This is a genomic window from Streptomyces marokkonensis, from assembly GCF_039539045.1.
Taxonomy (GTDB): domain Bacteria; phylum Actinomycetota; class Actinomycetes; order Streptomycetales; family Streptomycetaceae; genus Streptomyces; species Streptomyces marokkonensis.
Genome location: NZ_BAABCQ010000051.1, coordinates 1 through 43,281 on the forward strand (window position 1 = coordinate 1; position 43,281 = coordinate 43,281).

The window sequence follows — 43,281 nt, forward strand, 5'->3', positions numbered from 1 at the left end:
GACAGCACAGTTCAGCGGCCTTGTAGTCGTGGGTCTACTGGTCTTCTTCTACGGGGGGACCTTTCTGATATCGACCCGCATCGGAAAGAAGGAGGAGAACGCCGACGGCTATATGACCGCCGGCAACAATATTGGTTTCGGCATTTCGGCCGCCAGTATGACGGCGACCTGGATCTGGGCGTCGTCGATGTACGCGTCCGCGACATCCGGATATACCTACGGAATCTCCGGCCCCATCCACTACGGGCTCTGGGGCGCCCTGATGATTCTCTTCATCTATCCCTTCGGTAAACGGATCCGTGCCGTGGCACCGAAGGCGCACACCCTCGCCGAGGTCATGTACGTCCGGCACGGGCGCTCCAGCCAGCTGATGCTCGCCGGCTCGAACATCGTCGGCAGCCTGATCAGCCTGATGTCCAACTTCATCGCCGGTGGCGTGCTGATCTCGCTGCTGTCACCGTTCAACTTCACCCAGGGCGTCTTCGCCGTAGCCGCGGGCGTGCTGCTCTACACCCTGTGGTCCGGCTTCCGCGCCTCGGTGCTCACCGACTTCGTGCAGGTCGTCGCCATGCTCGGTGCGGTGGCCGTCATCGTCCCGTTCATCTTCTTCGCGGCCGACTTCCCGGCCGCCTTCGAGACCGGCGCGAGCAACCTGACCGCGCAGCAGGGCAACTTCTTCTCCAGCGTGGCCTTCATGGAGCAGGGCGCCCCGTACATCGCCGCCGTGCTCGCCTACGCGATCGGAAACCAGACCATCGCACAGCGGCTCTTCGCGGTGCGGGAAAACCTGATCAAGCCGACCTTCATCACCGCGACCGTCGGATACGGCGCGATGGTCATCGGCGTCGGCATGCTCGGCGTGCTCGCCCTCTACCTCGGCTACGAGCCGACCGGCGGCGACCTGAACAACATCATCCCCGGGATGGCGGCCGAGTACCTGCCCCCCGTGCTCCTGGCCCTGTTCTTCGTCATGATCATCGGCGCGCTCTCCTCCACCGCCGACTCGGACCTCGCGGCCCTCTCCTCCATCGTGATGACCGATGTCTACGGCCAGAACGTGGCCGGCAAGGAGAAGGCCGACCCGAAGACGATGCTGCTCGTCGGCCGCGTCACCATGGTGGTGGCGACCGCGGCGGCCGTGGCTTTTGCCAGCCTGCAACTGAACATCCTCGACCTGCTGGTGTTCGTCGGGGCGCTGTGGGGCGCACTCGTCTTCCCGGTGCTGGCCAGCTTCTACTGGGAGAAGGTCACCGGGAGGGCGTTCACCACCTCGGTGCTCGTGGCGCTCGCGGTGTTCCTGCCGGTGCGCTTCGGCTGGATCTCCGTGGACGGCGCCTTCGGCATCGTCGTGGACGTGCTGTCGGTCATCGGAGTCGGCGTCGTCCTCGGCCTGATGGCCTTCGGGTTCTTCGGCATCCGGGTGGCGAAGATCGTCGGTGTGGCGGCGACGGCGGTGGCCGCGCCGTTCGCCATCGGTTCCCTTCACGAGTACGCCACGCTGTGCGGCTCGCTGGTCGCCTACTCGGTGTCCACCATCATCTGCTGGGCCATGTCCGTGCGCCGGCGTGAGGGCTTCGACTTCGCCGTCATCGCGCAGCGCACCGGCGACTTCGACGACGCCCCGGCGGCTGCCACCGGTGCGGACGCCCCGGACGCCCCGGACGCCGACGGCGGGGAACGGGCCCCGGACCGGCCCGGGGGCTCCGAGGGCGATCCCGGTCCCGACCTCGCCGAAACCAGCACCAAGTGACCCCCGAGGAGGCACCGTGACCACCGCAGCCCTGACCGCGTACATCCTGGTGTGGCCCGTGCTCGTGGCCATCGTCCTGTTCGTGATCTGCCGTGGCTTCTTCCGCGAGTGGGCCGAGGCCCGCCGCAACGGACAGGACCTGATCTGACCCACCACGCCCCCCACCCGGCAGGGCGGAGGAGCGGCACGGCCGCGGGGCCGCACCCCAGGTGTCCAACCCGGTGGGTGCGGCCCCGCGGCCGTCGTCTGCCGTCGTCTGCCGTCGCCTGCCGTCGTCTGCCGTCAGACGGCGATCGCGACCTCCGCCAGTCCGCCGTCCTGGGCGACGACCGTGCGGTCGGCGCTGCCGCCCGGGACGAGTGCCCGGACGGTCCAGGTGCCCTCGGCCGCGTAGAAGCGGAACTGACCCGTCGCGGAGGTCGGGACCTCCGCCGTGAACTCGCCGGTGGAGTCCAGCAGACGGACGTAGCCCGTCACCGGCTCGCCGCCGCGGGTCACGTGGCCCTGGATCGTGGTCTCACCGGGCTTGATCGTCGAGGCGTCGGGGCCGCCGGCCTTCGCTCCGCACATGTCGTACTCCTGAGGGGTTGGGAAGGGTCGGTCGGGTGCGTCACCCGCTTGCTTACTTGGCGGCGCCGAGCTCGATCGGCACGCCGACGAGGGAGCCGTACTCGGTCCAGGAGCCGTCGTAGTTCTTGACGTTCTCCACGCCCAGCAGCTCGTGCAGGACGAACCAGGTCAGGGCCGAGCGCTCGCCGATGCGGCAGTAGGCGATGGTGTCCTTCGCCAGGTCGACCCGCTCGTCCTCGTAGAGCGCCTTGAGCTCGTCGTCGGACTTGAAGGTGCCGTCGTCGTTGGCGTTCTTCGACCACGGGATGTTGCGGGCGGACGGGACGTGGCCCGGGCGCTGCGACTGCTCCTGCGGCAGGTGGGCCGGGGCGAGCAGCTTGCCGGAGAACTCGTCGGGCGAGCGGACGTCGACCAGGTTCTGCGCGTCGATGGCGGCGACCACGTCGTCGCGGAAGGCGCGGATCGCGGTGTTCTGCGGCTTTGCCTTGTAGTCGGTCGCGGGGCGCTCGGGCACGTCGGTGCCGTCGACCAGCTCGCGGGCGTCCAGCTCCCACTTCTTGCGGCCGCCGTCGAGGAGCTTGACGTTCTCGTGGCCGTACAGCTTGAAGTACCAGTAGGCGTAGGACGCGAACCAGTTGTTGTTGCCGCCGTAGAGGACCACGGTGTGGTCGTTGGAGATGCCCTTCGCCGACAGGAGCTTCTCGAAGCCCTCCTGGTCGACGAAGTCGCGGCGGACCGGGTCCTGGAGATCCTGGGTCCAGTCGATCCGGATCGCGTTCTTGATGTGGTTCTTCTCGTAGGCGGACGTGTCTTCGTCCACCTCGACGATCGCGATGGCCGGGTCGTCCAGGTGGTCCTGCAGCCAGTCGGCTTCGACCAGTACGTCGCTGCGGCTCATGTCTTCTCCTCCGGGGCAGTTGGCGGCGGGGCGTGCGGTGAGACGGGGTGCGCGCTCGTGCCAGGGCGGCGCGCGGGTGCCCTGGGCGGGGCGGTGAGGGGGGACACGGTCGGCGGCGTCGCCGGCCGGCTCAGAAGGTGCGACAGAGCATGGCGGCAACGCGGCACAGGTCCACTGCCCGCCGCTTCGTGAGGTCCGCCTGACCCCGCGGCCGGAGGACGCTCGTCTGATGCTGCATAGGTCCCGATCGTAGGGATGGATGGCGGGCCATGTCACCGGCGTGTCGCATCCTGAGACGGGATCGTCCGGAGTGTGGGATCAGAGTGCCTGTCGGGATGCCGCCGGGTGGTACGCGGCCCCGGGCGCCCGCCGCCGCATCTGCGGTGCGGACGGTGCCGTCTCATCTACCGGACAACGGCCCGTCGCCGCGCGCCGCGCTGCCGGACGCCGGGCCCTCGCCGCGCCGCCCTTCCGCCGGCCGGCCGCCGACCGCCGGCCCTCCGCCCGCCGCCCTCCGCCCGCCGGCCTTCTGCCCGACCGGTCGGCCGACCGTCGTCCTACCCGGCCAGCCTGACGTTCGAACCCTTCACCGTGATCTCGACGCCGTCCTTCGCCGCCTCGACCTTGTCCAGCTCAATGCCGCCGGGCAGCTCGTCGATGGTCTGCTGGAAGTCGGTGATCGCGCGGATCCGGGACTCCGCGAGCTGCTTGCCGCCGATCTCCGGCAGGCCGTCCGCGACAACCTCGACGTCGTTGTCCTTGACCGTGACGGAGCTGAGCACCTCGACCGGCTCGGGGAGCGCGACACCGAAGGCCGTGCCCTGGAGAGAGACCTTGATCTTGCCGTTGCCGCCGTCGGAGAGGCCGATGACCTTGGCGGTGATGCCGGGCGCGATCTCCGTGGGCTCGGACTTGGCGGCCTTCAGCAGCTCGTCGTAGCCGACGGTCGCGGTGCCGGTGGCGGTGGCCGCGGTGGCGGAGCTGAAGTCGCTGGAGAACTCGACGCCCTTCATGTTCGCGCGCAGACCGTCGATACGGATGTTCTCGCCGCCGTTGCCGGTGGACGCCTCGTAGTCGTCGATGCCGATCTCGACGTCGTCCAGTTCGCCCCCGACGACCTGGGTGAGGAAGGGGAAGCCGTTGATGGAGACGTCCGGCGTCGAGGCCAGGTTCTCGGTACTGCGCAGCTTGTCCGCCGCCTCGCCCTCGGCGAAGTTGACCGCCACACGGTCCGCGATCGCGAAGAGCCCGCCCAGGATCACGACGACGATCAACAGTATTCGCAATGCACGCATGTGGTGTTCCCCAACCCTGGGCGTTCGACGACGGCGGTCCCCGACGACCGGCGGCCGTCCAGCGCGAGGGTAACGCGACGCGGGAGGACCGCCGCAGTTTTGTGGATCACCTGTGACAGGGAGGTACGTGGGCCGGGCGGTGGCCGGGCGGTGACTCAGCCGAGTGCCCGGCCGAGTACGTACACCGCCGGTGCCGCGGCCGCGAGAGGCAGCGCGACACCCGCCGTGAAGTGGACGAACCGGGAGGGATAGTCGTAGGCCGCCACTCGGTGGCCGATCAGCGCGCACACCGCCGCGCCCGCGCCGAGCAGCGCCCCCGACGGGCCGAAGTCCGTCATCGAGCCGACCGCGAGCCCCGCCCCGCCCGCCGCGAGCAGCGCGACGACCACGGACGCCGGCGTCGGCAACGGCAGGGCGCGGGCCACGGCGGCGACGGCCACCGCGATCGCACCGACCGTCACCGCGTCCGCGGCGGCGGCGAGGTACCCGCCCGCGACGACGGCCAGCGCCGACGCGGCGACGGTCGCCATCAGGCCGTACATCCGCTCGTCGGGATCGGCGTGCGAGCGCAGTTGCAGTACGAGGGTCAGCAGCACCCACACCCCGAGCGTGCCGAGGATCGCCGCCGGGGAGCGGTCCGACACCAGCATCGCCACGTCGGCGGCCAGCGCCCCCGCGAAGCCCAGTGCGATGCCCTGCCGGGCGGGCCACATGCCGTTCAGCCGGAACCAGCCCGCCGCGGTGACGGCCTGGAGGGCGACGAGGGGGACGAGGAGGGCGTACGTGCCGAGCGCCGCCGACCCGGCCAGCAGCAGCCCGAGCAGCGCGGTGAGCCCGGCCGGCTGCATCCCCGGGTCGATGATCGGTGAACGTCCCTCGGCACGGGCGCGCTGCGCGTCGGTGACCCTCGTGTTCCCGGCGATGGTCGCCGGGCCGTAGCCGGGCCCGTCGGAGGGCGTGGCGGCGGAGGGCGCAGGGGCGGAGGGCGCAGGGGCCGACTCGGGAGTGGGGGCGGGAGGCTCGTACGGCTGGTGGGGCTGGGGCTGGGGCTGGGGCTGGGGCTGGGGCTGGGGCTGGGGAGCATAGGCCTGCGGCTGGGACGGGTACGGCTGCGGTGCGTAGCCGCCGGTCGTCCCGTACGGCGTACTCGCCGGCTCCTGGTACCCGTGCGGCGCCTGAGGCGCCTGAGGCGGCAGATACGCCGTCTCCTCCACGGAGACCGGCGGCTGAACCTGGGTCTCCCAGGTCTGCCCCTGCCACTGCTGCGTGTACTGGGCGGCGTCCGGCTCCTCGTACCCCTGCCGGCCCTGATACGCCTGCTGACCCTGATACGTCTGCTGGCCCTGAGGTCCGGGCCACGCCTGGGCTTCGTACCCCGCGTGTCCCTCCTGCCCCTCGAGCCCTGCGTATCCCTCGTACGGATGTTGTTGCTGCTGGTGTTGCTGGTAAGCCTGATAAGGCTGATGCGGCTGGTTGGTCATCGCTCACCCTCCTGCGAACGGCGGGAGCACCTCGACCGTGCCGCCCTCGGCCAGCCGTATCGTCTCGTGCCCGCGCGTGCCCACGGGGTCGCCGTCGACGAGGAACGAGCAGCGCAGCAGCACGCGCGTGAGTTCGCCGGGGTGTCGCTCGCGCACCGAGCCGAGCGCGTCGGCGAGCGTGGCCGCCTCGTAGGGCTCCTCGGCCACCCCCGCCGCGGCCTTCGCGGCGGCCCAGTAGCGCACCGTGACCTTTGCCATCTGGATCCTTCGTCGCCGGTGCCGATCGGCGTCCGTGCCGACCGGCGGTGAACACCGCCAGGCTAGCCCGCCCGGGACACGGCCCAGTCGCCGATCCTGCGCAGCAGCTCCTCGTCGGACGCGTGCTCGGCGTGGCCCATGCCGGGCTCCAGCCAGAGTTCGCCGTGGTCACCGGCCGCCTCGGCCAGCATCCGGGGGTGGTCGAGGGGAAAGTAGCCGTCCCGGTCGCCGTGGACGACGAGGAGCGGCGTCGGAGCGATCCGCCCCGCCGCCTCCACCGGCGACAGCGGCACCGGGTCCCAGTCCCGGTGATGGATACGGGTGCGCATGCCGTAGCGGCCCACCAGGCGTCCGGCGGGCCTCATCACCAGCCAGTGCAGCCGGCGCATGGGGGCCGTCCCCCGGTAGTACCAGCGGGCGGGGGAGCTCACCGACACGACGGCATCCGTGCGGGCGCCACCGCCGCCACCGCCGTCGCCACCGTCTCCCGCGCTCTCGGCGCCCTGGTCGCCGTACAGCGCCGCGTGCCGCAGCACCACCGAGCCGCCCATGGAGAAGCCGACGGTCACCACCCGCGCGTGCCCGAAGCCGCGCGCCCAGGTGACCGCAGCCGCCAGGTCGAGCACCTCCCGGTCACCGACGGTGGACCTTCCCCCGGACGCGCCATGGCCCCGGAAGGAAAACGTGACCACGGCCCCGTAGCGCGCGAACGCCGCCGCGATCCGCCGTACGTGCGGGCGATCCGCGTCGCCCGTGAATCCGTGCGCGACGACGAAGACCAGGTCAGAGGCGTCGCGACCGCTCACCCCCGGCTCGTACACGGCGTCGATCCGTACCCCGTCACCGGCGCGCAGGAAGGTGCGTGAGGGCGTGCGGCGCGGCGTTCCCCGGGGTGTCCCGGGATGCGGACGAAGGGTGGGACGCGCCACATGACCCGCCGGTCGGTTGCTCATGTCCGCTATTCTGCTGGGCATGAGGACTCGGGCAACGTAGCCCCCGGGTCCTTTTGTGCTTCCGGGAGCGTTGCGCAGCGTTCACCTCCCGGATGCGCGGCAGGCCCCACGGGCACGGGGTCCGCACCTGTACGAAGCAGTGCCGTAAACGTCCTCGCAGGGACCCAGGAGGAACCAGACGTTATGGGCGAGCGAAACGTGCACGACCGTAAGACGACCCAGGCAGGTGGGGCGCGATGAGTTCTCTGCTGCTCCTGACCAACGCCCTTCAGCCGTCGACGGAGGTGCTCCCCGCCCTCGGCCTGCTGCTGCACAACGTACGCGTCGCTCCGGCGGAGGGCCCCGCCCTCGTCGACACACCCGGCGCCGACGTCATACTCGTCGACGGGCGCCGCGACCTCCCGCAGATCCGCAGCCTGTGCCAGCTGCTGCGGTCCACCGGACTGAGCTGTCCACTCGTCCTCGTCGTCACCGAGGGCGGCCTCGCCGCCGTCACCGCCGACTGGGGAATCGACGACGTACTGCTGGACACCGCCGGCCCGGCGGAGGTCGAGGCCCGGCTGCGGCTGGCCATGGGCCGCCAGCAGATCGTCGGCGACGACTCCCCCATGGAGATCCGCAACGGCGACCTGTCGGTGGACGAGGCGACGTACTCCGCGAAGCTCAAGGGCCGGATCCTGGACCTGACGTTCAAGGAGTTCGAGCTGCTGAAGTACCTCGCCCAGCACCCGGGCCGGGTCTTCACCCGCGCCCAGCTGCTCCAGGAGGTGTGGGGCTACGACTACTTCGGCGGCACCCGCACCGTCGACGTGCACGTACGGCGGCTGCGCGCCAAGCTCGGCCCCGAGCACGAGTCGCTGATCGGCACCGTCCGCAACGTCGGCTACCGCTTCGTCACACCGGAGAAGCCCGAGAAGACGGAGAAGGCGGGGCGCGCCGCGGAGGACGCCCAAGCGAAGGCGAGAGCCGGGGCGGCCCGGACGGACACCCAGGCCGGCCCCCGGCCGGACAGCACGGTGGAAGCGACGTCGACCAAGGTGTGATACGCCCTGCCCAGGGCGGATCCATCCGCGTAGACTCCGCGCGTGGCCAAGGTGACTCGGGATGACGTAGCGCGACTGGCGGGGACTTCCACCGCCGTCGTCAGCTATGTCATCAACAACGGACCCCGGCCGGTCGCCCCGGCCACGCGCGAGCGTGTACTCGCCGCGATCAAGGAACTGGGGTACCGGCCGGATCGCGTCGCCCAGGCGATGGCGTCGCGGCGCACGGACCTCATAGGCCTGATCGTGCCGGACGCCCGCCAGCCCTTCTTCGCGGAGATGGCACACGCGGTCGAGTGGGCCGCCTCCGAGCGCGGAAAGATGGTGCTCGTCGGCAACTCCGACTACGTCGGTGAGCGCGAGGTCCACTACCTGCGCGCCTTCCTCGGCATGCGCGTCTCCGGCCTGATCCTGGTCAGCCACGCGCTGAACGACATGGCCGCCGCCGAGATCGACGTCTGGGACGCCCGGGTCGTGCTGCTGCACGAGCGACCCGAGGCCATCGACGACGTCGCCGTCGTCACCGACGACCTGGGCGGCGCCCAGCTCGCCGTACGTCACCTGCTGGAGCACGGGTACGAGTACGTCGCCTGCATGGGCGGCACCGCGGAGACCCCGTCCGTCGGCGACCCGGTCTCCGACCACGTCGAGGGCTGGAAGCGCGCGATGAAGGAGGCCGGGCTGCCGACCGAGGGCCGGCTCTTCGAGGCACCGTACAACCGCTACGACGCGTACCGCGTGGGGCTGGAGCTCCTCGCCGGCCCGCAGCGCCCGCCGGCGATCTTCTGCTCCACCGACGACCAGGCGATCGGCCTGCTGCGCGCGGCGCGCGAGCTACGCATCGACGTCCCCGGCCAGCTGGCGGTGGCCGGCTTCGACGACATCAAGGAAGCCGCACTGGCCGACCCGCCGCTGACGACGGTCGCCTCGGACCGGTCGGCGATGGCACGGGCCGCCGTGGACCTGGTCCTGGACGACGGCCTGCGGGTGGCGGGCTCCCGGCGCGAGCGGCTGAAGGTGTTCCCGTCCCGGCTGGTGCTGCGCCAGTCCTGCGGCTGCGAGTAGCGCCCTCTCCCTCCCCCGACACGGCTTTATATCGGGCATACGAGGTTCTGCCGGGCTTCTCAGACAGCACTCAGGCCGCTCTCATACGAGGGCGGGAAGCTCATGAACATGACCGAGAGCCTCCGCCACAGCGGCGAGTACGAGCACGCGAACCCGTATCAGGGGACCACCCGGCACGCCTCCTCTCCCGTCAACCCCGAGTGGCCGCCCCCGCCGGCCCAGCCGCCCGCCGCCCCCTTCCAGGACGGTCGGCCCGAGCAGCCGCGCAAGAGGCGCACGGTCCGGCGCGGCCCCGCCGCCCTGCTCGCGGCCGTGGCGATCGTCGCGGCGGCCGTCGGCGGTGGCACCGCGTACGGCATCCAGGAGCTGACCGGCAGCGACACCGTCGCCTCCGGCACCACCAGCGCCAACGTGGTGCCCTCGAGTCAGAAGGGCACGGTCGCCGGGGTCGCCGAGGCGGTCAGCCCGAGCATCGTCGAGATCAGCGCCACCTCGAACGCCGGCTCCTCCACCGGCTCCGGCGTGATCATCACCGACGACGGCGAGATCATCACGAACAACCACGTCGTCTCCGGGGCGTCGTCCGTCAAGGTGAGGACCAGCGACGGCAAGCAGTACACCGCCCAGGTCGTCGGCACCGACAGCAGCAAGGACCTCGCGCTGATCAAGCTGGACGACGCCTCCGGCCTGACGGCCGCGACGCTCGGCGACTCCGACGGCGTCGGGGTCGGTGACCAGGTCGTGGCGATCGGCTCCCCGGAGGGCCTGACCGGCACCGTGACCAGCGGCATCGTCTCGGCCCTGGACCGTGACGTGACCGTCTCGACGGACGAGGGCCGGCAGCAGCAACAGCAGCGGCAGGGCGGTGACTGGCCGTTCGAGTTCGGTGGCCAGGAGTTCAACGGCGACACCGGCTCGTCCACGACGACGTACAAGGCGATCCAGACCGACGCGTCCCTCAACCCGGGCAACTCCGGCGGCGCGCTGATCGACATGAACGGCAACATCATCGGCGTCAACTCCGCGATGTACTCGTCCGCCGAGTCCTCCGCCGGTGCGGGCAGCGTCGGCCTCGGCTTCGCCATCCCGATCAACACCGTCAAGGCCGACCTGCCCGCCCTGCGAGCCGGCGCCAGCAGCTGAGCAGGCACGAAGCGGGTACGAGAACGTACGACCCGACGCGCGACCCGACGTGCGACCCGACGTGCGACGCTGAAGGCGTTGGCAGCCCGTATCCCATCCCACCCGAGGACCCCGAGCCCATGAGCCCCGCAGACGGCGACCGTGACACCCAGCGCATCCTGATCGTCGACGACGAGCCGGCGGTCCGCGAGGCACTCCAGCGCAGCCTCGCCTTCGAGGGGTACGGCACGGAGGTCGCCGTCGACGGCGCCGACGCCCTGGAGAAGGCGGCCGCCTACCGGCCCGACCTGGTCGTCCTCGACATCCAGATGCCCCGCATGGACGGTCTGACCGCCGCCCGCCGGATCCGCGGCGCGGGGGACATGACCCCGATCCTGATGCTGACGGCCCGCGACACGGTCGGCGACCGGGTGACCGGCCTGGACGCCGGCGCCGACGACTACCTGGTCAAGCCCTTCGAGCTGGACGAGCTGTTCGCCCGTATCCGCGCGCTGCTGCGCCGCAGCACCTACGCGGCGTCCGTCGCCGCCACCACCGAGGACGACGACACCCTCACCTTCGCCGACCTGACCATGGACCTGGGGACGCGGGAGGTCACGCGGGGCGCGCGGCCGGTGGAGCTGACCCGTACGGAGTTCACCCTCCTGGAGATGTTCATGGCGCACCCGCGCCAGGTCCTCACCCGGGAGCAGATCCTCAAGGCGGTCTGGGGCTTCGACTTCGAGCCGTCGTCCAACTCCCTCGACGTGTACGTCATGTACCTGCGCCGCAAGACCGAGGCGGCCGGCGAGCCGCGCCTCGTCCACACGGTCCGCGGCGTCGGCTACGTCCTGCGGCAGGGCGGCGCGGAGTGAGGAGCCCGGTACGCCGCGTCCGCGCGCTGCCCATCCGGGCGCGGCTGTCGCTGCTGGTGGCGGGGGCGGTGGCGTTCGCGGTGGCGGCGGCGGCGGTGGCGTGCTGGTTCGTGGTGAAGAGCGTGCTGGTGAGCTCGCTGGACGAGGCACTGAAGGCCAACCGCATGGACGTGCAGCAGGTGAGCAAGTACCTCGACCTACGCACGTTCCAGTGCGCGCACGACCCTGCCACACACGAACAGAACCCCTTCGGCTCGTCCGTACAGCTCGTGGACCGTACCGGCGGTAGCTGCCTCGTCATCGGCACGGAGGAGGTCCCGCTCACCGACGCCGACCACGCCGTGGCGGAGGGTGAGTCCACCAGCGCGCTGCACGACGCCACGGGGTCCGACGGCACCCAGTACCGGGTCTTCACCTACACCGTGTCGGATCTGCGGGGCGTCGCCGTCTCCGCCGCACGGCCGCTGAGCGAGGTGAACAGCTCCCTCAACAACCTCGCGCTGGTGCTCGTCTTCGTCGCCGGCGCCGGAGTCGTCGGCGCGGGCGCCGCCGGCCTGTGGGTGGCCCGCACCGGCCTACGCCCCGTCGACGAACTGACCCGGGCCGTCGAACACGTCGCCCGCACCGAGGACCTCACCGTCCGCATCCCCGTGGAGGACGAGAGCGAGGACGAGATCGCCCGCCTCTCCCGCTCCTTCAACAGCATGACCTCGTCCCTGGCCAGCTCCCGCGACCTGCAACAGCAGCTCATCGCCGACGCCGGCCACGAGCTGCGGACCCCGCTCACCTCCCTGCGCACCAACATCGAACTCCTCACCCGCAGCGAGGAGACCGGCCGCCCGATCCCGGAGGCGGACCGCAAGGCACTGCTCGCCTCGGTCAAGGCGCAGATGACGGAGCTGGCGGCGCTGATCGGCGACCTCCAGGAGCTGTCCCGCCCCGACACCGGCCACGCGGGCCGCACCCGCATCCTCGCCTGGCACGACGTCGTCGAGTCCGCCCTGCGCCGCGCCCGCCTGCGCGGTCCGGAGCTGACGATCACGGCGGACGTGCGGCCCTGGTACGTACGGGCGGAACCGGCCGCCCTGGAGCGCGCGGTCGTCAACGTCCTGGACAACGCGGTGAAGTTCAGCCCGGACTCCGGCACCGTCGACGTACGCCTGGCCGACGGCGTCCTCACCGTCCGCGACCACGGCCCCGGCATCCCCACCGACGAACTCCCCCACGTCTTCGACCGCTTCTGGCGCTCCCCGAGCGCACGCGCCCTGCCCGGCTCGGGCCTCGGCCTGTCCATCGTGGCGCGGACCGTGCAGCAGGCGGGAGGCACCGTGAGTCTGACTCGGGCGGCCGAGGACAGCGGTGGCGGAACGGTGGCGACCGTACGGCTGCCGGGGGCGCCGGTACCGCCGCCGGAGGTGGACGCGGCCGACGGGGGTCAGTGGTAGCCGAGCATGCCGGGAGCGTCGATGTCGACGGTGAGGAAGCCCGGTGGGTAGAGATCCTCCTGCCCGGTCAGGATGATCGACATGCCCCCCGAGTCCAGGTGTGGCGTCGCCACGTAGAGCGCGTGACACGTATCCGCACCACCCCAGCCGTCCCGCACCATCCCGCCGACAGTGATGGCCGCGACCTGACCGAGCGGATCGACGTGCAGGCCCGGAAGCGCCATCAGCGCGCCTCCGACGTTCGCCTCGCTCTCCTCGGCCTTCATGAGGCACAGCGCCGGGAGGTGCAGCCAGTCACCCGGCGTGTGGGCGACGTTGTCGGCGAGGCGATGGAGGGCCTCGTGGCCATGGGCGAGCGCCAGGGCCGCGCCCACGTCGAGAATGATCACGCGGCTTGCTCCCCGAGGGTCCGGGTCTTGTCCGCCGCCATCGCGTAGATGTTGGCCAGCACGTTCGGCCCGCTCTCGAACTCCTCGTCGCTGAGTGTGCAGCCCAGCCGTTCACGCAGCACCGTGCGCGTGGCCGCCACCCGCTCCGCGATCTGCTCCGCCGTCGGCTGCTCCGAGGCCAACTGCTCGACCAACTGGCCGAGGGTCATGCCCCGCTCCTTGGCGACCTGCGCGAGGTGGTCGCGGGCCTGGCGTGACACCTGAATGGTCGTGTTCTCTGCCATGACCCCACCATAGCGACGTTACAGCCAGGAAGCCGCCGTCCGTCTCTCCCTTCACCCGAAGGTGCCTACGGCACGCCGCCCGCTTGACCCCGTCGGCCCCGCGACGTCAGACGCGGGACGAGCACGCGCACCTTGGCACCCCGGCCGTTCAGCCATCGCTCGAGGTCGAACCCGTCGATTGGGCGCCGCGCGCCTGCCCGGTCGATGACCGCGGGGCCGAAGAGCGTGCCCGAGAGCCCGGTCACGACCGTGTGCTCGTCGATCACCGCCTTGAAGGACGTCTCCCTCACCGACGAACGGGACAGGTCGGCGCCCTCCAGCCTGGTTCCGACCAGGGAAGCGCCGTTGAAGTTGGCCGACGTGAAGCGGGCGGACCGGGCATCGACCTCGTAGAGGCCGGAACTTCCCAGGTTCGCCCCGTCCAGGACGGCGCCGCGCAGGGAGGCCTCGTCCAACTCGGCCTTGGCCAGCCACGCGCTGGAGAGATCGGCCCGATCAAGCACCGCGCCTTCCAGACGCGCCCGGTGGAGATCGGTGCCGACGAGCTTGGCGTCTCGCAGGACGGTCTCGCAGAGGAGCCCCATCGCGAGGTCCAGACCTGACAGATCGGCGTCGGAGAGGTCGAGTGCGGAAACGTCCAGCAGCGAGTCCGCTCGGTCGGCCCACTCCCGCAGCACGGCGGCGGCCTCCGCGTCCGGCGGCAGCAGTGGGACGACTCGCCTCACATCACGGATGCCGGACAAGGACAGGGCACTCACTGACGGTCGTCACGCTTGATCCCCATCAGGAAGGACCCCCACGGGCTCGCACCGAACACCAGCACCCGACCGTCCGGCACCTTGCTGTCTCGCACGGGAACGAGGTCGGCGTAGCCGTCGGCGACCTCGACGCAGTTCGTGCCTCCCCCGTCGCTGTAGGAGGACTTGCGCCACGTGGCGGTAGTGAGGTCAGGCAGTCGGTTCATGGTCTGCGCTCCTCCAGAAGGCTCTTGATGAACGCCACCGACTCCACCGGGGTCAGAGCCGCGTCCCTGACCAGATCGTAGGACAAGCGAAAGGAGTGGACCTTGTCCGGATCGTCGATCAACTCGCCGAAGCCATTGCCTTCCACGTAGGCAACAGGGTCGCCAATTCGTTGCCACAGAAGCCAGAGGTGGCTGTCCATGAGGTCGTGTACACCTGCCGTGTAGGGCAGCACCTGGAGCGCGACCGACGGCAGAGCCGCTGTGTCCACCAGATGCGAGAGCTGGCCCCTCCACACCATCATGTCGGGAACCGGCCGCCGCAACGCCCCTTCGTCCAGGATCACCCGGATACTCGGCGCAGGTCGGCGGTGCAGCAACTCCTGCCGCCCCAGGCGCAAGGCGACCTGCTCCTCGACCGCCTCGCTGTTGCCTGCCGTTGTCTGGGCTCCGGACGACCCCGACAACACCGTCCGCGCGTAGGCCTCGGTCTGGAGCAGGCCCGGTACTCGGAGCTGGAACAGCCACATCACCCGTGCCGTCGACTCCAGTTCCATGAAGTCCTTGTACTTGTCCTTGATGACCTCCTGGCGCGCGTCCCGCCACAAGCGGACCAACAGGTCACCGGTGCCGTGATACCTGTCCAGGTCTTCCATGACCGCCCGCTTGGAGAGCCGTTCGCCCTTCTCCAAGCGGTACAGGTAGCTCTTGTCGTACGAGGTCTCCTCGGCCAACTGGCCAAGCGACTTGCCCGCCTTCTCGCGGAGTATCCGGAGCGTCCCACCCAGCTCGGCGCGCCTCGACCGCCTTTCGTCGAGCGGGTGTTCGTCCATGCCTGCCCTCCCCATTGTCCGCCGGCCAGGCAATGGCCAGCCTCTTCCGCAGCGTACGCGCAGCCAGTGACGATCGAGGCACGAACAGTGATCCACCCTGGCCACAGCACCGAAGGGACAGACCTCATGGACGCCTCCCCACTCCGCCTCCTCCCCTGGACCACCCCCGAAGGCAATCCCTGCTACCTGAGCACCGACAACGGCCGCAGCCTGCTCTCCCGGCTCGCGGACGACATCGAGGAAGCCCAGTTGGAGTCGGGCGAGCAGGTGCTCGCGGGTGCCAGGGCGGTGCTGGCCGACCGGAAGGCCGGTGAGCGGGCGGTGCGGTTCGCGCTGACCAGGGCGACGGAGTCCCTGGAGGACGTACTCCGCGTCGCGGTCAGTCGCGGGGAGCGCGTCCAGGCTGGTCGCGGGTGACGGGGCGCAGCCCGGCCAGCAGGACGTCGAGCAGGTGCTCGGCCCGTTGGGGTGCGGCGTCGCCGGTGCGGGTGAGGAGTTGGTAGAGGACGGAACCGATGAGGGCGTCGGCGACGGCTTCGAGGTCCGCGTCCGCGCGGAATTCGCCGCTCTCCACTCCCGACCGCAGGCAGTCCACGATGGCCTCGTACTGCGGGCGGGTGTGGTGCCGGTAGAGGCTTTCGGCGTCGTGCGGGCTCTCGGCGGCGGCAGCGGTCAGCGCGAGGATCATGGCGGCGTGGCGGGGGTCGCCGGCCGATGAGGCGTAGGCGCGGAACCAGGTCGTCAGCTGCTGAGTGGCACCGTCGCCGGCCTGCGGACCGGGCCGGCCGATGCCGGGCACGGCGGCGTGGAAGCTGTGCCATACGACATCGCCGACGAGGGCGACTCTGGAGGACCAGCGCCGGTAGAGCGTGGGTTTGCCGACTCCCGCCGCGGCGGCGACCTTCTCCATCGACAGTCCGGCGTAGCCGTCGCGCAGGAGGACGTCCCGTGCCGCCCGAAGGATCGCCCGGTCCGTGGCCGCGTCCCGGGGCCGTCCAGGCCGCCGCACCTCATCCATAGCCGCCTATCCTACGAGAGGACTTTTTAGTTACGAGCCGTATCGTTACGTTAATGGAGGTGCCCATGGGCACGAACGTGGTCGTCGTCATCGGTGTGGGCGGCATGGGGCAGGCCATCGCCCGGCGTCAGGGCTCGGGCAACAAGCTGCTGCTCGCGGACTTCGACGAGAAGACGCTCGCCGCCGTGGCGGATCTCCTGCGCGGACAGGGACACGACGTCGTCACGCGGCCCGTCGACGTCTCGTCGAGGTCCTCGGTGACCGCTCTCGCGGACGCTGCGGCGCAGCTCGGCCCCGTGACCCAGGTCGTGCACACCGCGGGCCTGTCGCCCGTACAGGCACCGGCCGACGCCGTCCTGAAGGTGGACCTGCTCGGGACGGCGTTGGTCCTGGAGGTGTTCGAGCGGGTCGTCGCGCCCGGCGGGGCGGGCGTCGTGATCTCCAGCATGGCCGGTCACATGCTGTCCGCCCCGCTGAGCGCGGAGCAGGAGCAGGCCCTCGCCCACACGCCCGCCGACGAGTTGCTGGACCTGCCCTTCGCCGATCCGGAGGTTCTGGGACGGGGTACCTACGGGTTCGCCAAGTACGGCAACCGGCTGCGGGTCCAGGCCGCCTGCTCCTCCTGGGGCGAGCGGGGGGCCCGGATCAACTGCATCAGCCCCGGCGTGATCGCCACTCCCATGGGACAGCGGGAACTCGACGGGGACAGCGGCCGGGCGATGCGCGCGATGATCTCCGCGTCGGGCACCGGCCGGGTGGGCACCCCCGACGACATCGCCGAGGCCGCCGCCTTCCTGCTCGGCCCCGGCGCCACCTTCATCACCGGCAACGACCTGCTCGTGGACGGCGGTGTCGTCGCCGCCATCCGTTCCGGCCGCCTCGCTCCGGGCGCCTGACCCGGGCCGCCGGGGTACGGCAACCCTCGTCGTACTCCGGTCTGTTCGAGACCTACGGGCTCTGTCCGCCCGGTTCACCGGCTGCCTATCCTGTGGCCATGACTGCACAGCCTCCGGCTCCTTCTCCGCGCCCTGGTCCGCCAGGGGAACTCCGTGCCTCTCACGACGACCGGGAAGCAGTGGTGGAGCAGCTGCGCGATGCGGCAGCCGAGGGGCGAATCGACTTCGAAGAGCTGGACACACGCCTGGAGCAGGCGCTGAACTCCAAGACCCACGCCGAGTTGGCCGTCCTGACCGCCGACTTGCCGAGGTCCGATACCGCCGCCGGTCAGCCGCCGCTGGTCCTCAAGGGCGGCCTGCACGGCGCGTCTCGGGGCCCCGGGCGCTGGGAGGTTCCCGGGCACGTGATCGCGCACGGAGGCCTGGGGGGTGTGAAGGTCGACTTCACCCGGGTCGAGTGCCGCCTCACGGAGGTCACGGTGGAGGCGTACGGGGAGATGTCCGGTGTCACGATCGTCATCCCCGACGGCTGGGCCGCGGACACCAGTGGCATGGATCCCGCCTTCGGCGGCCTGACGGACAAGACCACGCCCGACCGGCTCCCGGGGACCCCACTGATCCGGCTCGCCGGGTCCGGGGGCACGGGAGGAGTGGTCATCCGCCACCCCAACCGCCGGGAACGGCGCAAGCTGGAGCGCAACCCGGCGCAGGGCTAGGGGGTGCCGAGCCGCTGATCGCCGCAGCGCGGGCCCCGAGCGCATCCGCTCACGAACGCCGCGCTGTCAGACCTCGCGCATAGGCTGCTCCGGAACCGATCAAGGAGCGGGGCCGTGCGGATAGAGCGTCACCAGGTGGGGGAGCGCGCCGTGTCGGCGGCGCGCGAGGACTTCGTGAGCCGTATCGGGGGGCAGGTGCGGTCCATGTCGAGGGCCGACCGGATGACCACCTACGAATGGCAGTCGATCTCGGAGGAGTTCCTCGACTACCTGGGTTCCCTCTCCGTCGAGACACCCGACCTCGACACCGCGGAGGCGAAGGCCGCGCTGAAGGACGCGTCCGAGGCCGCGGCCGGCGCCGTCGCCTACGCGGCCTACCACCCGCACAGCAGCTTCCAGGTCTTCCTGGAGTACGTGAACTTCGGCATGAGCTACGACCCGGGCGCGGACGGCCCCGCGGAGAGCGTCACGCCCGGGGAGTGGACCGACGCGCTGTGCCTGTCGGTCCTCAGGGACAAGGCCAAGTGGCACGGCGAGGCCTTCTACTTCGCCCGGCAGAAGTTCACCGCGCAGGCGCCGGGAACGCCCGGTCACGAGCTCGCCGCAGGTCTGACGGCCGTGGTCCTGGACGACACCGGCGACGACGAGGAGTACCCGCCGAGCGCGCGGGCCAAGCTCGCCGCCGTCGACGCGGCTCTGGACCGCGTCCGTGCCCGCGCCGAGGAGACGGGCGCGCCGCTCATGGAGCGGCCGGACGGTGTGGCGCTGCGAACGCTGCGCGCGCTGGCCGCCGAGGACCGGGACGCCTTCGATGCCGCGCTGGCCGACCTCCTGGTCAGGCACGCGGACCTGCACGGCGGAGCGGCCTCCCCCAGCAGCCTTCTCCCGCTCGTCCCCCTGGCCCTCGCCGCACTCGCGTACCGGACCCTGGGCTGGACGCCCGCCGTCCGGACCGACTACCTCCCGCACGCGCTGGTCACCGGTTTCGAGACCCGGGGCCCCCGGGTCTCGGGGTTCGGCCGGGACCGGCGGCCGGACGCGGTGGCCGAGCTCGCCGCGGGCCCGCTGGTGGTGGAGCGGCCGGCCCTCGACCGGACGGTGAGCCCGCGGCTCGAGGCCATGTACGAGGAACGCATTCGGAAGGCGTTCACTCCCGGCAACGGAGTGACCTGCGACGTCTGGCGGCTCGACCACGTCACAGAGGACCAGGCCCGCCTCTTCAAGTGGCGCGCGGGGAACCCCGACGGAGTCACGGCCGCCCACCTCTCGCACCTTCGGCTGGCCTCGCAGGCGGGAGCGGCCCGGCTCCGCATCGCCATGGCGGAGCCGGGCACCCAGGTCGAGGTCACCATCGACGGCCGCACGCTGCGCTACCCGGCCGAGCGGAAGGAGAAGGCCAGATCCGGTATCTGGCTGACGGCCACCACCTTCGCCCTGATCACCGGCGCACGCGAGGACCTTGCCCCCCTGGTCCTCACCAGCCCTGACTTCGTCCGCCCGGACGGCTCCGTCTTCGGCGCGTACCGCGAAGCCCTCCACGCCTACCTGAAGGGCACCGATCCCGAACCGGCCACGCGGCGGGCGGTGCAACGGGGCGTGCAGGCCAAGGACCAGGGCCTGGACTTCGTCGTACCGCCGGCCGTGCTGCTGTCGCAGCTCGTGGAAGGCGACGCGGAGAGCTTCAACCTGGCCCTGGCCGACGCGCTCGAAGCGCACCGCGCCTACTACCAGGTCGCGGACCGCGCGGACGACCCGGATTCTTCCGTCAACCTCCACGTCCTCGCCCTGGCCTGCCACGCCCGCCGCCGCGGCTGGGACATCCGCGTCGAATCCCCCTACCTTCCGCAAGCCCTCCTACGGGCCGCTGAACCCTTCTAGCCGGCCGGCGACACCCCCCTCCACCCACATACGAGGACGATACGGCGGATTCGTTCACACCCCGCTCATAAGAGCGCACCGTGAACATCGGACGCCATACGTACTCGCTTTGGAGCAAGTACACCGACGCCACGGCACGGTCACCGCGCACACCGAGCCCCGGAGGGGCCCGGTACACGTCGGCACGTCGGCCTCGTACGGCCGCCCGCCGGACGTGCACCGGGGCCCTCCCCGCGGTCGGTGGTCGTTACTGGACGACCGTGATCCGGTCGGCCGCCGGCGGGGCGATCGGGGCGGTCGCCGACGAGTTGGCCGTCAGATACTGCTCCAGCGCCGCCAGGTCGTCCGCGCCGACGAGTTCGTTCGCGCCCTCGCCCAGCGTGGTGAAGCCGTCGCCGCCGCCCGCGAGGAAGCTGTTCGACGCGACGCGGTAGGTGGCCGCCGGGTCGACGGGGGCGCCGTCCAGGCGGACGGAGTCCGTGACGACGCGGTCCGCGCCCGTCTTCGTCAGGTCCAGGGTGTAGGTCAGGCCTGCGGAGACCTGAAGGATCTTCGGGGCCGCCTCGTTCGGGCCGCTGACCTGCTCCTTCAGCACCTGGATCAGCTGGGCGCCCGTGTAGTCCTTCAGGTTCACCGTGTTGGCGAAGGGCTGGACCGTGAAGCCCTCGGCGAAGGTGACGACGCCGTCGCCCTCGCTGCCCGTGGACGCGTACGTCAGCGGGGCGCGGATGCCGCCCGGGTTCATCAGGGCCAGGTCGGTCTCCGGGTCCTGGGTCCTGCCGTACGCGAGTTGCGCGTCGGCGATCAGGTCGCCGAGCGGGGACTCGGTCCCGTCCCGGTCGATGTCGCCGGAGATGTAGCCGACGGGGCGGTTGCCGATCGGGGCGGCGAGGGTGTTCCACCGGTCGATCAGCCGGGTCATGTCCGGTGCCTTCGGGACGTCCCGCGTCACGACGTGGTTCGCCGACTTCACGGCCGTACGGGCGATGTCGCCGGTCCGACGGTCGTACGTCAGCGTCGTGTCCGTGTAGAGGCGGCCGAAGGACGCGGCCGACGTGACCGTGCGGGGGTTGCCCGACGGGTCGGGGATCGTGCAGGCGTACGCCGCGTGGGTGTGGCCGGTGACCAGCGCGTCGACCTGGGGTGTGACGTTCTTGGCGATGTCGGCGATCGGGCCGGAGATGCCGTCGCCGGCGCCCGGGGAGTCGCAGTCGTAGTTGTAGGAGGACGAGGCCGGGAAGCCGCCCTCGTGGACCAGGGCCACGATCGACTTCACGCCCTGGCGCTGGAGCACCTTGGCGTACTTGTTGATCGTCTCGACCTCGTCCTTGAAGGAGAGGCCCTTGACGCCCTCCGCCGAGACGATGTCCGGGGTGCCCTCCAGGGTCACGCCGATGAAGCCGACCTTGACGCCCTTCTGCTTCCACACCCAGTACGGCTTCAGGACGGGCCTGCCGGACTTCTCGTCCAGGACGTTCGCCGCCAGGTACGGGAAGTCGGCGCCCTTGAACTCCTTGTCCGTGTAGCAGCCCTCGGTGGGGTGGCAGCCGCCGTCCTGGAGGCGGCCGAGCTCCGCCGCGCCCTCGTCGAACTCGTGGTTGCCGACGCTCGTCACGTCCAGGCCGAGCGCGTTCAGCGCCTCGATGGTCGGCTCGTCGTGGAAGAGGCCGGACAGGAGCGGGGACGCGCCGACCATGTCGCCGCCGGCGGCGGTGATGGAGTAGCGGTTGTCCTCACGGGCCTCGCGCAGGTGAGTGGCGAGGTACTCGACGCCGCCCGCGTCGATCGTCTTCGTCGTGCCGTCCGGCTGGAGCTCGGCGACCCGGCCGGAGGAGCCGGTCGGCGGTTCCAGGTTGCCGTGCAGGTCGTTGAAGGAGAGGAGCTGGACGTCCTGGTAACGGCCATGGCCGTGGCCATTCCCGTGACCGCCGTGGTCGCCGTGACCGCCGTGGCCCCGGTGGCTCTCGCCCGCGTTCGCCGACGCCGGCAGGGCCGCGGCCGCGAGCGCCCCGGCGGTGACGACCGTGGCGGCGACGGCGAGGAGACGGTTCGTACGGCGTCTGCGGCGCGATTCGTGCGACTGTGCTGTGGCTGGCATGCGCCCCCCTGTGGGTGTGCGTGACGCGAGCCGCTGAGGAGACGGCCCGCCGGCGCAGCAGCCTAGAGTCAACGCGCGTAGCGCGACAGGGGGATCCGGGTTACATCCTGGTTTGGCTTCCTCCTCCCGCACTGCCGCCGCTTTGCCGCGCCCGCCCCTTAACCTCGTATGCATGACCAGCGACGACACCGTGCGGCCCGGCCGCCCCCGCTCGATCGAGACCCTCGCCGAACTCACCCCGGAGCAGAGCGAAGCCGTCCTCGCCCTGCTCACCGAGGCCGCTCGCAACGACGGGCAGCAGGCCGTCTCCGAACAGGGACGGCTCCAACTGCGCGGCCCGGCGCGGGAGGGCATCGCGCACCTGCTGCTCACCCTGGACGGCGGCGAACTCGTCGGTTACGCCCAGCTGGAGGACACCGACCCGGTGGAGCCGCCCGCCGCCGAACTGGTCGTCCACCCTTCCTGCCGGGGACACGGCCACGGGCGTGCGCTGGGCTCCGCGCTGCTCGCCGCATCCGGCAAGCGGCTGCGGCTCTGGGCGCACGGCGGCCACTCCGCCGCCCGGCATCTCGCCCAGGTCCTCGGCCTGACCCTCTTCCGGGAACTGCGGCAGCTGCGGCGACCGTTGACCGACCTGGACCTGCCCGAACCCCGACTGCCCGAGGGCGTGACCGTCCGCACCTTCGTGCCGGGGCGGGACGACGCGGCCTGGCTCGCGGTGAACACCGCCGCCTTCGCCCACCATCCCGAGCAGGGCGCCCTCACTCAGCGGGACCTCGACGACCGGAAGGCCGAGGCATGGTTCGACCCGGCGGGGTTCTTCCTGGCCGAGCGGGACGGCGAGCTGATCGGCTTCCACTGGACCAAGGTGCACGCCGAGGAGCGGCTCGGTGAGGTGTACGTCCTCGGCATCCGCCCCGACGCCCAGGGCGGCGGCCTGGGCAAGGCCCTGACCACCATCGGCCTGCGGCACCTGGCGGAGCGGGGACTGCCCACGGCGATGCTGTACGTCGACGCCGACAACACGGCGGCGGTGTCCGTCTACGAACGCCTGGGCTTCGTCACCCACGAGACGGACCTGATGTACCGCACGGAGACGTGAGGCCCCGCACGCCGGACCGGCCAGCCGGCCCCCGCGCACGAGGGCCCTGCACACCGGACCGGCCCACCGGTCCCCGCGCGTGAGGGCCCCGCACGTCAGGCCGGTCCGCCGGCCCCCCGCGTTCCACGGCGTCCCACGGGCTCCGGTCCGCACGCCCCCCACACCACGGCCGCCGCCCCCAGCAGCATCGCCCACCGATCGTGCGCCAACGGCCACCGCGGATCGTCGGGCGGCACGAACAACGCCCAGCTCTCCGGCATGAGCAGGGGCGCGAGCACGGCCGTGAGCAGCAGCGTCGCCGCGATGGGCGGCCCCGGACACGCCTCGTCCGTCAGCCGTACCACCGCCGCCGCACCGGCGAGGGCGAGCATGCCCAGCGCCGCCGCCTCCAGGGTGACGCCCCCGGCCGGGGGACGGGACGCCGAGGGGACGAGCAGCAGTACGGCCGTCCACCACAGCGCGGCGAGTGGGGCGACCAGGGCGACCCGCAGCGCCTGCCGCAGCGGGCGCCGGACCGGGACCGCAGCGGTGAGGTGCCGGGCCGGGTCGTCCAGCAGGAAGGCCAGGCCGAGCGCACCGATCAGCGCGGTCCCCCGTAACAGGGTCAGCGTCTCCCAGGGGCTCGGCTCCGCGCCGACGACAACCGGTGTGGCCGCGAGCAGCAACCCGACAGCCCCGGCGGCGGCCGGCGCCCGCCACGGCAGCGTGCGCCAGACGGGGACGGCCAGGGCGAGTGTCATCACTCGCACGAGTCCGCCTTCCCCGGCCCGGCCACGCCCAGCAGCTCGGCGGCCCGGGCGGTCGTGACGCCCGGCGACGTCAGCTCGGCCCAGTGCGCCTTCACCAGGTCCCCGACACCGGGTCGCGGCTCCTCCAGCAGACGCCGTACGACGTCCGTCTGTCCCTCCGTCATGGAAAGAGGGTCGGTGGGCGACAGGACGACGGCGGAGCCCTTCACGCTGTCGTCGAGCCGGACCCGGCGCATGGCGGCCATCGGGTCGTCCTGCCAGCTCAGGGAGAGCCACATGAGGGTGACCATCCGCCCGTCGCAGATCTCGCTCCCCGCGTCCTCCGTCCCCGCGACCAGCACGGCTGCGACGGCACTGGAGAACTCGGGCAGCCGGTTGCCGCCCCACGCGGTACCCACCGTCACCTGATCGGCCTCGGTCAGCCCGGGGATCGCGGCGTCACCTTCCATCCCGTACCGGGCGTCGATCCGCTGCCGTACGACGAGCCGCCGCTCGTGCGCCGATCCGCCCGCCAGGGCCTGGACCCGGTCGACGACCCCGGCCCAGGCCCCGGTGCGGGGCCCCCACTCGGGGAAGGCGCAGTACGACGAGCGGCCGTGCTCGACGCAGGTCAGCTCGGGTCGCACCGAGGCGCGCTCGCGGGCCGCGGTCAGCTCCGCCGACGGTGCCGCGCCCCGGGCCTGCAGCACACCGCCCGTCACCGCCAGCGCGAGAGTCAGGACGAGGCCCGCACGGACGGCCGGGTTCCGCCCGCCGGCGAGGAGCACGGCGAGGAAGGCCGCGCACAGGGCCGCGCCCGCCAGGTACAGGGCGTGCCAGGCGGCGGGCCGCCCCAGCAGGTCGGAGGGCAGGGTGTTGGAGCTGATCTCGGCGACGACAGGTGCCAGCCACGACAGGCCGCTCGCACCGCCCGGCGCCGTGCCGAGGACGAGCGTGAACAGCAGCAGGACGACCACCAGCGGCGCGGCGAGCGCCGACCGCACCACCCGGGCCAGCAGCACGCCGAGCGTCCCGAACAGCAGCACCGTCAGCGGCCCGACGAGCAGCTCGGCCGGCGAACCGTGACCGATCGCGCCCGGCTTGGAGGCCTCCCGGGCGAACTGCCCGGCCACGCACACCGCGACGAGCACAGTGGCCGGTACGACGGACAGCGCGTGGGCGACCGTACGGCGCCAGGGCGGCAGCACCAGCACCGCGAAGTGGTGCTCGGTGCCGTGCCGCTCGGAGCGCAGGGCCGCGAAGTTCGCGCACAGCAGGACGGCCAGGCCGACGAGCATCGGCATGCTCTGAGTGGCGCGGTCGACGTCCTGCAACGCCGGATGACCGTCCCAGGAGCTCCGCGTACGCCAGACGATCCACGCGGCGTACGCCACGAAGGCGATGACGACGGGGACGCGCAGCAGCAGCCTGCGCGCCTCGAGCAGGGCCAGGGCGAGCACGGCGCGCGCACTGCCGCGCTGTTCGGTCTCCATGACGGCGGGCGGGGTCGTCGTCGGTACCGTGCCGGCGCTCACGCGGCCACCTCCGCGTCGGCGCCGTCGAGGGCGAGCAGGTAGCCGTCTTCGAGGGTGGGGGCGACCAGATCCGCTCCGGCGGGCGGGTCGCCCACGTTCCGGAAGGACCCGGTCCCGGTGCGCCACCCGGCCTTCGCGCCCGGGTCCTTCTCCCTACTGCTCCACACGCGCCCGGCGGCCCGCGCGGTCAGCTCGGCCGGGGTGCCGTCGAACCGCACGGCCCCGGCGGCCATGACGACGACCCGGTGGCAGAGCATCGCGACGTCCTCGGTCTGATGGGTGGAGAGCAGGACCGTGCGTTCTTCCCCCGCCCCGGCGATCAGCTCCCGGAACCGCATCCGCTGTTCCGGGTCCAGCCCGACGGTCGGCTCGTCGAGGACCAGGAAACCGGGGTCACCGACCAACGCGGCCGCGAGCGCGACCCGCTGCCGCATGCCCCCGGACAGCTTCTTGATCCTGCGCCCGCGTACGTCTTGCAGGTCGACCTCGCCGAGCACCCGCCGCACCTCGCGGTGGCGGGCGCCGCGGTCTGTCAGCTCCTTCAGGATCGCGACATAGTCGACGAACTCGAAGGCGGTGAAGTCCGGGTGGAAGCCGGGTGTCTGCGGCAGGTAACCGAGTCGTCGCCGCACCTCCTGCCGCCCCCGCGAGGTCGCCGGGTCGTGCCCGAGCACGGTGAAGGCCCCCCGGTCTGCGGGCACGGCGGTGGCGAGCACCCGCAACAGCGAGGTCTTGCCGGCCCCGTTGGGCCCGAGCAGGCCGGTGACGCCCGGGGCCAGCCGCAGTGACACGTCGTCGAGGGCGCGGGTACGGCCGTAGTGAAGGCCGAGCCCGGAGGCGGAAACAGTGGGGGGGTTCATACGGCGGTACTCCCGTACGGGAAGGGGACGACGAGCAGGAAGGAGGTGACGAGCAGGAGTGACACGAGCAGGAGGCGGACGATCGGGAAGGAAGGTGAGTAAGGAGCGGGCGAGCAAGGACGAGGTGAGCAAGGAGGCCCTGCGCACGGAGGAGGTGCGCAGGGAGGCGGGGCTCACGCGGCGCCCCGCGGGCGGACGGCGCCGTCGAACCGGTCGCGGAACAGGAACAGCAGCCCGGCGCCCAGTACGGCCACCAGCCCGGACACGCCCTGCCCGGCCGCGGTGAACGGTGCCAGTGGACCGTCCTCGACCGCGCGCGCCGCGTCCGCGGTCAGCAGCACGGCCACCCACGCCCCCGCGACGGCGGACGGCGCGAGCACCGGGCCCAGCCGGGGCGTCAGCGCGAGCCCGGTCGCGGTGAGGGCGAGCCCGGGCAGCAGCCAGGCCAGGGCGCGCAGCCCGTACCCCGGCAGGGCGAGGGTCGCCAGTCCGTTCACCCCGAGCGCGACGGCCAGCACGGCGACCGTACGGATCATCAGCAGCCGGAAGCCGTGCATCGGCGAGACGACCGCCATCTCGTACGTCGGGTCCAGCGCGGGCCCGTAGGCGAGCGCCACCCCGGCCAACGGCAGCAGCGGCGCGAAGGCGAGGAACAGGGTGGGCGTGTGCACGGCGCCCGCCGTGAAGGCGACGGCGAAGGTCGTCAGCAGCACGGCGACGACCGCGCCGAGCCAGGACCGGCGCAGTACGGGGGTGGCCGCGAGCAGCCGCGCGGTCGCGTCACCGACGCCGCACCGCAGCAGCAGCCCCTCGAGCCGGCCCGGCCGGGGCGCGTCCAGTTCGGCGTCGAGCCGTTCCCAGCCGATGTCCAGAGCCGCTCGGTCACTCACCTCGGCGAGGACGCCGCGGCAGTGCGCGCAGGCGGTCAGATGGGCGTCGGCGGACCACAGTACGGGCGCCGCCAGCTCACCCCGGGCGTAGGCCCGCAGGTCGTCCTCGTCCACGTGCCAGGTGTTCCGGCGACGGCTGTCCTCGATACTCATGCCAGCGCCTCCCGCAGCTGCCGGCGGGCGCGCATCGCCCGCGTCTTGACCGTGCCCGGCGGGATGCCGAGCAGGACGGCCGCCTCACGGGTGGTCAGCCCGTCGACGACGGTGGCCTGGAGCACCGCGCGCAGCTCCGGGGAGAGCCGGACGAGCGCGCCGGCGAGGTCTCCGTGCTCGACACCTGCGAGCACGCGTTCCTCGGCGGAGACCTCGTCCCGGTGCCTCAGCCGCGCCAGTGCCTGCCGCAGCCGGCCCCGCGCCCCGTCGCCGCGCAGCACGTCCACCAGCCGCCGGGACCCGATCCGCCACAGCCACCCCGCCACGTCGCCTTCCTCCCGGTAGCGCGCACTGCCGCGCCACACCGCGAGGAAGGTCTCCTGTACGACGTCGTCGACGACACCGGCGTCGGCGCAGCGGCCGCGCATGCGGGCGGTCAGCCAGGGGGCGTACCGGCGGTACAGCTCCTCGAAGGCGCGCCGGTCGGCATCCGCGGCGACGGCCCGCAGCAGCTCACCGTCGCTTCTCGTTTCGCTCACGTCTCCTCATCGCACGAGCCAGGCCGATCGGTTCACACGATCGCAGGCGGAAATCCCGGGCGAGGACGAGGTCACGACGCCCGGTCGCCTCGCACGGGCATACGGGCACTACGCGCCGTTGCCGGGCGCGCGGGCGTCGTCCCGTTGCCCGGCGCGGACGCACACCGCACCCGCACAGGACGCCGTCGGAGGCATCCGCGGACACCATCGCCGGAGGCCCGCCGCTAGCCCACACGTCATGTCCTCGTAACCAACGATTCAGACAGCCTTGCGACGCTCACCGAATGGAACCGACCGTGCCACCCGGAGCAGAGCATTCCGCGCCTTCCGACGCGCCTGTCCTGCGCGTGGCGCGGAAGAATGGGTTCATGAGGCAGCCGAACACCAAGGCAGAGGTCCAGCACACGCAGCCCTCCGTGGGCTCCATCGCCGCGCACCGCCCGCACACGGTGGCCGCCACGGTCTCCGACCTGGAACCCGACATCGACGCCGACCTCGACGCGTACGAGGAGTCGGAGGAGTCCCAGGCCGGCGGCGCCCAGCTCCCGCAGGGCCGCTTCCTGGACCGCGAACGCAGCTGGCTCGCCTTCAACGAGCGCGTGCTCGAACTCGCCGAGGATCCGAACACGCCGCTCCTCGAGCGGGCCAACTTCCTCGCGATCTTCGCCAGCAACCTGGACGAGTTCTTCATGGTGCGCGTCGCCGGCCTCAAGCGCCGTATCGCGACCGGCGTCGCCACCCGCTCCGCCTCCGGCCTCCAGCCCCGTGAGGTCCTGGAGATGATCTGGGCCCGCTCCCGCGAGCTGATGGCCCGGCACGCCGCCTGCTTCCACGAGGACGTCCTGCCGGCCCTCGCCGAGGAGGGCGTCCACCTGGTCCGCTGGAGCGAACTGGCGGAGAAGGAGCAGGCCCGCCTCTTCACTCTCTTCCGGCACCAGATCTTCCCGGTCCTCACCCCCCTCGCGGTCGACCCGGCCCACCCCTTCCCGTACATCTCGGGCCTCTCCCTCAACCTCGCGGTCGTCGTCCGCAACCCGGTCACCGGCCACCGGCACTTCGCGCGGGTCAAGGTCCCCCCGCTGCTCTCCCGGTTCCTGGAAGCCGCCCCGGGCCGCTACGTCCCCATCGAGGACGTCATCGCCGCCCACCTCGAAGAGCTGTTCCCCGGCATGGAGGTCCTGGAGCACCACGCCTTCCGCCTCACTCGCAACGAGGACCTGGAGGTCGAGGAGGACGACGCGGAGAACCTCCTCCAGGCACTCGAGAAGGAGCTCATGCGGCGCCGCTTCGGCCCGCCCGTACGCCTGGAGGTCGAGGAGTCCGTCGACCGGGAGGTCCTGGACCTCCTCGTACGCGAGCTGAAGATCGGCGAGGCCGAGGTCTACCCGCTCCCCGGCCCCCTCGACCTCACCGGCCTCTTCCGCATCGCCGGACTCGACCGACCCGAGCTGAAGTACCCGAAGTTCGTCGCCGGCACCCACCGTGACCTGGCCGAGGTCGAGTCCGCGTCCGCGCCGGACATCTTCGCGGCCGTCCGCAGCCGCGACGTACTCCTCCACCACCCGTACGACTCCTTCTCGACCTCCGTGCAGGCCTTCCTGGAGCAGGCCGCCGCCGACCCCGACGTCCTCGCGATCAAGCAGACGCTGTACCGGACGTCCGGCGACTCCCCGATAGTCGACGCGCTCATCGACGCGGCCGAGTCCGGCAAGCAGGTCCTCGTACTGGTCGAGATCAAGGCCCGCTTCGACGAGCACGCGAACATCAAGTGGGCCCGCAAGCTGGAGGAGTCCGGCTGCCACGTCGTCTACGGGCTGGTCGGCCTGAAGACCCACTGCAAGCTGTCGCTCGTCGTCCGCCAGGAGGGCGAGACGCTGCGCCGCTACAGCCACGTCGGCACGGGCAACTACCACCCGAAGACGGCCCGCCTCTACGAGGACCTGGGCCTGCTCACCGCGGACCCGCAGGTCGGCGCCGACCTCTCCGACCTGTTCAACCGCCTCTCCGGCTACTCGCGCCGCGAGACCTACCGCCGCCTCCTCGTCGCGCCCAAGTCCCTGCGCGACGGCCTGGTGTCGCGGATCCACAAGGAGATCCAGCACCACCGCGCCGGCCGCCCCGCCTACGTCCGCATCAAGGTCAACTCGATGGTCGACGAGGCCGTGATCGACGCCTGCTACCGCGCGTCCCAGGCCGGTGTCCCGGTCGACGTGTGGGTGCGCGGCATCTGCGCGCTGCGCCCGGGGGTGACGGGCCTGTCGGAGAACATCCGGGTCCGTTCGGTCCTCGGCCGCTTCCTCGAACACTCGCGCGTCTTCGCCTACGGCAACGGCGGCGAGCCGGAGGTCTGGTTCGGCAGCGCCGACATGATGCACCGGAACCTCGACCGCCGGATAGAGGCCTTGGTCCGGGTCACCGACCCGTCCCACCGGGCGGCCCTCAACCGGATGCTGGAGACCGGCATGTCCGACGGCACCGCCTCCTGGCACCTCGGCCCGGACGGTGAGTGGACCCGGCACGCGACGGACGCGGACGGCCAGCCCCTGCGCAACGTCCAGGAGATGCTCATAGACGCCCGGAGGCGCCGGCGTGGCACAGCGACACCTTGAACCGACGGACCATCCCACGGCGACCGCCCGGCCGCCGGCACCCACGGACGGGGACACTCTCGCCAGTTATCTGCGCGCCCAGGCCACGGAGTTCCTCCGCGCCCTGCGCCTGCACCGGGAGTCGGGCTCGGGCGCAGGGGCGGGTGTGGGGGCAGGGGCGGGCGCCGGCGCGCACGGCTCGGACCGCGCCGCCCCGTCCGTCGGCCACGTCGACGCGGCCCGTGCCCTGCGCCGGGCGGCCCGGCGCCTCAGCGCCACCCTGCACACCTTCCAGCCGCTGCTGGACCCCGACTGGGCGGAGGGCCTGCGCCCCGAGCTGGCCTGGCTGTCCGGCACACTGGCTATCGAACACGCGTACGCATCCCGTCTGGAACGGCTGCTCCAGGCGCTGCACCGGCTGTCGGGCTCGTCGGCCTTCCCGGCCCAGCAGCCTGCGGGCCGCACCGCCGCCCCCGTGTCCGTCACCGTGCCCGCCACCCGACCGGCGCCCCCGGACCGCGGCAACCTCACCGTGGGCGCGGCCAAGGCGGGCGCCCTGCTCGACCGCCAGTTGACCCTGGCCCGCACTCGGGCGCACTCCACCGCCCTCCAGGCGCTGGGCAGCAGCCGCTTCCACGCGGTCGCCGACAAGGTCGCCTTACTGGCCAGCGAGGTGCCACTGAGGAGCACCGGCCCCGCCACCGCCTCGCCCGCCACCCCGCCCCTCGGCCTCCGCCCCCTGGCAGCCGCCGCCGAGGACCGCCTCACGGACGCCGTGGCCTCACTCCCCCTCGTCACCGCGGGAAACCCGTACAACGCGGAGGCGCTGATCCACGGCCTCTCCCCGGACCCGGTACCGCACCCACAGGACGCCCCGTGGCACCAGGTCCGCCTGCTGCTGCGCCTGCACCGGTACGCGCTCGAAGTACTGACCGCCGAACCCGTCGAACCCGTCGATCGCACCGAACCCGCGGAGCACACGGAGCACACGGAGCACACGGAGCACACGGCAGGCGCCGATGACGCCGGGAGACCTGATGGGGACGTGCGCCTCCTGGCCGCCGACGAGGCCCTGAACCGTCACCGCGACGCCTCGGAGGCCGCCGCCGCCGCGGCCCAGGCCGCCCGTACGCCGCGCATCGCCCCGGCGACGGCGTACGCGCTCGGCGTGCTCCACGCCGACCAGCGGCATGAGGTGGAGGCGGCGAGGTACGCGTTCCAGCACAGCTGGCGCAAGGAACCCATCAGGCTGCCGTAGCCGCCGCGCCGCAGGACGACGCCGCAGGCCCGCCGCAGGACAGGAGGCGCGAGCGCACCGTGAGCCCCGCCGAGGACGACGCCACCGCCTCCGCCGCCTCCACCGTCCACGCGGCGGGCTGCGTCCTGTGGCGCAGCGCTCCCCGCCCCGGCGGCCTGGAGCTCTGCCTCGTCCACCGTCCGAGGTACGACGACTGGTCGCACCCGAAGGGCAAGCTGCGCCCCGGCGAGGACCCGCTCGCGGGCGCCCTGCGCGAGGTCGCCGAGGAGACGGGGTACGCCGCCGTGCCGGGCGCCGAGCTGCCCACCGTGCGCTACGTCGCGAACGGCCGCCCCAAGGAGGTCCGGTACTGGGCGGCGGCGGCCACCACCGGCGCTTTCAGGCCGTCCGACGAGGTCGACCGCATCCTGTGGCTGGAGCCCGCGGCCGCGCGCGCCCGCCTCACCCGCCCCCTGGACCGGCCCCTCGTCGACGCCCTGCTCGCGGCGCACCCGCCCGGGACCTCTCCGTGTCCTTGACGTAAGCGTTCCGTGACCTCACCGCACCGACCACAGGGGTTCACCCCGCGTTCATTTACGCCCATTGGCGCCTTCACCTGTTCTGCCTACTTTCGGCCTTACGCGATACGGGTCGCACCTCGAAAAAGCGTCCGTATCACCCAGTCTTGATCAATCGCTTCCATCGCTTCCATCGTCTTCATCGTCTTCATCGCCACTCCTCGCACGCCGCCGGATTCAGGACGGCGGCTCCTGGAAGGAACTCCCTCAGTGAAGCTTCAGCGCATGAACCGGCGGGCCCTCGCTCTCGGTGCTCTCGCCGTCTCCGGCGCCCTGGCCCTCACGGCGTGCGGCTCCGACGACACCGGCGGCAACACCAACGGCGGTGACGCCAGCCCCGCCGCCAACAGCAACATCAACTGCGACGACGCCAAGGGCCAGATCCAGGCCTCCGGCTCCTCCGCCCAGAAGAACGCGATCGACGCCTGGGTCGCGCAGTACGCCGCCGCCTGCAAGGACGTACAGCTCAACTACAACCCGACCGGTTCCGGCGCGGGCATCACCGCGTTCCTCCAGGGCCAGACCGCCTTCGCCGGCTCGGACTCGGCGCTGAAGCCCGACGAGATCGCGAAGTCCAAGGAAGTCTGCAAGGACGGCCAGGCCATCGACCTGCCGATGGTCGGCGGCCCGATCGCCGTGGGCTTCAACGTCCCCGGCGTCGACACGCTCGTCCTGGACGCCCCGACGCTCGCCCAGATCTTCGACAGCAAGATCACGAACTGGAACGACGAGGCGATCGCCAAGCTCAACCCCGAGGCGGAGCTGCCCGACCTCAAGATCCAGGCCTTCCACCGCTCGGACGAGTCCGGCACCACGGACAACTTCACCAAGTACCTGAAGGCCGCCGCGCCCCAGGACTGGAAGTACGAGGGCGGCAAGTCCTGGGAGGCCAAGGGCGGCCAGTCCGCACAGGGCTCCTCCGGTCTCGCCCAGCAGGTGAAGCAGACCTCGGGCGCCATCTCGTACTTCGAGCTGTCGTACGCCAAGGGCGGCGTGAAGACCGTCGACATCAAGACCGAGGCGGCCGAGCCGGTCAAGGCCACCGTCGACAACGCCACCGCCGCCATCGGCGCGGCCAAGGTCGTCGGCACCGGCAAGGACCTCGCGCTGGAGCTGGACTACACGCCGGAGGCCGACGGCGCCTACCCGCTCGTCCTCGTGACGTACGAAATCGTCTGCGACAAGGGCAACAAGGCGGAGAGCCTGCCCGCCGCCAAGTCCTTCCTGAACTACATCGCCTCGGAGGACGGCCAGGGCCTGCTGAAGGACGCCGGCTACGCCCCGATGCCCGCCGAGATCATCACCAAGGTCCGCGAGACCATCTCGGGCCTGAGCTGACCCGAGTGCGGTCCGGCCTCCGCACGGGGGCCGGACCGCACCGTCCGGTGCACCGCCGCCAGGAGCCCCCGAGACGGACGGCTCCGCCCGAGCCGTCCCGCACGACGGCTCCGCAGACCGGAGAAACCCGATGGACATAACCACTGATCCCCAGAAGCCGGCACCAGCCCCCGTACCACACCAGCCCCCCGGGGGCGGGACCAGTCGCGCCGCACGCGGCGCCACCCGCCCCGGCGACCGGATCTTCCTCGCGCTCTCCCGCGGGTCCGGCATCCTCGTGCTGGTCATCATGGCCGCCATCGCGGCCTTCCTCACCTACCGCGCCTCGATCGCCATCAGCAAGAACGAGGCCAACTTCTTCACCTACCTCGAGTGGAACCCGACCGGCATGCCGCCGGAGTTCGGCATCGCGGTCCTGGCCTTCGGCACCATCGTGTCGTCGGTCATCGCCATGGCCGTCGCGGTCCCGATCGCGGTGGGCATCGCGCTGTTCATCACGCACTACGCGCCGCGCAAGCTGGGCGGCCTGATCGGGTACGTGATCGACCTGCTCGCCGCCGTGCCCTCGATCGTCTACGGCCTGTGGGGCGCACTCGTCCTCGTGCCGCACATGGAGGGGCTCTTCGGCTGGCTGGACGACTACCTCGGCTGGACCGGCGTCTTCGAATGGAACGACGGCGCGCCGCGCTCGCTGTTCACCGTGGGCATCCTGCTCGCGATCATGATCCTGCCGATCATCACCAACGTCAGCCGTGAGGTCTTCCGGCAGGTCCCGCGCATGCACGAGGAGGCCGCACTGGCCCTCGGCGCCACGCGCTGGGAGGTCATCCGCATGTCGGTGCTGCCCTTCGGCCGCTCCGGCGTCATCTCCGCCTCGATGCTGGGCCTCGGCCGCGCGCTCGGCGAGACGATGGCCGTGGCGATGGTGCTCTCCTCCAGCTTCGAGATCAACCTCAGCCTGCTCGACACGGGCGGCGGCACCTTCGCCCAGAACATCGCCAGCAAGTTCAACGAGGCGAGCGAGATGGGCCGTGACGCGCTGATCGCCTCCGGTCTCGTCCTCTTCGTCATCACCCTGCTGGTCAACGGCGCGGCCCGGATGATCATCGCCCGCCGCAAGGAGTACTCGGGGGCCAACGCATGAGCAACGCAACCCTTACCCCCGCCGGCCGCAGCTCGCTGCGCGGCGCCACGCTGCCCAAGTGGTTCCTCTGGGCGGTCGCCGCCGGCTCGATCGCCGCCGGGCTGGGCATCAGCGCCGCGGCCGGGCTGAACAGCAGCATCCAGTGGGCTCTGATCGCCGCGGTCCTCTTCGTCCTGGGCACCTACGGCATCTCGGCGCGCGTCGAGGGCGGGCGGCAGGCCAAGGACCGGGTGGCGACCAGCATGGTCTGGGTCGCGTTCATCGTGGCCGTGGTCCCGCTGGCCTCCCTGGTCTGGGCGACCGTCAAGCGCGGCGTGAAGGTCCTCGACGGCTACTTCCTCACCCACTCGATGGGTGTCGTCGCCGACGCCGAGGTGGGCGGCGGGATCTACCACGCCATCCTCGGCACCCTGGAGCAGGTCGGCATCGCCGCGGTGATCTCCGTGCCCGTCGGCGTGCTGACCGCGATCTACCTGGTCGAGTACGGGCGCGGCAAGCTCGCCAAGGCCGTCACCTTCTTCGTCGACGTCATGACGGGCATCCCGTCGATCGTCGCCGGTCTGTTCATTCTCAGTACCTGGATCCTGATGCTGGACATGGGCCCGTCCGGCTTCGCCGGTTCGCTGGCCCTGGCGATCCTGATGATCCCGGTGGTCGTCCGGTCCACCGAGGAGATGCTCAAGCTCGTCCCGAACGAGCTGCGCGAGGCGTCCCTGGCGCTCGGCGTGCCGAAGTGGCGCACGATCCTGAAGGTGGTCCTGCCGACGTCGATCGGCGGCATCACCACCGGCGTCATGCTGGCCGTCGCCCGCATCACCGGCGAGACGGCCCCCGTGCTGCTGCTGGTCTGGGGCACGGACTACATCAACGCGAACCCGTTCCAGGACGCGCAGGAATCGCTGCCGATGTACATCTATCTGCAGTACTCCAACAGCGCCGGCTCCGGCGCGGCGTACGACCGCGCCTGGGCCGCGGCCCTGACGCTCATCGCGTTCATCATGATCCTCAACCTTCTGGCCCGTGGCATCGCCCGCTGGAAGGCCCCGAAGTGACATCTATGCGGACCAGCCGCACGGCCGGCCGCTGACGCGGCCAAGGCGAAGACAGTCAGCGACCCGAAAGAAGCAGTGATTTCCATGGCCAAGCGCATAGATGTCAGCGGCCTCAACGCCTACTACAGCTCCTTCCTGGCCATCGAGGACATCTCGATGACCGTCGAACCCCGCTCGGTGACGGCCTTCATCGGCCCCTCCGGCTGCGGCAAGTCCACGTTCCTGCGCACGCTCAACCGCATGCACGAGGTCACGCCGGGCGGCCGGGTCGAGGGCAAGGTCATGCTCGACGACGAGAACCTGTACGGCGCGGGCATCGACCCGGTGGCCGTGCGGCGCGAGGTCGGCATGGTCTTCCAGCGGCCGAACCCGTTCCCGACCATGTCGGTGTACGACAACGTCGCCGCCGGCCTGAAGCTCAACGGCAAGTTCAAGAAGTCCGAACTGGACGACGTCGTCGAGAAGTCCCTGCGCGGCGCCAACCTCTGGAACGAGGTGAAGGACCGCCTGAACAAGCCGGGCTCCGGCCTCTCCGGCGGTCAGCAGCAGCGCCTGTGCATCGCCCGCGCGATCGCGGTCGAGCCGAACGTCCTGCTCATGGACGAGCCCTGCTCCGCCCTGGACCCGATCTCCACCCTCGCCATCGAGGACCTGATCGGCGAGCTGAAGGAGCGCTTCACGATCGTCATCGTGACGCACAACATGCAGCAGGCGGCGCGCGTCTCGGACCGTACGGCGTTCTTCAACCTGGCGGCGGTCGGCCAGCCCGGCAAGCTGATCGAGATCGACGAGACGGAGCGCATCTTCTCCAACCCGTCGGTCCAGGCCACGGAGGACTACATCTCGGGCCGCTTCGGCTAGGCCCGAACCCGATCCCCTCGCGGTGCTGCATGGCGGTGCCACCGCGAGGAGCACAAGGGCCCGCCCCCGTTCACCGGGGGCGGGCCCTCTTAGCTCCACACGTAGCTGCGGGCAGTCGTGCCGCTGGGGCGGCACGGGTGGGCGCGGCGGCACCCCGTCAGCGCCGGGCAGCGCGACCCACCCCCGGCCCGCCCCCCACGCAGGGCACCGCTACAGAAACGCCAGATTCACGATCCAGAACGACACCGCGGCCACCACCGCGGCCGCCGGCATGGTGATGAACCATCCCATGATGATGTTCCGCGCGACCCCCCACCGCACGGCGTTCACCCGCTTCGTCGCCCCCACGCCCATGATCGACGACGTGATGACGTGCGTCGTCGAGATCGGCGCGTGGAACAGGAACGCCGACCCGAACATGATCGAGGCGCCCGTGGTCTCCGCGGCGAACCCCTGCGGCGGATCCAGTTCGATGATCTTCCGCCCCAGCGTCCGCATGATGCGCCAGCCACCCGCGTACGTCCCCGCGGACAGCATCAGCGCGCAGGCGATCTTCACCCACACCGGAATGGGGTCGCCGTAGTCCTCGACATCGGCGATTACCAGCGCCATCACCACGATGCCCATGGTCTTCTGCGCGTCCTGGAGACCGTGCCCCAGCGCCATGCCCGCCGCCGACACCGTCTGCGCGATGCGGAAGCCCCGCTTGGCCTTGTGCGGATTGGCCCGCCGGAAGATCCACATGATCGCGGTCATCACCAGATACCCGGCGAGCAGACCGATCACCGGCGACAGGAACATGGGGATGACGATCTTGTCGACGACCCCGTCCCAGTACACGGTCGTACTCCCGGCCAGCGCCGCGCCGACCATGCCGCCGAACAGCGCGTGCGAGGACGAGGAGGGCAGACCGAAGTACCAGGTGATGAGGTTCCAGACGATCGCGCCCACGAGCGCCGCGAAGAGGATGCCCATCCCCTTCGAACCCTCGGGAGTCTCGATCACCCCCTCGCTGACGGTCTTGGCGACCCCGGACCCCATGAACGCGCCGGCGAGGTTCATGACGGCGGCCATCGCGAGCGCCGCACGGGGCGTCAGCGCGCGCGTCGAGACGGACGTCGCGATCGCGTTCGCCGAGTCGTGGAAACCGTTGGTGTACGTGAAGAAGAGCGCGACCCCGATGGTCACGACCAGTGCGAAGGTGTCCATGGAGGGGTCAGGACTCCTTGACCGCGATGGTCTCCACCGTGTTCGCCACGTGCTCGAAGGCGTCTGCCGCCTCTTCCAGAACGTCCACGATCTGCTTCAGCTTGAGCACCTCGATGGCCTCGTACGTGCCGTTGAAGAGGTGGGCGAGCAGCTTGCGGTGGACCTGGTCGGCCTGGTTCTCCAGCCGGTTGACCTCGATCCAGTACTCGGTGAGGTTGTCCATGGTGCGCAGGTTCGGCATGGCTTCGGCGGTCAGCTCGGCGGCCCGCGCCAGTACCTCGATCTGCTGGTCGACGCCCTTGGGCAGGTCCTCGATGTTGTAGAGGACGACCAGGTCGACGGCCTCCTCCATGAAGTCCATGATGTCGTCGAGGGACGACGCGAGGTTGTAGATGTCCTCGCGGTCGAACGGCGTGATGAACGAGGAGTTCAACTGGTGGAAGATCGCGTGCGTGGCGTCGTCACCCGCGTGTTCGGCGGCCCGCATACGCTCTGCGATCTCGGCCCGGGCGGATGCGTCCGCCCCGAGCAGTTCCATCAGGAGCTTGGAGCCCGTGACGATGTTGTCCGCCGAGGCGGCGAACATGTCGTAGAAGCTCGTCTCCCTGGGGGTTAGACGAAAGCGCACGTGGGGTCCTCGGGGTGCATCGGTTTCGGTCAGGCTGATGCTAGGCGCATCAACCGGCCACTGCTAACGGGCCGTCCCCCAGTGTCGCCCATCAGGCACAGTGATGAGCAGGCGGGCGACGCCGGGACACCGTCAGGGCCCCTCTACCCCGCAAAGTTCGTTACCATATACCCGGCAGGGGTATATGTCCGCTATCTACCCCGAACGGTTGCCCACTCTGCTCGCAATGTCCGCAATGCCGCCAGTACCCGCTCTGCCCCACAACAGGAGGACGCGATGACGACCACAGAGGCCGGCGCAGGTGCGCCCTCCCCCGCCGGCACCGCGGACGCGGTGGAGACGACCGAGGTCGTGACCGACCACGACCGCGGCATCCACGGGTACCACAAGCAGAAGGACGAGCACCTCAAGCGCCTGCGCCGCATCGAGGGCCAGGTCCGCGGCCTGCAGCGGATGGTCGACGAGGACGTCTACTGCATCGACATACTCACGCAGGTGTCCGCCTCCACCAAGGCTCTGCAGTCCTTCGCCCTGCAACTCCTGGAGGAGCACCTGCGCCACTGCGTCGCCGACGCGGCCGTCAAGGGCGGCGCAGAGATCGACGCGAAGGTGGAGGAGGCGACGAAGGCGATCGCCCGCCTGCTGCGCACCTGACCAGAAGCCGACGGGCCGTCGACCGGGCGACCGCCGGCCGATGACCACCGATCGATGGCCGCCGGCCGATGACCACCGACCGGTGACCGTCGGCCGATGACCGGTGAGGCGCTCCCCTGCCGTCTGTCTCCTACTGCCCGGCCCCGGCCCGTCGCTCCTCGGTCACCCGCAGCACTTCGTCGATGCTCTCGAGACTGAGCCGCTCCCGGGCGGCCGACGCCGCGATGATCAGCTCGCCGCACAGCTCGATCTCGGCGAGGGCCACGTGGTCCTGAACCGTCGTACCGCCGACCGGGGCCACGCGCGTCACCTCGTCTCTGCCGACACCGACTTCCTAGAGTAGGGAGCGGCCTACGCACCGCGCATGGCACGGAAGGGCTAGTCCTTGCCGCCCGCCCCCGCGCCGGAGCCGCCCCCGCCGGGCTCCCCCGGCCCCGCGGACCCCCCGGCGTCCGCGGTGTCCCCGGTGTCCCCGGTGTCCCCGGTGTCCCCCGGCTCCGCGGCGATCCTGCCGGCGTAGATGTCCTGATCCTCCGGCAGCCGTACGCGGACGGCGGCGCCGAAATCGTAGAGCAGCGTCGTCGAGGTGACGGCCACGGTGCCCTCGTCCCGTCCATTGGCGAAGCTGAAGCGGTGCCGGATCTTGCGGATCCGGCCCTCGTCGTCGAGGTAGGCGTCGAACGGCACCTCGACGGTGGCGAACCCCTCGGCCGCCGCGGCCAGCGCCTTCCTGTTGCCGTCCGACGCGTCCCGCGCCGCCCGGGCGAGATCGGCGGTCCCCCGGTAGTGCCGTACCGGTGTCCCCGCGAGTTCCGTCCGCCCCACGTACGTCGCCGTCCGCGTCCCCAGCAGCACCTCGGCGGCCGCGAACGGGTCCGTCGCGCCGCCGGTCACCATGTTCCCGTCGGACAGTGAGGCGGTCTCCACCCGCACCCACTTGTCGTCGGGCACACCGGCCCCCCGGTTCTTCATGTACAGGGCACCGGGTGCGAGCAGCTCGGTGATCGGCCGGTGCTCACTCGACCCCGCCGGGTCCTGCGGCAGCCGTACCTTCAGCCGCCCGAGCCGTCCCTCGAAGTCGTAGACACCCTCGCCGCGGATGGTCACCCGTGTCCCGCCGCTGGCCATCTCCATCGCCGTACGCGCCTTGGCGCTCCCGGCGGCCACCAGCCGGTCGGCGGCCCGGTGCAGCACGGCCACCGGATCGCCGCCGGCGCCGCCCGCCCCCTGCACGGCGGCCCCCTGCCAGGAGCACCCGCCCCCGGCCAGACACACACAGACCACTCCCCCGGCGAGAGCCACGCCCCCGCCCACCGTCCTCCTCCGCCGCCGCTCCCTCTCCCATCGGATCATCGCCACCTACTCCAGCCGTCACACCCGTTCCGGACCCCCTGCCGTCCCGATTAACGAGGGGCAGGCGACCCCGGTAACGTTGTGGGCGTGGCGCAGCAGGAAGGTCTCGAGGCCCCCCAGGACATCCCGGAACACCTCACGACAACGGTCGAACAGGGCCCGTTCTGCCTGGCCCGCTGCACCTGCGGCTGGCGAGGCCCGGCCCGCAGGGCGAGAAGCCTGGCCCGTACGGACGCGAAGACCCACGCGCCCACCTGACCCGGAGCACGCCGGCGGCACCCCGCGAAACGACGAAGACGCGGCCCGGCGCCCGGCGTGTCTCCCACGCCAGTACGACCGAAACCGCGTCTTCACGCGCTACCCCGGAACGCTGTACACGGCGCCGGCGGGGTCGGGTCCCTCAGTAACAGACAGCGTCAGGCGGCGAGATCCCGCTCGCCCGCCCCGGCACTCTCCTTGCGCGCCCCCGGAATCACCGCGTCCCCTCCGGCGGCGTCGTCTCGCCCCCGCGCGCTGACCAGCCATCCCACTCGGGGCGACCGCTCGATCGCCCGGGTCAGCGGCGTCAGCAGGGCCATGGCGACCGGCGACAGCAGCAGCGCGACGGCCGTACCGAGGGCGAATCCGCCGATGACGTCCGTCGGGTAGTGCACGCCCATGTAGACGCGGATGAAACCGCCGAACACCGCCAGCACGATCGCGACGAGCCCGAACTTCCGGTTGGCGACGAACAGGGCGACGGCCAGGGCCATGCAGAGCGTGGCGTGATCACTCACGAAGGAGAAGTCCTCCTTCCCCTGGACGAGGACCTCGAGCCCGTCATGGGTCTTGAACGGCCTCGGCCGCTCCACGAACCCCCGTATCGGCACGTTGACCAGCACCGCGACGCCGGCCGCGAGCGGCGCCCAGGTCAGTGCCGCGACGTTCGACGCCGCTCCCTCACCGCCGCGCCGCCGTACGGACCACCAGCACCAGAGCACCAGCAGCACGATCGCGAACAGCAGTCCGTACTCACCCACGAACTCCATGACCCGGTCGAACCAGTGAGGTGCGTCCTTGGCCAGGCCGTTGATGTCGTAGAGCAGCTCGACGTCGGGGTTCGCCCCGGATTCGGCGAGTCCAGCCATGGTGCTGCGGCCCCTTCGTCATATCTTCCGGCGCACCGAGCGCACGCCTCTTCTGCCACCCCCGTGGTCGTAGATCCGCCGGAGCCGCTCGGCCCGCACCGCACACCTACACGTGAACAGGAACGCACGACCCCCGTTGATACGTTCCACGCTCCACCGAATGATCACGCAGACGTTATCGAAGAGAGACACATCGTCGCAGCTCAGGGCAGGGTTTCACGCTGGGTCCAAACCCTGCCATTCACACCGTCGTGGGCAGCGCTTTCGCGCCATCCTCGGTCACCCGGGTGGCCCCGAAGTAATCGGGGGTGTCGATCGGGTCGAACCGGATCACGGCGCCCGGCCGCGGCGCGTTGATCATGTACCCGCCGCCGACGTACATGCCCACGTGCCGGATGGCCCGGGAGTTGGTGAGGTCGTCCGAGAAGAACACCAGGTCGCCGGGGAGCAGTTCGTCCCGCGAGGGATGCGCCCCCGCGTTGTACTGGTCGTTCGCGACCCGGGGCAGCTCGATCCCCACACTCTCGAACGCCGCCTTGGTCAGCCCGGAGCAGTCGAACCGCCCTCCCTGGTCGGCCGTCCCGTTCCCGCCCCACAGATAGGGCGTGCCCAGCTTCTCCTGCGCGTAGGCGATGGCCCCGGCGGCCTGTTCGGAGGGATCGACCCGGGTGGTGGGCGCGGCGAAGCTCTTCGCGAGCGTCGTGATCGTCTTTACGTAGTTCTGCGTCTCCTCGTACGGCGGCACACCCTGGTACTTGATGACCGCGTAGGGACCCGCGTTGTAGGCGGCCAGCATGTTCCTGGTCGGGTCCCCGGGCACGTCCTTCACGTACGAGGCGAGGGAGCAGTCGTACGACGCCGCCGACGGGATGGCGTCGTTCGGATCCCACACGTCACGGTCCCCGTCCCCGTCCCCGTCGACCCCGTGGGTGGCCCACGTCCCGGGGATGAACTGCGCGATGCCCTGCGCCGCCGCGTGGCTCTGCGCCTTCGGGTTGAAGCGGCTCTCCTGGTAGAGCTGGGAGGCGAGCAGCGCGGGACTGATGGCGGGGCAGTGATTGCCCCACTTCTGCACGAGCGGCTGGTACGCCGCGGGCACCGACCCCTCGGCGAGCCTCTTGGACCCACCACCGGCACCGCCGGCGGGGTCCCCGGCGACGAGGTAGACGCCCACGACGAGCAGCATGACGAAGCCCAGCCCGCCCGCGACCGCGACCCCGGCCCCGACCCACATCTTGCGCATGGTCCAACCCTCCCCCATGGCCGGGCCGTTCAATAACACTTTCCGGCCATGTCGCGCGCCATTCGTGACCGGCCCTCAGCCTTCGGAGCACTCCGCCCACAGCAGCTTGCCGCCCTTCGAGGCGCCGACCTCGCGGAGTACGGAGACACCCACCGCGTCCGCGCAGGCCCGCACCAGGTGCAGACCCCGCCCGCTCTCGGCGTCCTCCGGCGGCAGGGCGCCGGGTTCCTCCCCGTCGCGGAAACCGGGCGGCACCCTCCAGTCGTTGTCCCACACGCCGACCCGAAGCCGCCCCGGCTCGCGCGACAGGATGCGGAAGGCGTAGGGGCCGGTGGTGTGCAGGTGGGCGTTGGCGAGCAGTTCGGCGGCCAGCAGCTCGGCGGTCGGCACGAGCTCACCGAGGCCGTGCGCGGCCAGGGTGGCACGCAGGGTTGTGCGGGCGATCCCCGGTGCGCGTGGATCGTGCGGGAGGTGGAGGGTGTATCCCCAGGACGGGTTTACGGTGGCCATGGAAGTCTCCGTTCACAGAGAAGAGTTGGGGACTCGCATTCCGTTGCCCAGTGTCATGCCGGCCCATCGACCGGTGCGCTTCTGGGCGCTGAGGCGCCACAACTGGAGCTAGCAGTGAGGGATA

The 43,281-nt window shown here is 71.3% G+C and carries 46 protein-coding genes; 21 read left to right on the plus strand and 25 right to left on the minus strand.

What is annotated here, in order from left to right:
* Together ABEA26_RS15090 and ABEA26_RS15095 are read left to right on the plus strand one after the other, a co-directional pair.
* Positions 1 to 1,750: sodium:solute symporter family protein (locus ABEA26_RS15090; RefSeq protein WP_345592708.1), on the plus strand; the 1,750-nt coding region annotated here is incomplete at its 5' end.
* A gap of 16 nt (positions 1,751 to 1,766) precedes the next feature.
* Positions 1,767 to 1,898 (plus strand): putative transporter small subunit, encoded by a 132-nt coding sequence (locus ABEA26_RS15095; protein ID WP_345592709.1) that lies wholly within the window; start codon positions 1,767 to 1,769, stop codon positions 1,896 to 1,898.
* Positions 1,899 to 2,032: 134 nt separating this feature from the next.
* On the opposite strand, the gene ABEA26_RS15100 is transcribed toward ABEA26_RS15095, so the two are convergent.
* From ABEA26_RS15100 to ABEA26_RS15125, 6 genes are all read right to left on the minus strand, one after another.
* On the minus strand, positions 2,033 to 2,320 hold the full coding sequence (locus ABEA26_RS15100) for a DUF1416 domain-containing protein (RefSeq protein WP_345592710.1): 288 nt from the start codon (positions 2,318 to 2,320) through the stop codon (positions 2,033 to 2,035).
* 52 nt (positions 2,321 to 2,372) lie between these two features.
* Positions 2,373 to 3,218 carry a sulfurtransferase gene (locus ABEA26_RS15105; RefSeq protein WP_345592711.1) on the minus strand — a complete coding sequence of 282 codons (846 nt, stop codon included), beginning with the start codon at positions 3,216 to 3,218 and terminating at the stop codon, positions 2,373 to 2,375.
* Between the two features lie 557 nt (positions 3,219 to 3,775).
* Positions 3,776 to 4,513 (minus strand): LmeA family phospholipid-binding protein, encoded by a 738-nt coding sequence (locus ABEA26_RS15110; protein WP_345592712.1) that lies wholly within the window; start codon positions 4,511 to 4,513, stop codon positions 3,776 to 3,778.
* Positions 4,514 to 4,668: 155 nt separating this feature from the next.
* A complete protein-coding gene (locus tag ABEA26_RS15115) occupies positions 4,669 to 5,994 on the minus strand; it encodes a hypothetical protein (RefSeq protein WP_345592713.1) in 1,326 nt (441 codons plus the stop codon).
* 3 nt (positions 5,995 to 5,997) lie between these two features.
* On the minus strand, positions 5,998 to 6,252 hold the full coding sequence (locus ABEA26_RS15120) for a MoaD/ThiS family protein (RefSeq protein WP_345592715.1): 255 nt from the start codon (positions 6,250 to 6,252) through the stop codon (positions 5,998 to 6,000).
* Between the two features lie 62 nt (positions 6,253 to 6,314).
* A complete protein-coding gene (locus ABEA26_RS15125) occupies positions 6,315 to 7,205 on the minus strand; it encodes an alpha/beta hydrolase (RefSeq protein WP_345592717.1) in 891 nt (296 codons plus the stop codon).
* Positions 7,206 to 7,441: 236 nt separating this feature from the next.
* Here ABEA26_RS15125 and ABEA26_RS15130 point away from each other — a divergent pair, with 236 nt between their 5' ends.
* From ABEA26_RS15130 to ABEA26_RS15150, 5 genes are all read left to right on the plus strand, one after another.
* The gene (locus ABEA26_RS15130; RefSeq protein WP_345592718.1) at positions 7,442 to 8,248 is read left to right on the plus strand and encodes a response regulator transcription factor; all 807 of its coding nucleotides are present in this window, start codon (positions 7,442 to 7,444) and stop codon (positions 8,246 to 8,248) included.
* Positions 8,249 to 8,290: 42 nt separating this feature from the next.
* Positions 8,291 to 9,313 carry a LacI family DNA-binding transcriptional regulator gene (locus ABEA26_RS15135; protein WP_345592719.1) on the plus strand — a complete coding sequence of 341 codons (1,023 nt, stop codon included), beginning with the start codon at positions 8,291 to 8,293 and terminating at the stop codon, positions 9,311 to 9,313.
* Between the two features lie 102 nt (positions 9,314 to 9,415).
* Complete coding sequence (locus tag ABEA26_RS15140) at positions 9,416 to 10,456, plus strand: S1C family serine protease (RefSeq protein ID WP_345592720.1); 1,041 nt, start codon at positions 9,416 to 9,418, stop codon at positions 10,454 to 10,456.
* A 119-nt stretch (positions 10,457 to 10,575) separates the two neighbouring features.
* Positions 10,576 to 11,310, plus strand: a complete 735-nt coding sequence (locus tag ABEA26_RS15145) for a response regulator transcription factor (RefSeq protein ID WP_345592722.1) — start codon at positions 10,576 to 10,578, stop codon at positions 11,308 to 11,310.
* Positions 11,307 to 12,755 carry a sensor histidine kinase gene (locus ABEA26_RS15150; protein WP_345592723.1) on the plus strand — a complete coding sequence of 483 codons (1,449 nt, stop codon included), beginning with the start codon at positions 11,307 to 11,309 and terminating at the stop codon, positions 12,753 to 12,755. The genes ABEA26_RS15145 and ABEA26_RS15150 overlap by 4 nt, the downstream gene beginning before the upstream one ends.
* Here the strand turns inward: ABEA26_RS15150 and ABEA26_RS15155 are convergent.
* The 5 genes from ABEA26_RS15155 to ABEA26_RS15175 all read right to left on the minus strand — a co-directional run bounded on the left by ABEA26_RS15155 (position 12,746) and on the right by ABEA26_RS15175 (position 15,222).
* The gene (locus ABEA26_RS15155) at positions 12,746 to 13,144 is read right to left on the minus strand and encodes a hypothetical protein (protein ID WP_345592724.1); all 399 of its coding nucleotides are present in this window, start codon (positions 13,142 to 13,144) and stop codon (positions 12,746 to 12,748) included. The two genes, ABEA26_RS15150 and ABEA26_RS15155, sit on opposite strands and share 10 nt — an antisense overlap.
* Complete coding sequence (locus ABEA26_RS15160; RefSeq protein ID WP_345592725.1) at positions 13,141 to 13,428, minus strand: hypothetical protein; 288 nt, start codon at positions 13,426 to 13,428, stop codon at positions 13,141 to 13,143. The genes ABEA26_RS15155 and ABEA26_RS15160 overlap by 4 nt, the downstream gene beginning before the upstream one ends.
* Before the next feature lie 65 nt (positions 13,429 to 13,493).
* The gene (locus tag ABEA26_RS15165) at positions 13,494 to 14,153 is read right to left on the minus strand and encodes a pentapeptide repeat-containing protein (RefSeq protein ID WP_345592726.1); all 660 of its coding nucleotides are present in this window, start codon (positions 14,151 to 14,153) and stop codon (positions 13,494 to 13,496) included.
* 29 nt (positions 14,154 to 14,182) lie between these two features.
* Positions 14,183 to 14,392, minus strand: a complete 210-nt coding sequence (locus tag ABEA26_RS15170) for a DUF397 domain-containing protein (RefSeq protein ID WP_345592727.1) — start codon at positions 14,390 to 14,392, stop codon at positions 14,183 to 14,185.
* Positions 14,389 to 15,222: a helix-turn-helix domain-containing protein gene (locus ABEA26_RS15175; RefSeq protein WP_345592728.1), complete on the minus strand. Its 834-nt coding sequence runs from the start codon at positions 15,220 to 15,222 to the stop codon at positions 14,389 to 14,391. The genes ABEA26_RS15170 and ABEA26_RS15175 overlap by 4 nt, the downstream gene beginning before the upstream one ends.
* 126 nt (positions 15,223 to 15,348) lie before the next feature.
* On the opposite strand from ABEA26_RS15175, the gene ABEA26_RS15180 reads away from it, so the two are divergent.
* Positions 15,349 to 15,639 (plus strand): hypothetical protein, encoded by a 291-nt coding sequence (locus ABEA26_RS15180; RefSeq protein WP_345592729.1) that lies wholly within the window; start codon positions 15,349 to 15,351, stop codon positions 15,637 to 15,639.
* Here ABEA26_RS15180 and ABEA26_RS15185 read toward each other — a convergent pair.
* On the minus strand, positions 15,602 to 16,240 hold the full coding sequence (locus ABEA26_RS15185; protein ID WP_345592730.1) for a TetR/AcrR family transcriptional regulator: 639 nt from the start codon (positions 16,238 to 16,240) through the stop codon (positions 15,602 to 15,604). The two genes, ABEA26_RS15180 and ABEA26_RS15185, sit on opposite strands and share 38 nt — an antisense overlap.
* 65 nt (positions 16,241 to 16,305) lie before the next feature.
* On the opposite strand from ABEA26_RS15185, the gene ABEA26_RS15190 reads away from it, so the two are divergent.
* The 3 genes from ABEA26_RS15190 (at position 16,306) to ABEA26_RS15200 (ending at position 19,730) form a co-directional block, all read left to right on the plus strand.
* Complete coding sequence (locus ABEA26_RS15190) at positions 16,306 to 17,136, plus strand: SDR family oxidoreductase (protein WP_345592731.1); 831 nt, start codon at positions 16,306 to 16,308, stop codon at positions 17,134 to 17,136.
* A 98-nt stretch (positions 17,137 to 17,234) separates the two neighbouring features.
* Positions 17,235 to 17,852, plus strand: a complete 618-nt coding sequence (locus tag ABEA26_RS15195; RefSeq protein ID WP_345592732.1) for a DUF1707 SHOCT-like domain-containing protein — start codon at positions 17,235 to 17,237, stop codon at positions 17,850 to 17,852.
* Positions 17,853 to 17,966: 114 nt separating this feature from the next.
* Complete coding sequence (locus ABEA26_RS15200) at positions 17,967 to 19,730, plus strand: immunity 49 family protein (RefSeq protein ID WP_345592733.1); 1,764 nt, start codon at positions 17,967 to 17,969, stop codon at positions 19,728 to 19,730.
* Between the two features lie 247 nt (positions 19,731 to 19,977).
* Here the strand turns inward: ABEA26_RS15200 and ABEA26_RS15205 are convergent, their stop codons facing one another.
* A complete protein-coding gene (locus ABEA26_RS15205) occupies positions 19,978 to 21,828 on the minus strand; it encodes a bifunctional metallophosphatase/5'-nucleotidase (RefSeq protein ID WP_345592734.1) in 1,851 nt (616 codons plus the stop codon).
* A gap of 172 nt (positions 21,829 to 22,000) precedes the next feature.
* On the opposite strand from ABEA26_RS15205, the gene mshD reads away from it, so the two are divergent.
* Positions 22,001 to 22,930, plus strand: coding sequence for a mycothiol synthase (mshD, locus tag ABEA26_RS15210; protein WP_345592736.1), 930 nt, complete (start codon positions 22,001 to 22,003; stop codon positions 22,928 to 22,930).
* A gap of 95 nt (positions 22,931 to 23,025) precedes the next feature.
* On the opposite strand, the gene ABEA26_RS15215 is transcribed toward mshD, so the two are convergent.
* The 5 genes from ABEA26_RS15215 to ABEA26_RS15235 all read right to left on the minus strand — a co-directional run bounded on the left by ABEA26_RS15215 (position 23,026) and on the right by ABEA26_RS15235 (position 27,635).
* Entirely contained in the window at positions 23,026 to 23,670 is a 645-nt protein-coding gene (locus ABEA26_RS15215) for an ABC transporter (protein ID WP_345592770.1), read from the minus strand.
* Positions 23,670 to 25,151, minus strand: coding sequence for an ABC transporter permease (locus ABEA26_RS15220; RefSeq protein WP_345592771.1), 1,482 nt, complete (start codon positions 25,149 to 25,151; stop codon positions 23,670 to 23,672). Before ABEA26_RS15220 ends, ABEA26_RS15215 begins: the two co-directional genes overlap by 1 nt.
* A gap of 38 nt (positions 25,152 to 25,189) precedes the next feature.
* Positions 25,190 to 26,053, minus strand: a complete 864-nt coding sequence (locus ABEA26_RS15225) for an ABC transporter ATP-binding protein (RefSeq protein WP_345592737.1) — start codon at positions 26,051 to 26,053, stop codon at positions 25,190 to 25,192.
* Positions 26,054 to 26,226: 173 nt separating this feature from the next.
* The gene (locus ABEA26_RS15230; RefSeq protein WP_345592739.1) at positions 26,227 to 27,096 is read right to left on the minus strand and encodes a zf-HC2 domain-containing protein; all 870 of its coding nucleotides are present in this window, start codon (positions 27,094 to 27,096) and stop codon (positions 26,227 to 26,229) included.
* Positions 27,093 to 27,635 (minus strand): RNA polymerase sigma factor, encoded by a 543-nt coding sequence (locus ABEA26_RS15235; protein WP_345592740.1) that lies wholly within the window; start codon positions 27,633 to 27,635, stop codon positions 27,093 to 27,095. The genes ABEA26_RS15230 and ABEA26_RS15235 overlap by 4 nt, the downstream gene beginning before the upstream one ends.
* Positions 27,636 to 28,003: 368 nt before the next feature.
* Between ABEA26_RS15235 and ABEA26_RS15240 the strand changes: the two genes are divergently transcribed.
* From ABEA26_RS15240 to pstB, 7 genes are all read left to right on the plus strand, one after another.
* Positions 28,004 to 30,244: an RNA degradosome polyphosphate kinase gene (locus tag ABEA26_RS15240; RefSeq protein ID WP_345592741.1), complete on the plus strand. Its 2,241-nt coding sequence runs from the start codon at positions 28,004 to 28,006 to the stop codon at positions 30,242 to 30,244.
* Positions 30,225 to 31,481, plus strand: a complete 1,257-nt coding sequence (locus ABEA26_RS15245) for a CHAD domain-containing protein (RefSeq protein WP_345592742.1) — start codon at positions 30,225 to 30,227, stop codon at positions 31,479 to 31,481. Before ABEA26_RS15240 ends, ABEA26_RS15245 begins: the two co-directional genes overlap by 20 nt.
* Positions 31,482 to 31,540: 59 nt before the next feature.
* Positions 31,541 to 31,999 carry an NUDIX hydrolase gene (locus tag ABEA26_RS15250; protein ID WP_345592743.1) on the plus strand — a complete coding sequence of 153 codons (459 nt, stop codon included), beginning with the start codon at positions 31,541 to 31,543 and terminating at the stop codon, positions 31,997 to 31,999.
* Between the two features lie 249 nt (positions 32,000 to 32,248).
* A complete protein-coding gene (gene pstS, locus ABEA26_RS15255) occupies positions 32,249 to 33,376 on the plus strand; it encodes a phosphate ABC transporter substrate-binding protein PstS (protein ID WP_345592745.1) in 1,128 nt (375 codons plus the stop codon).
* 130 nt (positions 33,377 to 33,506) lie between these two features.
* Complete coding sequence (gene pstC / locus ABEA26_RS15260; protein ID WP_345592747.1) at positions 33,507 to 34,520, plus strand: phosphate ABC transporter permease subunit PstC; 1,014 nt, start codon at positions 33,507 to 33,509, stop codon at positions 34,518 to 34,520.
* The gene (gene pstA / locus ABEA26_RS15265) at positions 34,517 to 35,572 is read left to right on the plus strand and encodes a phosphate ABC transporter permease PstA (protein ID WP_345592749.1); all 1,056 of its coding nucleotides are present in this window, start codon (positions 34,517 to 34,519) and stop codon (positions 35,570 to 35,572) included. The genes pstC and pstA overlap by 4 nt, the downstream gene beginning before the upstream one ends.
* 84 nt (positions 35,573 to 35,656) lie before the next feature.
* Positions 35,657 to 36,433 (plus strand): phosphate ABC transporter ATP-binding protein PstB, encoded by a 777-nt coding sequence (gene pstB / locus ABEA26_RS15270; RefSeq protein ID WP_055417635.1) that lies wholly within the window; start codon positions 35,657 to 35,659, stop codon positions 36,431 to 36,433.
* Positions 36,434 to 36,643: 210 nt separating this feature from the next.
* On the opposite strand, the gene pitH is transcribed toward pstB, so the two are convergent.
* Together pitH and ABEA26_RS15280 are read right to left on the minus strand one after the other, a co-directional pair.
* The gene (gene pitH, locus ABEA26_RS15275; protein WP_345592753.1) at positions 36,644 to 37,642 is read right to left on the minus strand and encodes a low-affinity phosphate transporter PitH; all 999 of its coding nucleotides are present in this window, start codon (positions 37,640 to 37,642) and stop codon (positions 36,644 to 36,646) included.
* 7 nt (positions 37,643 to 37,649) lie between these two features.
* Complete coding sequence (locus tag ABEA26_RS15280) at positions 37,650 to 38,270, minus strand: DUF47 domain-containing protein (RefSeq protein ID WP_345592755.1); 621 nt, start codon at positions 38,268 to 38,270, stop codon at positions 37,650 to 37,652.
* A gap of 276 nt (positions 38,271 to 38,546) precedes the next feature.
* Here ABEA26_RS15280 and ABEA26_RS15285 point away from each other — a divergent pair, with 276 nt between their 5' ends.
* Positions 38,547 to 38,924, plus strand: a complete 378-nt coding sequence (locus tag ABEA26_RS15285; protein ID WP_345592757.1) for a metal-sensitive transcriptional regulator — start codon at positions 38,547 to 38,549, stop codon at positions 38,922 to 38,924.
* 130 nt (positions 38,925 to 39,054) lie between these two features.
* On the opposite strand, the gene ABEA26_RS15290 is transcribed toward ABEA26_RS15285, so the two are convergent.
* Positions 39,055 to 39,234, minus strand: coding sequence for a hypothetical protein (locus tag ABEA26_RS15290; RefSeq protein WP_345592759.1), 180 nt, complete (start codon positions 39,232 to 39,234; stop codon positions 39,055 to 39,057).
* Between the two features lie 68 nt (positions 39,235 to 39,302).
* A complete protein-coding gene (locus ABEA26_RS15295) occupies positions 39,303 to 40,277 on the minus strand; it encodes an SCO4651 family lipoprotein (protein WP_345592761.1) in 975 nt (324 codons plus the stop codon).
* 87 nt (positions 40,278 to 40,364) lie between these two features.
* Here ABEA26_RS15295 and ABEA26_RS15300 point away from each other — a divergent pair, with 87 nt between their 5' ends.
* Positions 40,365 to 40,535, plus strand: coding sequence for a hypothetical protein (locus ABEA26_RS15300; protein WP_345592763.1), 171 nt, complete (start codon positions 40,365 to 40,367; stop codon positions 40,533 to 40,535).
* Between the two features lie 158 nt (positions 40,536 to 40,693).
* On the opposite strand, the gene ABEA26_RS15305 is transcribed toward ABEA26_RS15300, so the two are convergent.
* The 3 genes from ABEA26_RS15305 to ABEA26_RS15315 all read right to left on the minus strand — a co-directional run bounded on the left by ABEA26_RS15305 (position 40,694) and on the right by ABEA26_RS15315 (position 43,157).
* Entirely contained in the window at positions 40,694 to 41,404 is a 711-nt protein-coding gene (locus tag ABEA26_RS15305; RefSeq protein ID WP_345592765.1) for a phosphatase PAP2 family protein, read from the minus strand.
* Between the two features lie 241 nt (positions 41,405 to 41,645).
* A complete protein-coding gene (locus tag ABEA26_RS15310; RefSeq protein WP_345592766.1) occupies positions 41,646 to 42,665 on the minus strand; it encodes a bifunctional lytic transglycosylase/C40 family peptidase in 1,020 nt (339 codons plus the stop codon).
* A 57-nt stretch (positions 42,666 to 42,722) separates the two neighbouring features.
* A complete protein-coding gene (locus ABEA26_RS15315; RefSeq protein WP_345592768.1) occupies positions 42,723 to 43,157 on the minus strand; it encodes an ATP-binding protein in 435 nt (144 codons plus the stop codon).
* Positions 43,158 to 43,281 lie beyond the last annotated feature (124 nt).

What these genes read in the sequence shown, in the direction of transcription:
- ABEA26_RS15115 (WP_345592713.1), bottom strand. Translation starts at nt 5,994, where the DNA reads ATGACCAACCAGCCGCATCAGCCTTATCAGGCTTACCAGCAACACCAG.
- ABEA26_RS15220 (WP_345592771.1), bottom strand. Translation starts at nt 25,151, where the DNA reads ATGGAGACCGAACAGCGCGGCAGTGCGCGCGCCGTGCTCGCCCTGGCC.
- pitH (WP_345592753.1), bottom strand. Translation starts at nt 37,642, where the DNA reads ATGGACACCTTCGCACTGGTCGTGACCATCGGGGTCGCGCTCTTCTTC.
- ABEA26_RS15225 (WP_345592737.1), bottom strand. Translation starts at nt 26,053, where the DNA reads ATGAACCCCCCCACTGTTTCCGCCTCCGGGCTCGGCCTTCACTACGGC.
- ABEA26_RS15215 (WP_345592770.1), bottom strand. Translation starts at nt 23,670, where the DNA reads ATGACACTCGCCCTGGCCGTCCCCGTCTGGCGCACGCTGCCGTGGCGG.
- ABEA26_RS15205 (WP_345592734.1), bottom strand. Translation starts at nt 21,828, where the DNA reads ATGCCAGCCACAGCACAGTCGCACGAATCGCGCCGCAGACGCCGTACG.
- ABEA26_RS15230 (WP_345592739.1), bottom strand. Translation starts at nt 27,096, where the DNA reads ATGAGTATCGAGGACAGCCGTCGCCGGAACACCTGGCACGTGGACGAG.
- pstA (WP_345592749.1), top strand. Translation starts at nt 34,517, where the DNA reads ATGAGCAACGCAACCCTTACCCCCGCCGGCCGCAGCTCGCTGCGCGGC.
- ABEA26_RS15130 (WP_345592718.1), top strand. Translation starts at nt 7,442, where the DNA reads ATGAGTTCTCTGCTGCTCCTGACCAACGCCCTTCAGCCGTCGACGGAG.
- ABEA26_RS15190 (WP_345592731.1), top strand. Translation starts at nt 16,306, where the DNA reads ATGGGCACGAACGTGGTCGTCGTCATCGGTGTGGGCGGCATGGGGCAG.
- pstB (WP_055417635.1), top strand. Translation starts at nt 35,657, where the DNA reads ATGGCCAAGCGCATAGATGTCAGCGGCCTCAACGCCTACTACAGCTCC.
- ABEA26_RS15170 (WP_345592727.1), bottom strand. Translation starts at nt 14,392, where the DNA reads ATGAACCGACTGCCTGACCTCACTACCGCCACGTGGCGCAAGTCCTCC.
- ABEA26_RS15105 (WP_345592711.1), bottom strand. Translation starts at nt 3,218, where the DNA reads ATGAGCCGCAGCGACGTACTGGTCGAAGCCGACTGGCTGCAGGACCAC.
- ABEA26_RS15315 (WP_345592768.1), bottom strand. Translation starts at nt 43,157, where the DNA reads ATGGCCACCGTAAACCCGTCCTGGGGATACACCCTCCACCTCCCGCAC.
- ABEA26_RS15140 (WP_345592720.1), top strand. Translation starts at nt 9,416, where the DNA reads ATGAACATGACCGAGAGCCTCCGCCACAGCGGCGAGTACGAGCACGCG.
- ABEA26_RS15185 (WP_345592730.1), bottom strand. Translation starts at nt 16,240, where the DNA reads ATGGATGAGGTGCGGCGGCCTGGACGGCCCCGGGACGCGGCCACGGAC.
- ABEA26_RS15145 (WP_345592722.1), top strand. Translation starts at nt 10,576, where the DNA reads ATGAGCCCCGCAGACGGCGACCGTGACACCCAGCGCATCCTGATCGTC.
- pstC (WP_345592747.1), top strand. Translation starts at nt 33,507, where the DNA reads ATGGACATAACCACTGATCCCCAGAAGCCGGCACCAGCCCCCGTACCA.
- ABEA26_RS15180 (WP_345592729.1), top strand. Translation starts at nt 15,349, where the DNA reads ATGGACGCCTCCCCACTCCGCCTCCTCCCCTGGACCACCCCCGAAGGC.
- ABEA26_RS15125 (WP_345592717.1), bottom strand. Translation starts at nt 7,205, where the DNA reads ATGAGCAACCGACCGGCGGGTCATGTGGCGCGTCCCACCCTTCGTCCG.
- ABEA26_RS15305 (WP_345592765.1), bottom strand. Translation starts at nt 41,404, where the DNA reads ATGGCTGGACTCGCCGAATCCGGGGCGAACCCCGACGTCGAGCTGCTC.
- ABEA26_RS15160 (WP_345592725.1), bottom strand. Translation starts at nt 13,428, where the DNA reads ATGGCAGAGAACACGACCATTCAGGTGTCACGCCAGGCCCGCGACCAC.
- ABEA26_RS15295 (WP_345592761.1), bottom strand. Translation starts at nt 40,277, where the DNA reads ATGATCCGATGGGAGAGGGAGCGGCGGCGGAGGAGGACGGTGGGCGGG.
- ABEA26_RS15195 (WP_345592732.1), top strand. Translation starts at nt 17,235, where the DNA reads ATGACTGCACAGCCTCCGGCTCCTTCTCCGCGCCCTGGTCCGCCAGGG.
- ABEA26_RS15285 (WP_345592757.1), top strand. Translation starts at nt 38,547, where the DNA reads ATGACGACCACAGAGGCCGGCGCAGGTGCGCCCTCCCCCGCCGGCACC.
- ABEA26_RS15240 (WP_345592741.1), top strand. Translation starts at nt 28,004, where the DNA reads ATGAGGCAGCCGAACACCAAGGCAGAGGTCCAGCACACGCAGCCCTCC.
- ABEA26_RS15310 (WP_345592766.1), bottom strand. Translation starts at nt 42,665, where the DNA reads ATGGGGGAGGGTTGGACCATGCGCAAGATGTGGGTCGGGGCCGGGGTC.
- ABEA26_RS15175 (WP_345592728.1), bottom strand. Translation starts at nt 15,222, where the DNA reads ATGGACGAACACCCGCTCGACGAAAGGCGGTCGAGGCGCGCCGAGCTG.
- ABEA26_RS15110 (WP_345592712.1), bottom strand. Translation starts at nt 4,513, where the DNA reads ATGCGTGCATTGCGAATACTGTTGATCGTCGTCGTGATCCTGGGCGGG.
- mshD (WP_345592736.1), top strand. Translation starts at nt 22,001, where the DNA reads ATGACCAGCGACGACACCGTGCGGCCCGGCCGCCCCCGCTCGATCGAG.
- ABEA26_RS15120 (WP_345592715.1), bottom strand. Translation starts at nt 6,252, where the DNA reads ATGGCAAAGGTCACGGTGCGCTACTGGGCCGCCGCGAAGGCCGCGGCG.
- ABEA26_RS15100 (WP_345592710.1), bottom strand. Translation starts at nt 2,320, where the DNA reads ATGTGCGGAGCGAAGGCCGGCGGCCCCGACGCCTCGACGATCAAGCCC.